Source organism: Candidatus Binatia bacterium (genome assembly GCA_029248525.1).
Taxonomy (GTDB): Bacteria; Desulfobacterota; Binatia; order UBA12015; family UBA12015; genus UBA12015.
Genome location: JAQWJE010000049.1, coordinates 57,407 through 114,145 on the forward strand (window position 1 = coordinate 57,407; position 56,739 = coordinate 114,145).

The following is a 56,739-nucleotide window of genomic DNA, read 5'->3' on the forward strand; positions in this document are numbered from 1 at the left end:
AACAGCTCCTGAAAATAGGCCCCGAAAAGCACTGCTCCTGATCGACATCGAACAAGGAAGGAAGATTCGGGGTAAAGCGAACGAGGTCGGAAAGTTGGTGGAAGCCCGAACTCGCACTTGGGGCGGGGTCTCCCCCGCGTGAGAAAATCATAAGGCGCATACCCGTGGAAAGCAACCCCCCACCGGCAGTGCCCCACAAACGACAAAGGGATTGCGCTTTTCGACCACAGCGGCGCCAACGGCTATGCAACGTACATGGAAAAGACGTCTCTGGTCCTGACCTGCATTGGCGAAGATCGCGAGGGCCTTGTTGAAGCTCTGAGCGAGGTGGTGCAATCCCATCAAGGAAATTGGCAGGAAAGCCGCATGGCGCGTCTCGGTGGACGCTTTGCCGGCATCCTTCAGGTCGAGATCCCCACCACAAAGGAAGCCTCGCTGCGTACCGCTCTCGACGCACTCTCGGGGGCAGGCCTTCGAGTCGTTGTCGAAACCACAGCGGAACACGAGCCCCTGGACCATCCTCTGGAGCTCGAACTGATCGGCCTGGATCGGCCGGGAATTGTTTTCGAGATTTCCCGGGTTTTGAGGTCCTATGGGGTCAATGTCGAGGAACTCGACACCACCCGACAAAATGCTCCCCAATCCGGCGAGCTCCTTTTTCAGGCCCGGGCCTCCCTGCGGATACCGCCGGAGCTGGACCCTGCAGAACTCTTCGCGAAGCTCGAAGCGATCGCGGGCGATTTGATGGTCGACGTTCTTCTGGAGCCCCCCGAGGACTGAAGCCGACCCTCAAGAGCCTTCGGGAACCCAGCCGAACGGCTGGAGCGAGGCCTGCAATGATGGAGCAATCCTCTCGGTTTGCCGACGCCCTTCCAGCATCACCCGCTCAATCGCTTCGCGACCCGGCAGCAGGGAGACCGGCGAGAGCGTGCCAGTGAAACGAATCAGGAAACTCGCATAGGGTTCCTGCTCACCAAGCTGAACTTCGACCATCCGCATGACGGGCCAAAGCCAGGCATGCGACGGTGTCAGCCGCGGCCGGAACGAATCGAGTGCAAGTACGCAAGCATTGCGAGTCCCGATGCGACCTTGATGCACCGCTTGCCGCGCCAGACGAACCGGCACATTGGCGGCCACGCCTCCATCGATCAATGCAACGACTTGCTCGCGCTCCATCACGGACTCGAGAATGCCATGCATTTCCGGATCGTTTCGGGTCACATCGTAGTGCAGAATGCCCGGAATCGCCGCCGAAAAGCCGACCGCATCGACCGCATTCGCGTCAAGCGTCCGCGCGTCTTCTCCCAAACCGATAGCCCTGACCGAGACGGGATTCACGAAATCCATCATCTGCAAAAGCTGTTTGCCGATCTGCGCAGACAAGGCGATTCGACTCGGCTTTTCTGTCGCGCCCAGCTTCCGCGTCGATGCCCACTCCTCGGGTGAAGCCCTTAGTGCATCCGGACGTACCCCTGCCACCACGGAGACAAAGGGAATCTCGAGTTCGGACAATCGACATGGCGATCCATCTGCCAAATTCAACCGCTCTCCGATCGAACTCTGCAAAAACAGCCGCATGACACCCGGCAGTCCATAGCGCCTGCGAATGCTCGCAAACCGAAAAACCTTGTCGGGTTCCAGACTAGTGGCCAACTCCAGTTGACTGTTGAAATCCGGATTTCGCCAACGAGCCCGAAACAGACCGATCACCGCGCCCATCGACGCACCCACAATCATGCCGGGCATAATGCCGAGACGGTCCAGCGCGGCAAAGGCCCCAAGATAAATATAGCCCGCACCGCCTCCCCCGCCCGCGACGACGACGAGAGCTTTTCTACCGATCTCAGCATCGAGTTCAGCGGACGAGAAGTCTTCCTGATGCGCGCGCAAAAGGCGTTCACGCGTCGCCGTGATCTGCGGTCGGAATTCCTCCAACCACTTCCGCGCACGAATCAACTGGGCCCCCGGCTCCATCTTCGCTCCGAGAATTGGTCCCAAGGTCGCGAAAATTCTCTCGCGGAGGGCCTCGATCGGACCCTGGTCGACCGAGACTTCTCTGCGACCAATCGATGCGCCGGCAGCCGCGGCGCCGGGCTCAAATGTCCCGAGCCGAGCCAGCGAAAGACCATAGCGAATCTTGGTATATTGTTCGTGCGAGAGGACCCCGGGCAAGAGCAGACCTGCTTCCACCAGCGCCTTGTCCATCTTCTCCAGATGGCACCGTTGAATTTCGATCTCCGCTTCTATCGACATCTGCCGGGTTTCCCCTCTATGATTCAGCCGTGCTTGCCCATGGGGCCGATTTCTCGCGCGTTCGCAGAGGAACATTGTCACCGGGCCGAATTTGGAGGATCAGATGCTTCTCGATCGTTTTCGCATGGATGGAAAAACCGCTCTCATCACGGCTGCCGGCAAGGGAATAGGTGCTGCATGCGCCCGAGCCTTGGCTGAATGCGGCTGCAACGTCATGGTCGCCGCACGCACCGAGAGTGATATCGAAAGCGTCGCGGCTGAGGCACGCGCGCTCGGCGTCCGCGCCTCGGCCCTGCGCTGTGACATGACCAAGCGCGAAGATATCGAAGCTCTCGTCGCGGCTACCATGGAGGAGTTCGGCAGGATCGACGTTCTGATCAACAACGTTGGCGGCTACCCTCCGATGCCGGCCTTGAAGACGAGCGAGAAGGCCTTCAACGATGCATTCAAATTCAATGCGACGACCGCTTTTATCACCAGCCGTCTGGTGATCCCCCATATGCTCGCAGGTGAAGGGGGTTCGGTCGTTGCCATTTCGTCGGCCGCCGGACGCGTCCCCGCCTCCGGGTTTGTCGCCTACGGCACCTCCAAGGCTGCGATGACCTTCATGATGCGAAATTTTGCGCAGGAGTTCGCGCCCAAAATTCGCTTCAACACCATTGCGGTCGGTTCCACCGCCACAACCGCTCTGACCAACTTTCTCGATGATAAAACCCGATCTCTGATGGAGGACTCCACGCCGATGAAGCGCCTGGCCGAACCGGAGGATATCGCGATGGCGGCGATCTATCTGGCCTCGGATGCGGGCAGTTATGTGACCGGAAAGGTGCTTGAAGTCGACGGCGGACTGGAATGGAATAACTGGCCCTTCTGAGGGAGTCACATGGACTCCTGACTCTCCAGTACCCGCATCAGGGCACGCCGGCGAGAATCGCGCCGGCGTGCCTCGCGATGACCTTGCCACCGAGCCAAAGAAAAGAACCCGGGGGTTGGACTCGCGTCAGGCACGGACGAAGCCCTGGGCTCGGATGTCCAATCAGCAAGGCGCCACAACTGAGCCGCAGGCACCTCCGCGAGATCCGCGAGCGAGACACTGCCGGGATCAGGCGCCCGGTCGACCAGCCGAACATCCATGGGCAAACCGATCTGGCGACGGAGGTCGAGGTATTCCTTGGTGGGAAGCGCCATCCCCGGATCGGAAACCTCAACGAGAATCCGCAGATCCTGTGCGCGGACACCCGTATAAAAAATACGACCACCCAATGCGGCAGCAAACGTCTGCGCAGCGGCCAGGATATCTACCGCCATCGCTTCACGGCCACCGAAAGCGACAGAGTCCCGAGCGGAACCCAAACGTCGCACCGGGAAATCCGGCCGTTTGCATTTACATGCGGCGGTAGCGACCTCGACCAAATCTCCCGTGCTCCAACGGACCAGGGGAGCCCGCGCTTGCTGCAGGCTGGTGATCACCAACACGCCACACTCGCCGGGCGGAACCGGTTCTCCATCCACAAGGTCGAGAATCTCGCAGGAGTATAGGTCATTCGCCAAATGCAGCGAGCCTTCCGCACACGATACGCCAAGCAAAACCGCTTCCGGTCTCTGGTAAACCTCGACCACCCGACTGCCCCAGTCCTTTTCCAACTGCAAACGCAGCGAGTCCGGCAATAGACCGGTCGCGAGAAGCAGCTCGACCGAGGAGGGAATTTGGCAAACCCCTCCGGCATCGACCTCTTCCGCCAGCAAGAGAAGAGCTCGGGAATCACCGAAAACCACACGTGGCTCGAAGGCCGCCAGTTCGCGCAGGACACGGTCGATCGTCTCCGAATGCCAGATACGAATTTCTTCCGTTGGCAGCGGACCTTTCGCCACCAAGGTCATTCGGGAGGGCCCCGCCTGCTGATCCGAATGCATGGCCTGCAAAAGAGTGTGCGGATCTGACTCGGGCACAAAACTCGAGAGAAGTTGAGCGGCAGGGGCGATCTCGTCTCCGCCTGTGTCCGAGAAAAACAACTGGGATATGCCCGCCTCTCCGAGGTCTCGAATAGAACTTGTCGGCAGCTTCTGGAACTCGGCCCGGGTCGAGCATGGATATCCCTGCAGATGTCGGGCGTAAAACGAGCCCTCCCGCGCATGGGCAACACAGCTCGCCAGTTGCCCCTCGGTTACCGGCATGAGGACCTTCTCTCGGCACGAAGGGCGCTCATCTTCGAACCTTCGAAACAAAGGGTATGATCATGAGAATAATCCGCAACGTATCCAACCATGGGTGGTAGTGGCTATGCCTTTCATCCGGCGGTGGGTAGTAGACCTGAACGTCCACGGTTTCGATGCACAGGCCACGACGAACGGCGAGGATCAGAACTTCACTCTCGAATTCGAAATGGCGACCGCGAATCTCCTTCGAGAGGATGTTGGCCAGAGATGCCATTGGATAAATTCGAAACCCTGATTGCGTATCGAGGATCTTCTTGCCCGAGGCTCGCTCGACCCAACCGTCAGCGAAATCATTCGCCCAACGCTTCAGCGGATCGATTTCATGCACACCGTCACGGCAACGAGAACCGATAATTATCCTTTCCGGGTAACGCTCGGACTGCGCCACCAGAACCGGAATTTGCGAAGCGAGATGCTGGCCATCCGCGTCGAGTGTCACGACATGCGTAAAGCCTTGCCCCGAAAGTTCCTGAAAACCCTCTCGCAAGGCCGCACCCTTACCCCGGTTGCGAGTATGGGTGATCACCTGAGCACCTGCCTCTCTCGCTCGATCGGACGATTCATCGCGCGATCCATCGTCGACCACCAGAACTTTCTCCACATATGCGAGAGCGGACGAGACCACGGAGGCAACGGTAGTTCCAGCCCCGTAACAAGGAACCAGAGCGGCAAGGCGAAACTGACTCACCCGCGCAGAGCCTGCAGGCGTTGATGGATGCGGCCCTGCACCCGATCGCGAAGGTCTTCGCGATCCTCGTAAGAAAGCCCTTTGGTCTCGATCGGTTCGAGAACTTCCATCACGACACGTCCGGGGTGAATCGACAGATATTTTCCGCGAGGCATGACCTCGTCACTTCCGTGAATGGCGATCGGAACGATTGGGCGTTCCATTTGAATCGCCAAAGTGAACGCACCTTTCTTGAATTCCTGCAGGCCGCCCCCTGCCGGCGAACGAGTCCCCTCGGGAAACATGATCAGGGAAAAAGCGCCCTTCCCTTTGGCCGCAATCCGATTGAGCTTTTCGATGGATTTGGCTGGATCCTTCCGATCGATCGGAACCATCCCCAGCGTCTTCATCACGGCACCAAGAATGGGCTCCCGAAACAACTCCATCTTCGCAGCAAACCGAATATGACCGGGTAGGTGTCCCAATAATGCCACGATATCAAAATGACTTGCATGGTTAGGCGTGACGACCGACGCCTCCGCAGGGAGGTTCTCGGCACCCCGCAAATCAATCTTCACACCTGTTGTCGTGCCAATATTTCGAGCCACGGCTTTTGCGGTTTCCCAGCCGAATTCAGGGTTCGCAAAATGAAGGGCACTGACCAGAGCGCCTCCACCTAAAACCGAGGCACGGAAAACAGCCCGGTTTAGGAAGAGCTTCCCCGCGCCAGCCGGATCGGCTCCGAATCGGAGGAGATCTTCCCGGTTTGCATCGTCGGATATATCGGCTCCGGTCATACTTTCTGATTAGCCCAGAAGTCGCGAAACTGAAACCATTGGAGGGGGTATTGACGAACCTTCGCTTCGAAGAAACCGACCACTTCCTCGATCGTTTCCTGAAGAACCTCGTCGGACGACCCGCGCGGGATGCGGTAGACTTTCGACGGCAGAAATTTATATCTTCGGCGCGATTCACTGACCGCGAAAACGGGCCAGATGGGGACGCCAGCCGCACGTGCCAAATGGAAAGGCCCCACCTGAAAGGGCGCGGCCTTGTCAAAAAATGGCAGGTTTTGCGTTACTTGCCCGGGGGCTGATCGATCGAGCTGAATCGCAACCACTTCCCCTCGGCGAAGCGCTCGCAGCATCTCGACAGACGCAAAGGGGGAGTTGTCCGAATGAATAATTTTCAGCCCCATCTGACCGCGCATCTTGTCCTGGAAAGCCTGCACCGTCGGGTTTCCCTCATGAGCCATGACCAGATTGACGGGCCGATCAAATCGCTGCATGACTCGTGCGCCAATTTCCCAACAACCGAAATGCGAGGTCAAGGCGATCAGGCCGGAGTCTTCCGGGACGATCGCATCCAGATCCAGATCCGGCGGAAGTTCGATGCCCAAATTCGACTCCAGGTTGAGTCCCAGTTCTTCTTCGTGCTGCACCTCGCAAGTTTCGCGGAAGACGCGGGCAAACTCCATGAACATACGCAGTGCGGCGAGATGGTTACGCAAAAAGCCCTGATCCCCGAGAACTTGTTTCAGATTGGCGACGGCACCGCGACGATTCTCGCCGACAAGCCCGAAAATCGCCATTCCTGTCAGTGGCGGAGCCAGGCGCTTCCACCACTCTGGTCCATGGACAGAGGCTCGGTAGGCAAGGTCTCGCCAGAAGAGTCCGTCGTGCTGCAGGCTGATTTCCCTGATCTTTTCCGATTCATCCGTCATGGGAGAGTTGAACCTTCACAAAAAGATCGAGATCCTCAAACCAATGTCTCGTATTCGCTGCGATCAAAGCCTTTCGGCTTTCAGTGTATGAGAGGTCGCTGAAACAACGCGCACCTGAACCAACTCGCCGACGGTAAGTCCGCTCCCGTCAAAGACTGCTGTCTTGAAATCCCGCGTCTTTCCGACGACCCATCCATCGGGACGCTTGGCCGGCCCCTCGACAAGGACTTCCACAATCTCACCGATGCGCGTCCGGTAGATCTCTCCCGAAATCACTTCCTGCTGCTCGATCAATTGGCGCAGGCGCCTGCCCTTTTCTTCCTCGGTCATCGTATCGCCAAGGGCATACGCCTTGGTACGTTCGCGACGCGAGTATTTGAAGAGATAGGCAAAGTCGTATCGAGCCTGCTTGAGAAAATCAGCGGTCTTCTGAAAATCTTCTTCCGTCTCGCCCGGGAATCCCGTGATAATATCCGTCGACACCGCGACGCCCGGAATCTCCTTTCGGAGACGGTCGAGAAGAATCTGATATTCCTCGATCTCGTAATCGCGACGCATTGCCTTGAGGATCGGGTTCGAGGCCGATTGCAGCGGAAGGTGAATATACGGCATCACCTTGGGCTCATGCGCCATCGCCTCCATCATGGAGGGATCGACATCCGAGGGATGCGGCGAAGTGAAACGAATTCTTTCCAAACCATCGACAGCGGCCGTCCGCCGCAAAAGCTCGCCGAAGTCGACCCCGCCTTCCTGATAGGCGTTGACCGTCTGGCCAAGAAACACCACTTCCCGCTTTCCTGCCTGCACAGCGGATCGAACTTGCTCGAGGACCGCGTCTGCCGGAAGGCTTCGCTCCCGGCCGCGCGTATAGGGCACCACGCAAAATGTGCAGAATTTATCGCAACCGCGCATCACGCTGAGCCAGGCGCGTGGCCCGGGGGCATGGTCCGGCGCAAGGTCGGCATAGGTTTCGCCGCGATCCAGCCGAACTTCGACGAGGGGATCGCCGGCGTCCGCGAGAAGCTCGGGCAGGTTCCGATATCCATCCGGGCCCACTACGAGGTCCAGGTACGGCGCTCTCTCCAGCAGGCGTTCGCGCTGATGCGATGCCATACACCCCAGAAGACCGAGGCGAATACTTGGCCGAGCATATTTGTAGCGCAACAGCTCGCTCAAACGCCCCAGAACGCGATCTTCCGCATGTTCCCGAATCGCGCAGGTGTTCAGCAGCAGAACATCGGCCAGTGCGGGGTCTTCGGTCTTTTCGTAACCGTGCCGCCGCAGAACGCCTCCGACCAGCTCCGAATCAGCAAAGTTCATCTGACAACCATAGGTTTCCAAAAAAACCTTACGCTTGGGCTCGGCGTTCACGACCTGTTCTTCCTCGATCACTCCACCCTGATAGCGGTAATCGAACCGAATCTCACGGCTTCAACCTCGCAGCGAGGCTTCGAGAATTCGGGACAATTCCCCACGCTTTTTCAACCAGCGAATGACCTTATGGTCGCCTTCGGCGTACGCGTGGAGAAAGACATCTTCGCAAGAGGCGATTCTCATGGCATGGGCCACGTCGAGGCCTTCCGTATGGCAATAATGCACGTGGAAGGTGCTGCCAGGCCGGCGCGACGACAGCGTCGGCACGAGATCCTCAAAGACCCGATTCTCTGCCGGTGAGCTATGAATATTGCGAATATCCTTCTTCCACCTGCGGTCACCCAGGCGAAATCTCTGCCATTTGGCGACTGTGGTTTGCGGGGAAAAGGCGTGCACCTCGTCGAAGCCGAGTCGCGCACCGAAGTGAAGGGCTGCAAATCCTCCGGCCGAGGCACCGACGGCCACAACGCGACGGGGCTGCAGGCGCTCCAGGTGCCCGGCGAGGACTTTTTCCACCGAGAGCAAATCGTCGCCCGCTTCGGGCAAGCCGCGGAAGTACCAGGCGCGATGGGGATCTCGCAGAAACATTCCCTTTGCGGAGAGCGAACTCGCAAACTTTGCGAATTCATAAACCGGCACAGCCACGGAGCCAAACAACCCTCCGAAGGCGATCAGCAGGGCATCTGCTTCCGAATCTTCCTGAAGCAGGATCGCGGTTCCGTCATCGGCAAAAGGATCCAGATCCTCCGCCGGTTGCTCCTCGTCTTTTGAGGTATCGCTCATGATGGTCTCGTCTCTTAGCATAACCTGAAGCCCCGAGTTGGCCTGATTCTGTCGCGACGGCTAAAGATTTGATTGTGGGACATCACGATCATAGCAAAAAAGACACCGATTCGGTGGCAGAGCACCGCCAGAAGGGTGCGCAAGCCCGTTGCCTGGTCATCACTGTCAGCGACTCGAGGACTCCGGAAACAGATCGGAGCGGGGATCGGATGTCCGCCCTGCTGGAGCAAGGCGGACATCATACAGCCCAACGCCTTCTCATCCCTGATGAGCCCGATCAAATCCGCCAAGCCATCACCAAGGCCCTCGAGGACCCCTCGATTGATGCGGTCCTGACCAACGGCGGCACCGGTATTGCCCCTCGAGATCTCACGACGGATGTCGTTGCGTCGCTTCTCGACCAACCCCTCGACGGCTTCGGTGAACTCTTTCGCTCTCTCTCCTTTGCGGAAATAGGATCGGCAGCAATGCTCTCCCGGGCCGTCGGCGGGATCGCCGGAAAGACCATGATCTTTTCTCTTCCCGGCTCGACCAAAGCCGTCGAACTCGGCATGACAAAGCTCGTCGTTCCCGAGCTCGGCCACCTTCTCGGGCTGCTGCGCTCATGAAAGTTCGCGTCCGTATGTTTGCTTCTCTGCGCGAGAGAACCGGTACCTCCAGCACCGATGCCGAACTCCCACAAGAAGCCACCGTTGCCGATCTGCTCCTCGAATTACAAAAACGCTTCCCCGCACTCGAAGGCTGTGGCCGGGTCGCTTACGCGGTCAACTCCGAATATGCCAAGCTCGAACATCCATTGGCCGACGGCGACGAGGTCGCCTTGATTCCCCCCGTCTCCGGGGGCATGGACGCAGGAAACCGGAACCCATGATCGCATTGACGGCAGAACCAATCGTTCTCGACGACCTTCTTGCAGCCGTCGCCGACCCGCAGGCCGGAGCGGTCTGCGTCTTTCTCGGCACGACCCGCAACCATAATGAGGGTCGTCAGGTGGAGGAGCTTGAGTACGAGGCGTACGCCGGTATGGCTGAAAAGGAGCTCGCCGGAATTGCCGAAGAAGCGCGCAAGCGTTGGGCGGTGGCCAAGGTCGCGGTGATCCACCGCACGGGCGTGGTCCCGATCGGATGCGCGAGCGTCGTGATTGCTGTGTCGGCAGCCCACCGGGGTCCAGCTTTCGAAGCGGCACGCTTCACCATCGATCGCCTGAAAGAGGTCGTACCCATCTGGAAAAAGGAACACTTCGAAGGGGGTGCCGTCTGGATCGGGGATCAAGCCGGTGAGCAAGGGACCTGGGAGACCCCGGACGGGAAGCAGGACCCGGGCCCGCAGACCTGAAGGCTCTCCCGAACCTCCGCCTGATGCGCCCCAGCGATTTTCAAACCCTCGAACTCCCTCGATTGCTCGATGCCGTCGCAGGCCATGCTGCATCAAAGGCCGGCGCCGAAGGCTGTCGCCAACGACACCCCCTGATTCACCGGAGCGCCGTCGAAGCCGAGCTCTTCCGCGTCGGCGAAGCGCGCGAGGCCAATGACGAAGAACTTGCTCCCCTGGGCTCCTTTCCGGACATACGCCCCATCCTCGCAAGCGCACGCACCGAAGGCTTCATTCTCGAGGCCGAGCGATGCCTCGAGGTCGTGGCCATCCTGTCGCTTGTTCGTCAGATGCAGGCCTGGCTCCGCCATCGGAGCATCGGTCGGCCACGCCTGTTGGCCGCGACCCAGTCGCTGCACCATTTACCGGCCCTGAGCGAGATGCTCGAGCGTTGCCTGGATCCTGAGGGGGGATTGCGGGATGAGGCCAGCCCCGAACTCCGAAGCATTCGCAGGCGGATACGCGGGCTGCGGTCGGGGCTTGAATCGCGTCTCGGCAAACTACTCCAGAAATCCTCCCACGAGACAACTTTCGCCGATCAGTTCGTCACTGTCCGCAATGGAAGATTTGTCTTGCCCGTGCGAGCAAGCGCCGCCGGTAGTCTTCCCGGAATCGTCCAAGATCGATCTTCTTCCGGCGAAACCATCTTCGTCGAACCACTTTCTTCGGTCGAAGATAATAACCAGCTCTTGTTGGCCGTCCGGGAGGAACTTGAGGAAGAGGCTCGTATTCTGGCGGCCATCACCGAAGCGATCGGGCAGAACGCTGACTCCTTACGAACCAATATCGAGACTCTGGTCGATCTCGACGGTCTTTTTGCAAGAGTTTCCTTCGCGCGCACCTACGATGGCATTTGTCCGCGGATCACCGATCGCGAAATCCTTTTGCCCGCAGTCCGTCACCCCCTGCTGGTGATGACCGACCGGAAGGTCACCCCCGTCGATATCGAGCTCGACGAGGAATTTGATCTTCTCGTCATCACCGGTCCCAATACCGGGGGGAAAAGCGTCGCCCTCAAAACACTCGGGCTTTCCGCCTTGATGGTCCAATGCGGCATTCCCATTCTCGCCGCCCCCGAGGCTCGGATACCCCTCTTCGACCAGGTCTTTACCGATATCGGCGACCGACAAAACGTGGCGGATGACCTCTCGACATTCTCGGGACATGTCCAAAACCTCGGCGAGATTCTCTCGGCTGCAACACCGGATACTCTGGTTTTGCTCGACGAACCCGGAACCGGAACCGACCCCGAAGACGGTGCCGCGCTTGCTCGCATTCTTCTTGAAGAACTGTCCGCCCGCGGCTCACGCACGCTGGCGACGACGCACTTCCAGACAGTCAAGGTTGCCGCCCTCTCTCATCCACGCACTCGGGTGGCGGCTGTCGATTTCCATTCCGAAAGTTTCGCTCCGAAATATAGATTGATCTATGACAGCGTAGGACCCAGCCTGGGTCTGACCATGGCGCGAAGACTCGGCCTGCCCGCCCCGTTGGTGCAACGCGCCGAAGAAGAGCGGAGTGAAGCCACAGCCGATCTCGCGGCGGCGCTGGATCGATTGGAGAATCAACGAAAAAAACTGGAGGCTGAAGTCTCCGACGCTCTCGCCGAGCGGCTGAAATTCAAAGCCATGAATGCCGAGCAGGAACGTCTGGTCAAAGAACTGACTGATAAAAAACAACAAAAATGGTCCGAGGAGCTAGGGGCTGCGCGACGCTTCGCCGAAGAACTGCGGATCGAGGGTCGCAAGTTGCTCGATCAAGCGAGGAAGAATCCACGCGATTTTGCGCGCCCGCTTGTGGACCTTGCTCGTGATCAACGAAAATCGATTGCGGATGCGGCCGATCAAGAGGCCTCGGCCAAAGCTCCGAACGCCTCGAGCGGAGAAATGCCGAAGGTGGGAGATCAGGTGCGGATCCGCAGCAACGGTCTGGTCGGCGAACTCATCGAATTCAATGACGATCGTGCACGGATCGGACGAGGGAAAATTCGCTTCGATGTCGCCCGGGAGGAACTCGAGAGGGTCGGTGGTCCTGCCTCGACCGGCAAATCGGGCTCCAGCGGAGGGTTTCGTGTTCAGCGCGCGCAACAACGAGCCGATAATGACGACGCTGGCTCGTCAATCGAATTACACCTGATTGGCGAACGAGTCCGCCCGGCGCTCGAAAGGCTGGAGAAATTTCTCGACCAGCAGGCGCTGGATTCTCGCGAAACTGTGAGGATCGTGCACGGTCATGGAACCGGCGCTTTGCGACGGGCCGTTCAGGAGCAGCTCACGATTTCACCCCATGTCGATCACTTCACCGAAGCTCCGCCCGCGCAGGGCGGTACAGGGGCCACAATTGTGTACCTGCGCGGATGACCTGCTTTTCCGAAAAAAATTGGCCGCTACAAGGGCATGGGCAACCGAAGAGACGACGAGGTCTGCCCGTCGCTGTCGATTAAAAGAATCTCCAGACCCCGAGCACCCGGAGGCAGTCCCGCAAGCGATAGTTGCACCGACCCCCGCTGCCGACCATAGCTTCCTGCTGCCAGATCCACGCGGATCGGTGCCGTGTCTCCGACGTGATCGATGATAATTTCGAGTAGCGTCAGGTTCCCGTCGAGGTCTGCCCAATCCAGATCCAGGTTGGTCTCGGTGTCTTCCGCCGGAAAAACTTCTGCCTGCAAAATTTTCGGGCGCCCCGCCAGCAGGTCGATATCCCCGGAAAGCGGTCGGATCGGCTGACGAGCACCCAAACCGGTCGCCATCCGCGCTCGCCCACCGGATGCCTTTCGAAAGAACGGCGCAAAAGCTCGTCGCAGGCTCTGGATCTTGTAGATGTCCCGCGCCTCCGGCGTCGAGCCCGAGGGCACGACAAGAACAAATCCCATATTGAATTTCTTCACCGATTGATTCGAGTCGGGGTAACGCTCGCCCAGTTGTTGGATCAGATCCTCGATCACTACTTCGCGCCGAATGCCGGTTACGGTTTCACCGATTTGATAAGGACGATCCGGCGTATCCCCGGTTTCCAGCGCAAAGAAAGGAGGGACCTCTTCGGGTTCGATCAGGCCCATGAGGTACCGGTCCAGATAACCAAACCTCTCCATGGTGCGCGCAACGCGATACGCGCCATCTCCGGCCGGCTCGAAAACAGCTCCTCCCAGAAACGAGGCTGTACTCGCCAACCCGGGGCTCCAATGACCCGAGTCTGCGTGCTGCATAAATGGCTCGTCCAGAAATCTCGGTACCCAACGGTGGCCTGCTTCATGAGCCAGAACGGCGAGAGTCGAGGGGGCGTAATTATAGGCCGGGTGCATCGGCGATGCCGTCGGATCATCCGCCCAAAAACCGATATCATTCATGATGATCAGATGTTCGAGGTTTGCCGAACCGAAGATGCCGGAATGATTGAAAATTGGCTGGCCCAAGCCCGAGGTCTGATTCGCCACTGTCTCCGCGTACACGAGATGAGGCGCATCTACGGGCTGATCGGTAAATACGGTCAGGAATTCGAACCGGTCGGGCAGCTCTGCATGTACGCGGCGAGACAAAGCCGCGGAATTTAATCTCGGCCGGTCTCGATACCAGCCAAACACCGCTTCCTCGGCATTGATTGATCGAACCTCGCGAATATCCTCGACGCGGGTGCTGAGGCGGTCGGCCCCCGGGGAAAGTCCCACCAACCCCCAACGGGTAGCCAGGGCGGAATACTCGACGAGAATGCGCCCCTCCCGGTCGATCTCCATAAAAAAGGAGTTTCTCGCTCCGGCCGGGCGGACCGAAGCCACATCCAGCCAGCTGATGGCGACCCGGCCTTTTTCCTGATGCACAAAAACTCCACTGGAGTTCGCCCGTCCCGGGAGCAGTTCGTTCCAGAGACCCGCCATGACGGGCGGGCCCGACATCACGGCGGCGAGAAGATTACCCGGTGCATTGGCTCGAGCAGCACTGCCAACCTGCCAATTCGCCCCGAACGCGATCGCCCCGTGCGGGTGGACCCAAATAGAATCATGGGAACGTCCATAAAATCGGATCGGTCGCTTCAGATCGACACGGATCGGCGCGGCCTCTCCCGGAGAGAAACCCAGCGCGGTACCCAGCGTGCGGTTACGGCGGCGTGCCGCGCTCTCTTCCGCGACGTAGCCCCCCGACGCACGCGGGCGAAATACCAGCCTTCGATTCTCCAGCGGCAGAGGATTCGCCGCATCAAGAATACGGCCATCATCTTCGACAACCAGGACGTGCCCAAAACGCTCCGCTCGGACGGAAGATGCGAGAGCCACCGACAAACCCATCGCTACGAAGAACAAGACCGCGAGACGGGTTGTTCGAATTTTCATATGCGAAGAGATTTTCATACCGACGTTTGGCTGGACCCCCTCGGGAATCAGCAAGATTATCCCACATCGGACGTGCTGTTGTGAGCTTTTTTTGCCCCGCAACCGCCATGGCAACAGCCCTGCTGATCATCGCCGGAGAGGAGCGATCGAGAAGCAAACCGCCAGCTATGGAGAACCCGTCGAAAAATTTGGCCGGTGCCTGAAATTTTCAGGGCCATCTCGGGCCCCATGGTTCTAGGGACGTAGTTTTTTCGCCACGACGTAAAGCTCGGAGGAATGCTGACGCGTTGTGTCCAATTTGACCGTTTTGACCCCGAGAAAGGTCCCTCGTAACTCCTGAATCAAGCCCTCATATTCAGCATCCATGAACAACTTCGCCGCGAAAGAACCTTCCGGGCGCAAAACAACCGGCGCCATCTCGATCGCTGCACGAACCAGTTCGGCGTGTCGAGCTGCATCCGCATGTTTGATACCCGCCAGCTTGGGCGCCATATCGGAAAGCAGGACATCTGCCGGGCCTCCGAGGAGACCTCGCAAGGATTCTCTGACGGTTGGGTCGCGCGCATCCCCTTGCAGAATTTCCACATTACTTCCGGGGAGCGCTTCCGATTCCGCAAGGTCCACGCCGACCACGCGACCGCTGGGCCCAACCAGCCGGGAAGCGATCTGCAACCAGGCGCCAGGCCAACATCCGAGATCCACCACCCGCATGCCCGGGCGAAAGAGTTTCTGGCGCTTGTGTAATTCTTCGAGCTTGTAGCCCGCACGCGACCGCAGACCCTCCTTCTTGGCCTTGCGATAGTGTATATCTTTACGGTCGTATTTCGGCACCACGAAATCAGCTTATTGGTTGGAGAAGAAAATAACTCCCGGCTCGTTCGCGATTGCGTATTCTTCGGTCAGATAGGGATTGTATGCCTGGTCACCAACCAGGTATCTCCCGAAGAATGCACCTGCGTAGAAATTCTGCGCTCGCAAGGCAATATCGATATCCAGAGCCGGCGGCTCACATGTGGCCTCATACGGACCGATCAGAGCTGATGCCCCGATCGAAGGCCAGGTTTCCTTGGTCAAGCCGATGCTGGTCAGCCAATCGCCGATCTGACAGATATTGGCGAAGTGCGTATGTGTCGCGCCCAAAACCGAAACGCCGAAAAGAACGTCACTCGAGGCCAAAGCGAGCGTTCGCTCCTGTTGCTCGATAAGCGGATCGAGTGTCCCGCAGAGAAAGAGGGCCGGGATGTCCAGCCTGCTGAGTTCCGCGTCCGTAATTTCCCGATTCGCGGCAGCAATTGGCATAATCGCGACAACTCGGGGGTCGGGGGCCTGATTGCGGAAGCCGGTTGCGACCGACGTCGCGGTAAAACCACCGTAGGAGTGCCCCATCACGCCGACCTGCTTGGTGTTGACGACATTATGAAAGGCGTCCTCGGTATCGGTGCAGCGCGAGTGCATGAAGTCGATCACCGCAGAGATATCCGGGGCTCGATCACCGCCCGGATCCGTCGAACTTCTATCGCTGTTGGTATTGCCTGTGTGTTCCGGAGCCACCACCACAAATCCTCGACTTGCCAAATATTCCATCAAGGGCAGCGACTGCGTATTGATCCCACCAAAGCCGTGCGAGAATACCAGCATCGGCCATTCCCTTGCCGGGTCCGGCTTGGCATCTCGATAGGCGATCTCGGAAGTAATCCCGGTATCCCCCTGTAGGGGATAAACAGTGAATTCCAGATTGGCGTCCGGCACGGCCGGGTACCAGAGGTCGATCGGCAACCGGCGATCGCCGCGCGAGGAATCCGTGACGACGTCCACCGTATGACCTACCGTATAGGACCCGAGCTCATCAGGTGGCACGAACGCAATTGGATCCCCGTCCGACGAGCCCCCGCAGGAAGCCAAAAGCAGAGCGAGGGCGGGAAGCAAAATTCCACCAGAGAGACGTTTGATTTTTTTCATCAGATAGATTCCTTCCGGACGGCCAATCCAACCGGGGCAGCCTTCACAGGGTTGCCCTTATTATGTAAGACCGTCGTGTGCGCCGACAGGAGTCCAACATTACGGATCTCGCCTCCGAGGTCCAGACGAAAGGCGATAAACCGTCCCGTGCACATCGTGATGATCGGGCGCCAATGAACTTCGCGTTCCCCAAAGGACAGGACGACGAAACGTGCTCGATCTCGATTCGCTGAACCCGCAACAATCCGAAGCCGTGCGCCACGGTGAGGGTCCCCTGCTCGTCCTCGCGGGAGCGGGGAGTGGAAAAACGCGGGTTTTGACCTACCGGATCGCTCACTTGATCGAGAAGCATGACGTATCGCCCCACGAGATTCTCGCGGTCACCTTCACCAACAAAGCCGCCCGGGAGATGCGTGAGCGATTGGTCGATCTCGTGGGAGACCGGATCTCCGATTTGACCGTCGGAACCTTTCACTCCACGTGCGCGCGATGGCTGCGACGCTATGCACCCAAGCTCGGACTACCGTCGAGTTTTGCGATCTACGATGACGCCGACTCCCTTGCCTTGTGCAAGCGCGCTCTCGAGGAAACCGAGGTCAACGATGAAGAGGTCCCGCCGCGGCTTCTTCGATCGATGATCGATCGAATGAAAAATCAGGCTCTGGATCCGGCAAAGTTGAGTCCGGGGCCCACATGGTCGGAGGGGATGATTCAGGCGGGCCGACGCTATGAAGAACTCCTTCACCAGCTTGGCGCTCTCGATTTCGGTAGCCTCATCACCGGCATGGTTCGATTGCTTACCGAGCACTCCGACGTCCGACGCACATTTCAAAGGCGCTACCGCCACGTACTGGTCGACGAGTATCAGGACGTCAACCATGCCCAGTATCTTTTGATCGACAAGATTTCAGGCTCGAATGGCAACCTCTGCGTGGTTGGTGACGACGACCAATCGATCTACGGATTTCGCGGCGCCAACGTTCGCGCCATTCTGGAGTTCGAACGTGACCATGCAGATGCTCACGTTGTCCGGCTGGAGCAGAACTATCGATCCAAGGGCAATATTCTCGAAGCGGCCGGGGCCGTGATCTCCTGCAATGCCGGACGGCACGGCAAACAACTCTGGACCGACGACGAGGACGGCGAGAAAATTCGTCTCGGCACATTTCCCGATGATCGAGCCGAGGCCCGCTGGGTCACAAGCGAAGTTCTCGACGCACAATCCCGCGGGCGAGACTCCGGCGAGATCGCTATTTTCTACCGCACGAATGCTCAGTCCCGCGTTCTCGAGGAGGAACTGGTGCGTCAGGGCGTACGCTACGTTTTATTAGGAGGTACGCGCTTCTACGACCGGCGCGAGGTCAAAGATGCTCTTGCCTACCTCCGCTCGTTGGTGAACCCCCACGATGACATCAGTCTTTTGCGCATTATCAACACACCGACCCGAGGGATCGGAAATACGACTCAGCAAAAATTATTGCAGGCCGCGCGAGATACCGGACGCTCCATATCTTCGGTGATCGACCTCCTCGAGACGGACCCTTCACTGGTCAATCTCGGAAAAGCGTCTCGCAGCCGCGTTCTTGCCTTCCGCGAATTACTCACAAACCTCCGCGAGAGAGTCGCACAGGCGAGCCTGAGCGGTCTGGTGGAAGGAATTCTGATCGAAAGCGGCTACCTGGAAAGGCTACGTGCCGAAGGAACCCACGAAGCCGAAACCCGTGCCGAAAACCTCGAAGAACTGGTCGGGGCTGCTCACGAAGCCGAAACCGGAGTCGTATACCCCGATACCACGACGGCTATCGAAGCCTTTCTTGAAAGAGCGGCTCTGGTCACGGCCATGGACGAAAACGATGATGGTCGTGGCGCTCTGAGCCTGATGACCCTGCATAACTCGAAGGGCCTCGAGTTCCCGCTGGTTTTCCTCGTCGGGATGGAAGAGGGAGTCTTCCCGCATATTCGCTCGATGGACGAGGGAACCATCGAGGAAGAACGTCGTCTCTGCTATGTCGGCATGACGCGGGCTCGCGAGGAACTCGTGCTGACCCGGGCTCGCCACCGTATCTTGTTTGGCACAAGCCAGAACAACCCGGCTTCGCGCTTCTTGCGCGAGATACCAGCAAGCCTTGTGCAACCAGTGGGTCTGTTCGGTGATGTCCTCGAAGACCTCGAGCCGTCGCCGGTCAAGGAGAGCCTGCAAAAGGGAATTGACCGACTGATCGAGCTCGGAGAACACAGTTCCGAGGAATTGGACACGGACGAGCCTCGGATCGACTACAGTGTCGGCCAGGAATTCAGCGAGGACGTCTCAGCGACCCCGCTGCGCGTGGGGACCGTGGTCAATCACCCCAAATTTGGTGCCGGCGTAGTGCGACGCAAGGAAGGCACCGGTGGGGCCACCAAGCTGACCATCCAATTCGAGCGTTATGGAATCAAGAAGCTGATTGCCCGCTACGCGCCCCTGCAAATCATGGGGCAAGAGGGGCCTTGGCACGGGTAGTGGCACGGGTAATGGCCCGCCTCAGGGCTGAGGATCAGCGGTGCGAACGCTCGGCGATCGTGTCGGAGTTGCCGCCGATGGCCACGCCAGTGGAAAGACCTTCGGAGTAGCTCTCGTAATCGAACCCTTCATGCGGGACATGACCAAAAATCGGCTCCAGATCGTCTTGCGAAACCAGCCGATAAAACGGTCGAGTGAAGAGCCATTCGACTGCGTAACCGATCGGATGCAGAACATAGGCAATGATCCGAAAAGGGTTGGACTGTGAATCATCATAATCGTCCACAGCTCTCGCGGGAGCCGCCAGAAGCATGACAACCATTACGGCCGCAGCAATTTTTCGAAGCATTTTCATGGATATCCTCAATTCTTCTCTTCCTCTCTATCCCACTCGGCGCCATCAGACCACCCCCCAAACGCTCCGGTCCGCCGACTTTCGGAGATGGAGGCGGGATTGCCTGTCCCGGTCGGGCATGTTCTCAAAGAGGTCATGGCTGACCCCAGCGCACCCCGGACGGGCTCCGAGGCCCCCCAAGGCAAGCGCGAGGGGCTTCTCCTTTTGCTGAGAAATGCCCGCGGTGCCTTGCAATTGCTCTTCCGTGCGGACTCGAGGCTGGCGCTATTACTGATCTTTCTCGCCTTCATCGAGGGCCTGCTTCCCGTTGGAATCGCTTGGGTCGGCAAGGAGCTGATCGATGCCGTCGTTGCCTCCGCTACGGGCAGCGCCCCCGATATATCGGGGGCGCTTTTCTGGGTCGCGGTCGAGGCGCTCCTGGTAATTGGCCGCTCGGGAGTCACGCAGCTCAATCAGGTCGCGGAAGTCCAACTCCGTTCGGCCCTCTCTCTTGGCGTCAATACCGCCATTCTCGAGAAGGCCATTCACGTTGGCTACCACAACTTCGAGGATCCCGATTTTCACGACCGCTTGTCGCAGGCCCGACGAGAAGCGAGTTCCCGGCCGCTGGATGTGGTCCGCCAGATTCTCCGCTTCCTTCGATCCTCCCTCACCTTGTCGGGCTATCTGGTTGTCCTCCTCTCCTGGAGTCCCTGGGCCGTGATCATTCTTCTGGGCTCGGCGATACCACCCTTTGTCGCGGAGGCGCGCTTCGGGCGTGAAGCCTTTCGCCTGAATCGATCGCGCATGTTCGAGAAGCGGCGGGCGCAGTATCTGGAATCTCTGATCTCGCGAACCGAGAGCGCCAAGGAAGTAAAACTTTTTTCCTTGAGCTCAATGCTGCTGGATCGATACAGAAAAACTTTTCAACGCTTTCACCGCGAAGACGCCGGCCTCGAGCGGCGGCGCGGCACGGCGGCAATCGCGCTCGGCATTGTCGCCTCCTGTGCTGTCTATGGATGTTACGCCTGGGTGGTGATCGACGCTGCTCGCGGCATCGTTTCGGTTGGCTCCTTGACTCTCTACCTGACCGCCTTTCGTCAAGGACAGAAATCTTTTCAGGACGGACTGCTCTCCCTTGCCCGCCTCTACGAAAACAACCTCTTCATGACCAATCTCTTCGAGTATCTGGAGACACCCGAAGACGAGCCTCACGAAGAAATTCCGTCGCTGACGGACTCGATCTCCGCCGCCGAAGGCATCTCTGTGGAGTTCTCTCAGGTTCGCTTCGGCTACCCGGGCATACCGAGAGACTCGATACAGAACTTGGACCTGAAGATCGCGCCGGGCGAAACGCTTGCGCTGGTGGGCCCCAACGGCGCGGGAAAAACGACTTTCGTGAAACTTCTGGCCGGCCTCTATCGCGCCAACTCGGGCGAAATACGCGTCGGAGGCACACCGATCGAGCAGTTAGGTCCCGCCGGCCTGCGCTCACGAATGGGTATCATCTTTCAGGATTTTGTTCGCTTCCATTTCAGCGCGGCCGACAATATCGGCGTCGGATGGCTTCCGGCCATGGGCGACGAAGATGCCATTCGCAAGGCCGCCCATGAGGGGGGCATCGCAGAAACGCTCGAGGCTCTACCGGACGGATATGCCCAAATCCTCGGACGGTGGTTTGGCGGAGAAGAGCTTTCGACCGGTCAATGGCAGCGCCTGGCTCTTGCGCGTGCCTTCATGCGTCCTGCACCTCTGTTGATTCTCGACGAACCCACCGCGGCACTCGATGCCGAAGCTGAGGCAGAGATCTTCGCACGCTTCCGCACCCTGACGGCCAACCGAACAACCATCCTGATCACGAACCGGTTTGCCAACGTGAGCTTCGCCGATCGAATCGCCGTCCTCGAACGCGGGGTGCTGACCGAACTCGGAACGCACGAGGAACTCATGGCCAACGATGCAACCTACGCGCGAATGTTCCGTCTGCAGGCATCCGGGTACCATTGAGCCGACCCCGCGTCCGCCCCCTCAGGCCCCTGAGGAACCGCAGCAGCAGCCGCACCATCGCGCGCTGCAGCAACCCAAAGGCATGAAGTTTCCCGGTGAATCGTCCGATTATTTTCACGTCGATAGAACGGATTCGGTATCGGATGGTTGTCCTGGGGGGGCTTATGCAAAGAGCATCGGGAAGGGTTGGAGCGGCGTTGGTTGTCGTGATCATATTGGCCAGCAGCGCGGGGAGCGGTCAGGCGCATGCGCAAGATGAGCCGGACCCCAGCGGTCTTTGCGGCTCCTGGCCGGTTCCCGAAACGCCCGACACGGAACCACCGGAATTATCACTGCAATGGCCAACGCCGGATGTCGTCATGCGCACCGGGATCGAAAGTAATTTCTGGGGCTATGTCGCTGACGACCAGGCTGTCACCAGTATTCAGGGAGCCCTGCAGCACATCGAAACCGGTCTTTGGTGGCGCCCAGATCAAACTTGGGGCGATCGCGAAATGCATCCTGCCGCGGTCGTCGATGCAGATGGCCATTGGCGATGGACGCATGCCCCGCAAGCCCCCGGCAGTTTTCGCCTGATCATCGAGGCGCGAGATGCAGCAGGGAACCTGACAAGCGCGGACACCACCTTCGCGGTGATCGGAGAGGCGCTGGTGCCAACTGGAGCGCCGCCCACTCCTCAGCCGACGCCGCAGCATACCCCCCAACCCGACCCGACGCCCGGACAGACACCTCGTCCCGAAGCGACACCTCGTCCCGAAGCGACACCTCTGCCGACCGCTCAGCCGACGCCGACCGTGGTGCCATCCCCGACGCCCCCACCGAACGATCCTCCGGCAAGCGATCCAGACTGGGTCCTGCGCTGGTCGGATGAGTTCTCGCAAGCCGCTGGCAGTCCACCCGATGCCGCACGATGGCGTGCGGAAGTCGGTGGCTGGGGCTGGGGCAATCAGGAACATCAGTTCTACACCGACAGCACCCGCAATGCGGCGCACGATGGTGACGGACATCTCGTGATCACGGCTCGCGAAGAAACTGTGCCCTCTTCAAGTTGTTGGTATGGCAGTTGTCTCTATTCATCTGCACGCCTGACGACCGAGGGGTTATTCGATCAGATGTACGGGCGATTCGAGGCACGCTTGCGGTTGCCCTACGGACAAGGGATCTGGCCGGCCTTCTGGACGCTCGGCAACGACTTCCGCGAAGTCGGCTGGCCCGCTACCGGCGAGATCGACATCATGGAGAATATCGGTCGGGAGCCGGGAACCGTCTACGGCACCATCCACGGTCCGGGCTATTCCGGAGGCGCGGGCCTCACAGGATCTTTCGAACTGCCATCCGGTGAGGCCTTCGCCGATGACTTTCACGTCTTTCGTATCGACTGGTCGCCTGGCGAAATCCGCTGGTTCGTGGATGACAACCTCGTGCACACTCTCACTCCCGGGGATCTGCCCAACCCGGAAGATTGGGTTTTCGATCACCCCTTCTTTCTCATTCTCAATATCGCGGTTGGCGGGCAGTGGCCGGGCTACCCCGACGGTACAACCACTTTCCCGCAAAGAATGCTGATTGATTATGTGCGCGCTTACGAGCGAGTGGTACCCGAGGTCCATCCTGAGCCATTTACCTACGTCGTGTTGCCCGACACGCAATATATGACGAGTCGAACCAATCAGGCCGTACCGGAGCAATTCGACCGGCAGACGGAATGGATCGCGTCACGGGTCGCGGCGGACAATATCAAATTCGTCTCCCACCTCGGGGATATCGTCGACTGGGGTCCCAGCAGAACCCAGTGGGAGATTGCCGACCGGGCGCTTTCCCAACTCGATGGCGTCGTCCCTTATGGCCTGACCTTCGGCAATCACGATGCGGATGATCGCGTCTGGGGCCGCCGCGATAACCTCTTCAATGAATACTTTCCTCGTTGGCGTTACGAGGAAGAGGCCTGGTACGGCGGGTCGTATCCGTCCAACAAGAACACCAACAGCTATCAGACGTTTACCGCCGGACCGCACACCTACCTTGTGCTGCACCTGCAATGGGATCCTCTTGCCGACGTGCGCGCGTGGGCCAATCAAGTCCTCGGCGCACATCCCGACAAGCGCGTGATCGTCTCAACCCATGAGTTTCCCGGCAACTGGCTGCTCTGGAACGAAGTGCTCCAGAACCACGCGAATGTCTTCCTGATTGTGTCCGGTCATGAATGTGCCCGCGAGCGCTTCCTGCCTCTCGAGAACGCGCTGGGTGGTGTCGTATATTCCGTCCTCACCGATTATCAATGCGACAACCCCTCGCAGGCCTTGCTGCGAACCTACAAATTCCATGCGGATGGCGACGTCGAGGCCACCACCTACTCCCCCTGGACCGAGGCTTATGAAATCGACGACTCTTCGTCTTTCCGGTTCCGTCCGGACTATGCGGGTGCCGCCATCTGCGACGATCCGAAACCTTTTTCGGGTGAACGCATGCAGATCCCCGGCCGACTCGAAGCAGAGGATTATGATGCGGGTTGCCCGGGGAGCGCCTATCTCGACCGCGACGGCCGGAATGAAGGGGGTGCCTATCGCGAGGACGGCGTAGATCTGGAGCCGACTGCCGACGGGGGAATCAACCTGGGGTGGACGCGGGACGGAGAATGGCTGACCTACTCGATTCGGATTCTGGAATCCGGTCGTTATGACCTCACGCTCCGGGTCGCCTCGGAGGGAAATGGATCGGTGCTGCGCCTATCGCTGGGGGGCGATTCCCTGACCGACCCGGTGGCCATTGCACCGACCGGGAACTGGCAGAGCTGGCAGGAACTTCGCCTGGAAGGCATCGACCTGATGGCCGGCGACCATCTTCTGCGCATCGATATCGACGACGGAGACTTCAATCTGGACTGGATCGATTGGGCCCGACAGCAGTAGCACTGGGGGGCAAAACATGAGAGCGCTCTCCGAGGGGATCCATCCGGGTGGGAATGACAACGAAACAACGCGGTGTTCTGGCAGGAATGTTGGCCGCATTGGGCGTGGGCATCACTCTGGTCGCTGCCAGCATGGCGTGGAACCCGCTCGAACTGACCGCGAATCTCGATCTGGAAAGCCGCCTGCGTCTGGCCGCCGGGTCGTGCATGGTCCTGATCGTCTCGCTCGCGATTACGATCGGGCGTCTCGCAAAGCATCGCTTTCTGACACCGGCAGACATGGACGGTGCCGCCGGTGGGGCGGGGTCGGCCCGAGCGCGGATCCTGCAATCCCTGCTGCAGAACACACTTGAGCAGGCCGTCCTCGCCGGGGGAATTTACCTTTGCTGGTCTGTCTGGATGCCACCACAATGGCTGTCAGTACCTTTCGTGGCTGCCATCGCCTTCGGGATCGGAAGAATCTTTTTCTTTGCCGGATATGAAAAAGGTGCTCCGGGCCGCGCCTTCGGCTTTGCATTGACCTTCTATCCCTCAGTCCTCATGCTGGCCGTGCTCGTTGTGTTCATTTCGGTGCATGGGTAACGCTTGCCGGATGAAGGCCGCGAAAAACGCCGAATCCGGAATCGCCATCATCTTCGATATGGACGGCGTGCTGATCGACTCCGAGCCGAACTGGAAAATCGCCGAGGTCGAGATCTTCAGAGAACTTGGCGTGCCCCTGACCGAAGCCATGACCCGGCAGACCACCGGGCTGCGCATGGATGCTTGCGTGGAGTACTGGCGCGAGCGCTACCCCTTCAGAGGAGACGCTGCCGAGATCAGTGCCGAGATCACCGGCAAGATGGCCGACTGGGCGCGCTCTTCCGGGGCGCCTCTTCCCGGTGTGGCCACGGCCATCGCAATCGTGCGCCGTCAGAGAATTCCGCTTGGCTTGGCGACCTCATCGGACTTCTCCCTGATTGAGGCGGTTCTGGAGCGGCTGGATCTGGAAGATGCTTTTTCTGCCATTGCCTCGGCATCCGAGGTGGACTGCGGCAAGCCGGATCCAGCTGTCTACCGCCTCTGTGCCCGTCGCCTGGGCTACGCGGCAGATCAATGCATCGCCATCGAGGATTCTGTAGCGGGCGTCCAAAGCGCCACCGGCGCCGGCATGAAGTGTATTGCCGTTGGCGAGGCGACGGCCTCCCGAGACGACCTGCTGGGTGCCGGCGCCACGGGTTGGCTGGCCTCTCTGGAAGACCTGGACGTCGATACCTTGGGGGAGCTGAGCGGCCTCAGCTCGTCGGGTCCAGAAGCACCTTCATGAAACCATCTTCCCGCTTGTCAAAGCGGCGATAGGCTTCGGCCCCCTCGCTCAAGCCCAACCGATGGCTGAAGACCGCTTCCGGCCGAATCCGCCCGGATTGCAGAAGCGGAATCAACGCCGGCCAGAATTCCGGCACCGGGACCACGCCGAACGCCATGGTCAGATCCTTGGTCACCGCCAATGGCATCGGCAAGGGAAAATCCATTTCCAGATTCACACCGATCACCGCCAGCACCGCTCCGGGGCGCGCGAGCATCATGCCGGAGTGGATCGTCTCCTGAGCGCCAACCGCTTCGATCACGGCATCCGCCCCTTGCCCACCGGTCGCTTCGATCACGTGCATCAGTGCATTGTCCGGCGTCACGGCCTCGGCACCCAGCGATACCGCAAGCGCTCGCCTCTCGGGCACAGGGTCCACGACGATAATGCGCGACGGTCCGTAGAGTTGCGCACAAATAAGCGCCTGAATGCCAACCGGGCCGGCACCCAGGATGGCTACGGTGTCACCGGGGTTAATCCGTGCCGATTTCGCCCCGAAAAATCCCGTCGGCAAAATATCGGTGAGAAGGACCGCCTGCTCCTCGGAGATCCCATCGGGCATCAGCGTCATGGAATAATCCGCCCCGGGCACAGCGACCGCTTCAGCCTGACCGCCGGGTAGATCCGGCATGACGCCAAAAACGCGGTTCATATGGTTCAGGCACCGGACCACTTCACCGCGGCGGCAACTATCGCAGTCGCCGCAACCAATGACGCCGGCGACGATGACGCGGTCGCCGCTCTTGAAGTTCCTCACCTCGGAGCCAACCTCGACCACCTCACCGATGAACTCATGGCCGACTGTAAACGGCCCATCGGTCATCATCAGGCCATGGTATAGATGCAGATCCGATCCACAGATTGCCGTTGCCTCGACCCGCACGATCGCACTGCGAGCGTCCTGTGGCTTGGGATCGGGTACCGACTCGACCCGCATGTCTCCTGCTCCGTGATACACAATGCCGCGCATGGGACGCGATCCTGTCGTAACCGGACCACAGGGGCAAGGCCTTTCAGTAGCGGATTTCGTCGATCTCGTCTTCGAGCATATCGGCCTGGTCCTCGAGGGACACCAGCCGACGCTCCACGGACATGCGCCACGAGGGCGAACAAATTTTTGCTTCCAGCCGCGGCCCGCCTTCCTCACCACCCTGAGGTTCGCCTGCACTGACCACCAAAGCCACACCAATCAATCCGATAATAATTGCTATACGCATGATAGATCTCTCTCCCTTTGAGATAGATCCTAGCGGTCGCCAAGGACAACCGTTGTCCGTCTCCTTTCTCTCGGTTTCCGGGCCCGGCATGTTAATCTCGACTCCATGAAAGATCGTCTGCCGGCAATTGCGTTGCTCGCCACCGGGATCGTCTGTTTTGCCATCCCTTCCTCGGTGCGGGCGGAAAACGACGCCCCTGCGCAAGGAATCGAAGCTCCTTCCGCGTATCTCGAGAGTATCGAGAATCCGGGTGAGAGCGGCGGCGTCGAAGAGGCAGCTGCGGCTGCCGAACAGGGCGCCAAGCACGAGAAGGCCAAAGATCCAAAACAGGACTGATCGGCGAAACCCCTTCCGACAGATCATGCGGGAAAGACTTTTACGAGCGACTATGGAATCAATTGAAATCCCTCACGCCAGAGATTTCGGCGGCCGACTTTTCCCTCCAGGTGTTCGAGCAGAAAGCGCGCCCGAAATTGGAGACTGGGTGGTGACCTATCGCGAGGCCCTGCTCGAGTTCATGGCCCGCGATGGTGCCGTTCTCGTGCGAGGACTGCCCATCATCGATGCCGAAACCTTCGATACCTTTGTCGGTGCCCTGGGGCTGCCCGCGTTTCCCTACGCGGATTCGCTCTCGAATGCCCATCGGATCTCATTTACCGACAGGGTCTTTTCCGCCAACGAGGCCCCCGCGCACCTGTCGATCTTTCTTCACCACGAAATGGCGCAGACACCACGGCCCCCGAGTGCCTTGTTCTTCTTCTGTGAATTCGCGGCGACCGAGGGTGGCGCTACGCCCTTATGTCGATCCGATATCCTGTGGGAACATCTTTGCGAACGCGACTCCCTATTTGCGACTGACTGCGAAAACAAGGGGCTGCGCTACACCAACGTGATGGCGGGTGTTGCTGACCCCGGCTCGAGCATGGGCCGCAGCTGGCGAAGCACCTTCGCAGCCGAGACCCGGGAAGAGGCAGAAAGGCGTCTCGAGGAGCTTGGCTACGTATGGGAATGGCTCGATGGCGATGCCCTGCGCGCCACCACGCCCGTGCTTCCCGCCGTAAAGGTTCTACCAGATGGGCGTCGAAGCTTTTTCAACCAGTTGATCGCAGCAACACAGGGGTGGAAGGATACGCGCAATGATCCTTCGCGCGCGATTACCTTCGGCGATGGAACCCCCTTGCCCGACAATGGCGTCGCGACCGCCAGCGCGATAGCGGAGGAACTCACCTTCGACCTGATGTGGAAACCCGGCGACGTCTGCCTGGTCAATAACGATCGGGTGATGCATGGCCGCAAACCTTTTGCAGGGAAACGCCGGATTCTGGCAGCGCTCGCTGCCGGATGATCAGTCCCGCTCGGGCAGGTCGTACTCGGAGATCTCGACCGCTCGGCCTTGTTCCGCAGAATCCTGTGCGGCAAGCCCCATCACCACCGACATCAATCCGTCCCAGGACGAAACCTCCGGCGGTTGGCCGTGCCGCAGGGCCTCCAAAAAGGCCTGGTGTTCGAAATAGGTCGAGCCGTGATGAAAGCCTGCCTTGAGAATAGTTTCATCAACCTCAATCACTTCTTCCGCAACAGAAACTGGCGATCTCTTGCCCAGTATAAATCGGGAGCTCGGAATCAGAGCCTCCAACTTTCCGCGATCGCCCACCACAGAAACTTCCTGCTCCTCCCGCGACCCCTCGGCGAACATGCACAGATCCAGCATCCCGCGGATCCCGTTCGCAAAATCCACAATCACGAAACCGTTATCCAGAATATCCGGTATTTCACCGTCGTAAGATTCGTCGAGATGATTCACATCCTGCGCTGCCGAACAATAAATCCGCCTTGGCTCGCTCCGAGCCAAAAGTCGCATCAGATCAAAAAAATGACAGCATTTCTCGACAAAGGTGCCGCCCGAATTCCGATTGAACCGATTCCAGTCCTTTACCTTGGGAAGGAAGGGGAAGCGGTGCTCCCGGATCGAAATCATGCGAGTCTGACCGGCCGTGCCGCCACGCAATTCGGCTTCCAGTCGCTGGATCGGAGCCATATAGCGATATTCGAGACCCACCCAGAAAAGACCCGCATAGCGTTTCGCCATCTCATGCGCCCAGACCGCGTCTTCCAAAGTCGTGCACATGGGCTTTTCGACGAGAACGTGCTTGCCCGAAGCCAGCACCTTTTCCAGCACCTCACGGTGCGTGAAGTTCGGGGATGCGATCACCGCCACCTCAACATCGGCACGGGCGAGCAATTCCTCGGTATCGGAAAAGACAGGCGTCTCGGGCGGCAGTACCGGGCGAATCCACTCCCGGGGTTCTGGATGCGGGTCGGACGCCGCGACAATCTCGACTCCGTCGATCACCGCAAGGTTCATTGCGTGCTCGATTCCCATCATGCCCGTGCCAATAAGTCCGTAACCGATCGTCATAATCTCGTCCTGACTATACAATCTCGAAGTGCTTCGGCCACCCGCCGGCTAGCTTCCCACCATCTTTGCTGACAATGCTCCCCCCCATGAGCACCACTGCAACCGACCTGTCGGGAAATCTGCCGCGTCTCGCCGGTTTCAACGCCTTGCAGATGACTCTGTTTCCGGTCGCGATCATCACCCTCTACCAGAACCGGGAATTGGGACTGGATATGAGCGCGATCCTGCTCCTCCAGGGTATTTTTGGTCTCGCTATGGTCCTCGCCGAATTTCCTTCCGGCTATATCGCGGATCGGATTGGTTATCGGCGCACCCTGATGGTCGCTGCGGGACTCGGAGTTTCAGGCTGGTCGGCTTATCTCTTGGCAAGCGACTTCACGGGGATCCTTGTGGCCGAACTTATCCTCGGTCTCGCAATGGCACTGATTTCAGGTTGTGACTCCGCCCTGCTCTATGAATCTCTGATCGCCATGCGGCAGGAGTCCGCATTCACAAAGTGGATGGGGCGCATCCGTTTTGCCGGTCAGGGTGCGGAGGGTACAGCAGCTCTCGCGGCGGGCGTCCTCTATACGCTATCCCCGACGCTGCCTTTTCTCTTGCAGATTCCGGTTTGGATCGCCGCTTTCGGCGTAGCGTTCTCTCTGACCGAACCTGCTCGCAGCGCACAGCCCCGAGCCGAACACGGTGAACGAATCCGCAAGATCACCCGAGAGGCCCTCATTGAAAACCGGGGGCTCCGGGCAATCATTTTTCTGATTATCGTGCTTGGCTTGTGCTCCTTTATTCCGGTCTGGATCATCCCGCTCTACGCAGAAGCTGCCGGTGTGCCGGCGGCCTGGATCGGCGTGCTGTGGGCGGTGGCGAACTACACTGTCGCCCTGACCGCGCTCACGAGTACCAAGGCCGATAAATTTCTCGGCACGCAACGGCTCGCGCTTGTCGGCGTCGCTCTTGCTGCTGTCGGCTACGCCGGTCTCTCTCTCGTTCATGCCTGGTGGGGCTTCGTCTTCTACTTCTTTCTGACCGCCATTCGCGGGCTGGTCGCGCCGGCTCTTCACCACGTCGAGCAACGGATGATTCCGTCAGACGATCGAGCGGCTTTTCTTTCGCTGAGAAGCCTTCTTTTCCGTCTCAGCTTTTTCGTTCTGGGCCCATTGGTGGGCGCCAGCATCGATCGGTCCGGTTTCCACGCAACATTGCTCGGGGTGGGTATCCTTCTTGTCCTCGCCACGTCGGTCGCCTGGCTTCATGCAAGGCCTTATATGAATCGCATCACTCCATGACCCCCGCTCCATCCGGAAATGCCAATCCCGAGGCAAGCGTTCTGGGTGCCTGCGGTTTCCCATCGATGAATTCAATCACACGGTAGCTCCCAGCGAGGCGGCCCGGACCGATCCCGGTTTCGCTGACCCGAATTCCGAGGTCCGCATAGAAGAGTCGACCCGAGCGATCGACAGCAATTCCCATCGGTGTGCCTGTACTAAATGGTACCGAGCCAAGAGTCTCCCCCGCAGGGGGCTCCAGAATCCGTCGAATAAAATCGCCAGAGAAATCGTATTCTGCGATCACCCCATTAAAGACACTTGAGATGTAGAGGGAATCCCTGGCCGATGGCGCGACCGCGTTCGGAGTCGGCGAGTTCGGGTTCGCCACGATAAAGTTCTCTCGCTGGACGCGATCGGCCAATGGCGCTCCGGTCGCATCCAGCCGGCCGCATCCACCCGAGGCTTGATTCGATGTCGGATAGGGCGGGTCAAAACGAAAGACACCTGCCGTTTCCCTCGCACTGGCGACATAGGCGCGGTCCTGATCATCCACAAAGATGCCGCCCGCGGTGCCAATGCCGATATCAAGCTTGCAATAGCTCACCGAATCTCCGTCAAAAGGCGGAAACCAGATGATCAACTGGCCAGTCGGGGGCCCCGAGGACTGATTCCCCACATCCGTGGTCAGAAGCCGACCGTCTTTCAGAAAACCGCAACCATAGGGTTCGGGTTGGCTCCGCGATTCCTGATAGGTCGGTGTCAGCTTTCCGACGCGAGTCGCCGAGAGCTCCCCAACCCGTCTTCCGGCGAGCTGAAAGAATCCATACCCGGCAGGCGGTGTCGGCTGTCCCGTATCCTCCCCGGCAATAAACCGCCCCGAGCCATCCGGCTTGAAACAAATCTGTCCGTTGATGTCCCAGCCACCGGGATCCTCCGAGTATCGCTCAATCACCGTCTGGACCGCCCATGGCTCCTGCGTTTCGTATGCCAGCAGCCGATTTCCCTCGGCGCCAAAAGCAATCGGCTGACGCTCCTCGCTGTCGCCACATCCGCAGGCAAGGATCGCGACAAGGCCTGCCACGCCAGCGAATCGGATTCCAAAATGATTCTGCTTCATGAACGTTCTCCTGTGGTTGCTCCTGTCGGATTCGCTTGAGTCGCGCCAGTGCGGTTCTTGATAGTCGTCCCTTCCTCGAGGCCCGTGATCGGCTCCAACTTTTCGCACTGGCTGCGACGGCATTGCCCCGCATCATCTCGAATGACACACGGCGTGCCATCGGGAAGGACTTCGTAGCGACACCCGGACGCGGTCACGCGATCGACCGTGCATTGGTTCTCGTCTTCACAAATGCGTTCCGCCACCAGACATAATCCTTCTTGACACAATCCACCGAAAGCACCAACAGAACATTCGACCCCATTCGCCTTCCGGGGGTGGCGACAGATACCTTCATCTCGGGGCAGGTCTTCGGTGCAGGTATTGCCGTCGTCGCAGACGCCACCCTCGGGGCAACCCTCCGTTCCGCTCAGGCAAAAAGCGGAGATCGGGTTCGGCAGAAGAGAAGTCAAAAAAGCGATACTCGCTGGAGATCCTCCACGAGCACCCGTGCCCGACCCGACGAAAAGCACGCCGTCCGCAACCACCGCTGGCGAAGAAACCGGTCCGCTGACCGGAAGCCGGTTGAGAACCTCGCCCGTCTCCGCATCGTAGAGGAAAACGGAACCGCCGAGCGACCCCGCCATCATCACGCCGGGAATGGCTGAGGTTGGCGCATAACTCGGCATCGAATCGGGGCTCGCCCAGAGAATCTCTCCATCGGAACTATCCACCGCAAAGGCGGCCGGTAGCTGCGGCGAACTCAGGTCCGTGCCGATCGCCGTACTGATATAAATACGTCCATCGAGCACCGCCGAACTCGCAATGATTCCTCCGATATCGCCACCTGGAACCACTTGCGTCTGCCAATAGGGCTCGATCTTCCCGGTGAGCTCATTTTCTCCGTCACGATCGAGGAGATAGTAGAAGCCATTTTTCTGACCGTAGCCAACCACCTCGCGCTTCTGCCCTTCAATCTCTGCGGTAAAGAGATTCGGCACCGCACCAATCGCGAGATCCTCATTATCGACTTCATAGGCGCGCCATTTCCACCGAGGCTTTCCTGTGTCGAGGTCCAGAGCAAAGAGGGCCTCATCATAGGGTGGCATCGGGGGTTCGGGGTCCGAAGTCTCGGGGTCATAATCGGTGTCACAGTTGCTCGACGTGGCATAAAGAAGACGTCGCGTCGGATCGATCGCCGCCGACGACCAGACGTTGCCACACGCAACACCGGTCCTGTCGAACCCGCAGCCCTCGCGCGTTGAGAGGAAGTCGTCGGCGAGACCGAGTGCGCTCGCGGAATGGTAGCCATCAAAGCGACGGACCTCGTCATTCGGATCGGGACGGCAATGAGCGCCGGTGACAACATCGAAGTACCAGCGCAGCGTCCCGTCACGCGCGTCGACGGCATAGAATCCGCCCTTCCCGTCCCCGAAGTCATTGATGTCCATTCCAAAATAGACAAGCCCCTCAAAAACTGCCGGTGAGGAAAGGATCTCGTTCCGTTCCTCCAGAAAACCGCAATCCGTACAGCCGGTTCCTGCATCAAACTCCCAAAGAAGCTCTCCGGTTGCCGCCTCCAGAGCATACATCGTCATGCCGCCCGCCACGAAAACTCGTCGTCGTCCATCGATATCCGCTACGGCCGCCGATCCTGCGTTGGGGAAGGAAGCGCCCGGGTGCGGCTTGAACCGATAGCTCCAGACCAAAGATCCGTTATCGGCACGCAGGGCGTAAAAGTTTCCATCCCACGAAGAGATGAAGACCATCTTGACGCGCGTGCCGTCGGGGAACTCCACCCAGGCGACGATCGGCGATGCCGTAACGACAGCACCCGTTGTGAAGCGCCAGAGCGGAACGAGACGGTCGACATTCTCCCGGGTCAGAATCGCTTCATCCGCGCGAGAAAAGTTGCGCGCCAGACTGCCGCCATAGGTCAGCCACTCCCCCGGTGTCGGCTTTTCCACGTCCACCGCAATGCTTTTCTGACAGCCCGGAATCAGACCGAGAAGCAACAGGAGGGTAAAGCAGATTTTTGCCAGCCTCACGCACAATCGCATGGGAGAACCCTGCGGCGTTTTTCCAATCTTGTAAAGCAGATCAAGGTCGCGCGCCCGAAGGCGTCGGGGAAGACCGGGAAACTCGTCTAACCTTCGAGCAATACCTCGAGAATCCCATCCCAGAGCGCCACCCGAGCCTCGAGTGCAGCGACGGCTGCCTGCGCTGCTTTCGCATTGCCCCGTGCATGAATCCCGACCAGATCCGCGGTCGCCGGACCATGTGCCTCTCCATCAACCTCGATATGCCGCTCGAGATAGAACCGAAACGCCGAGAGGTCCCCCGTATCGGAGAGCGTTGGAATCGAAGCTTCGAGGACCGGGAACATTTCCGGGATCAATCTTTCGCGACCCACGCACAAAACGGCGACGCGTTCGGCCAGGTCGCTTTCCGTCACCGCCAATGTCGTCTCGACAAAAGCTCGTGCCGGCTTCGCCGCATGATTCTCCAACGCTTCAAGCGTCGGTCGGCCCTTTCGCAAATCTTCAAGAAAATCCAAAACGGGCTGCGGCGAGGCGCCCATACCGCGCATCGCCAGAAGATAGGACTCGAAATGCGAGAGCGGCTCTCCGTTCAAGGAAATGCCACACTCCTCCTCGAGGAGAATCTCGTGCAGCAAACGAGCAGAGTTCGGGTGCGCGGGCGGTTGCCAGAGCGTTTCTCCGGGGCAGATCCCCAAGCGCACGGAATGGAGAAGAGCCATGAAGTCCCAAACCGCAAAAACGTGAATCTCGGCAAAAGCCGCCAGTCGGGTTGTCGTGTTCAAAGTCTCGAAAAGAGGATGCTGACGCGTCCTTTTCTCGAGAGCTCGAATCTGGTCGGCTTCTGCTTGAGGCCATTCAGCACGGATCAGTAAATCCTCGAGGGGCGATGGGGCAGAAACTTGGAGAGAAGTTGTGGCCATGACATGGAACCTGGGTATATTTTAGCCCAGCCTTGGCCACCCTGCACCTCCTCGCAGGCTTTTTTCGACGCGATTGCCCCCGGGGCAATTTACACCGGGTGTCGCCGTGATAGAGAAACTCATGTCCCGAGAAGCCAATCTGGAAACCATCCACCGAATGTGGTCCGCGCTCAGCGCACAAGACTGGGAGACCCTGACAGATTGTCTGGACCCCGAAATCCAGTACGAAGACGTCCCGACCGAGGATACCGGTGCAATTGGCCCCGAAAATACGGTGCGGCGTCTGCGAATCGCCTTCGACCACTTGGTCGATCATAAGCACGAAATCCACCATCTGGCTGTCGACGGCGACCTGGCCATGCTGGACCATACCGAAACCTGGACCTTCAAGACTGGCGAAACTGCCGTCAACCGCTTCGCCACGGTTCATGAAATGCGCGCGGGAAAAATCTATCGCTGGAGCGATATCTGGGATGTGAATAAATTCGTCAGTCAATTCCCGGGATGGTTTCTCGAGGTGATGGCTGCCGCGCACGCATCCGACTTTGGCGGCGAAGTCGTCGCACCCTGAATTTTGAGACTGAACTTTTACTGGCGGCACCGCGCAAATCGATTGCGGGGTACTGCCCCTCGAAAAGGATTCCCCATGAAAGACCCCCGAATGTTTCCCGTATTAGCGATTTTTGCCGCGATCCTCGCCGGCGCCTGCGGTGGCTCGAGTTCCGAACCCCGGACCCCCGAGCTTCCCGATGAATGGACTCTCATTCGACCCGGGGGCGAAACCATCTGTTCGCGCGGCACCGAGTATGCGTACGCCGTTCGTGGCGGCACCGTAAACAAGGTGGTCATCGATTTCATGGGTGGAGGCGCTTGCTGGGACGAACTGACATGCAGTGTTGCCGACGCGATTTTCAATCCCGAGGTCAACCCGGAGGCCCTCCTGCGTGAGGGCCGGCAGGGAATCTATGATCGCGACAACCCGGAGAATCCCTTCAAGGATTGGTACCACGTATTTATCCCGTACTGCACCGGAGATATTCACTGGGGCAATAATGTCGAGACCTATGGCGAGGGCGAGGATGCGTTTGAGGTTCACCACAAAGGTGCCGTGAACTCGCAGGCCGTAATGGATTGGGTTTACGAAAACTTCGAGAAACCGGAACGGATCTTCATCACCGGCTGCAGTGCCGGCGCCTATGGTTCGATTGGCTGGGCCCCTTATCTGATGGAGCACTATCAGAACTCGGAAATCGTCCAAGTGGGTGATTGTGGTGCCGGAGTCATCACGTCCAGCTTTTTCAAGGACAGCTTCCCGTCGTGGAATGCCTTTGCCCAGTCTCCAGCGTTCATCCCGGGATTGAACCCGGACAATGTGGACCTGACATCGATCGACCTTTCCTATTTTTATGGCCAGGTCGGGAGTTACTTCCCCGAAGCCAAGGTCGGCCAATACAACTCCAAATATGACAACAACCAGACGTTTTTCTACTCGGCCATGGGTGGTCAGGGCGGCGCGACCGCCTGGAGCGAGGACATGACCGCCAACATCGAATCCGCACACCAGCAGGCCGAAAACTTCCAATCCTATATCGCCTCAGGTGATCAGCACTGCATCATTGTCAGCGATAATTTCTACAACGTGCAGGAAAATGGAATTCGCCTGGTCGACTGGTTTGGGGACCTGGCCGAAGGCAAAGACGTCGACCCGCGGGTCAGCTGTATCGGTGAGGCATGCGACCGACGGACTGGAGCGCCGGAAGAATAGGTCCGCGGCGATTTTTGGTCTTTTCAAAAAAGATTTCCAGGAGACGGCGAGGGCAATGAAAGTTGCGGGATTTCATTTCCTGATTCCGGGCCTCGTATCGGCAGCAACACCAGCTGCTGCCGATACGCAGCCATCGCTGTTAAAGGAGGGGGCGGTGGAAAGATCGCAGGTGCGCACCAGACGCGGTTCCCACGAAATCGTGGCTGAGATCTATGCCGCGCCAAACGCCGGACATGCCATGCTCCCCGAGCAACCAAAAGCCGTGGGTGATGCGGTGCTGGAGTTTCTTTCTCGATGAATATGATTGAACCGTCACGAATCCGTCGCGCCTGGCAGGGTCGCATCTCGGGCTGCCAACTGGGCAAACCCATCGAAGCTCTATCGATGATGCAGGGCTTTGATTCGCTGCAATCGTATCTCGAGCAGGCAAAAGCCCTACCCCTGCGCGACTATGTCCCGCATATCGAGGGGACGCTGGTCGATATCGCGAGGAAATCCTGCCGCGAATATCTCTGCCGGAGTGAGCCCGATGACGATATTACGTATTCCGTTCTCGCCCTGATGATGCTCGAAGAGCATGGCCGCGGCCTGAATACGGCACACGTGGCGCGCACGTGGCTACGTTACCTCCCGGCGGGCGCTACCTTCACTGCGGAGCGAGCGGCTTATAATATTCTCGCTCAGGAGGCCGAGACCGGCTTTCTCTTCGGTGCACCGCCGAACTTCGACCTCGAGCTCTGCTCTGACAATGAATATAATGATTGGATCGGTGCCCAAATACGCGCCGATGTCTACGGATGGGTATGTCCCGGCGAGCCCGCACTTGCAGCCGACCTCGCCTCGCGCGATGCCCGACTTTCCCATCGCGACGAGGGTGTTTTCGGCGCGGCATTTATCGCTGCCCTGGGTGCCGCGATCCCGGCGAGTGATGGCTTTGCGGAGGCCGTCGCGGAGGCGCGGAAACAGATTCCCGAAGGGTCCGCATGTCTGGCCGCTGTCGACCTCGCCGTTTCGCTGCATGGAACGAAGGATGGCATGGCGAGAATTCGTGAGAGATATGCCGATCTGAGCCCGGTCCATACCGTCAACAACCTGGCGGTCGTCGTTTTGGGGCTGCTCGAAGGAGAGGATGATTTTTCACAAGCGATCGGTGACACGGTAAGTGCTGGCTGGGACACTGATTGTAACGGCGCAACCGTAGGCGGACTTTGGGGCCTCGGCCCGGGAGAAATCCCCGCCTTATGGACAAAACCCTGGCAGGATCGGGTGGCCGTAACGATCGCGGGCGTCGGAGAACTGGCCCTGGAAGATCTGGTCCGTCGGACCTGTGCTGTCGGCCAAAAGATTGCCGGAGACACCGGCGCAGCGACCTCCTAGGAGACGCCCGGCATAAAGGCTAAGGATCGGCCATGCCCAAATTGATTCCCTCTCCCTCCATCATCGAAGCGGCCGGAACGAAACCAAAAAAAATTGAGGAGTTCGCCGGCCGCGTCAACTCCGGACATCATGGCGTAAGTCTGGCACGAATGACGTCGCCCGAAGGCTGGCTCGAACCAGGCCAACGCCCGGAGTTTGAGGAGATCACGCTGGTTCTCAGCGGTACCCTTCATGTGGAACATGAAACAGGAACCCTGAAAGTTCTGGCGGGACAAGCCATCATTACCGAAGCAGGTGAATGGGTCCGCTACAGCACGCCGGAGCCTGAAGGCGCGCAGTATATTGCAATCTGCCTGCCGGCATTTTCTCCCGATACCGTGCACCGCGACCCGGACAGCATCCCTACTGACCCCGTTGGACGAGCCTCCGACCAGTAACCGGCAGAGACGTCCGGACGGGTTTCCCCCCAACAGCGTTCGATGTAAATCCTTCTGGAGCCTCGGGCCCTGACGAGAACAAGATGCGAGCCTAAAATGCCGATCAATGGCAGGAAAGAAGCCTCATGAAAAAAGAACCCAAACTACTCTTTGCCGTGCTGGCCCTGGTCGCTTTTGCGGGGTGTGAACAAACCTCTGATTTGAACGAAATGAGTCCATTGGCCAGCCGGGCCCAATACCCTGATCGAGCTTTCGCGATCGATGAGGACTTCATCGATACTCGGCCAATGGCCAACCCCGACCGCAATGCATACTTCGGCGACTTGCATGTGCATACGACGTATTCCTTCGATGCCTACGCCTTCGGAACCCTCGCCACTCCCAGAGACGCCTACCGCTACGCTCTGGGTGAGACGCTGAAACATCCCGCCGGCTTCGATATGAAATTGCGCGAACCGCTGGACTTCTATGCGGTCACCGACCATGCACTCTTTCTTGGCCTGGCTGCAGAGGCCGCCGATACAACCAGCGCGTTCTCCCAGTACGAGGTCTCGGAGCCCCTGCATGATCTGAATACCGAAGGCAATCGTGGAATCACGAGCGTGCCTGCTCGCCTCACGATTTTCGGCATGTTTGTCCCCGGCGCCCTCGATGGCATGCTCGACGGATCGATTGACCGGTCGGAGGCCGTCCGCGTCGCCAAAAGTGCATGGCTCGATATCGTCGAATCAGCCGATGATTTTAACAACCCGGGGACGTTTACGACGTTTGCCGCCTACGAATATACTTCCTCGAGTGACGACAGCGGCAATCTGCACCGAAATGTAATCTTTCGCGATACCAATCGCCTGCCTGCCGAGCCCTTTTCCCGCTTCCACTCACGCGATCCGGAGGGACTATGGGATTGGATGGACGGCTTGCGGGCTCAGGGAATCGAGAGCCTGGCGATCCCCCATAACTCCAACGGCTCCAACGGTCAGATGTTCAAATTGGTCGACTGGGCCGGCGACCCGCTGGATGACGATTATACAACCAAACGAGTGCGCAATGAGCCTCTTGTCGAGATCACCCAGATCAAGGGCACGTCCGAGACGCACCCCTCCCTGTCGGAGTCTGACGAATGGGCGAGCTTCGAGTTGATGGAGACTCGTGTCGGCACTACGCTCTACAGCCAGCCTGAGGGCAGCTACGTCCGCGAGGCGCTTCGCAACGGTCTGGTATTTGAAGAAAAGGGTGTGGCAAACCCCTTCAAATTCGGTTTTGTCGGCGCCAGCGACACACACACCGGAGCTATCCCCGATAATGAGGCCGATTATTTTGCCAAAATCGGACTGCTGGACAGCACCCCCGAACTCAGGGGCTCCGTGCCCCTGCCATGGTGGGCCGGCATTGGTGCTAAAATGATTGCGGGTGATATGGTCGCCGAGATCGATGGCGAAACCTACTTCGATGCGCCGTCGATCACCTTCGGTGCCTCAGGACTGGCTGCGGTCTGGGCTGAAGAGAATACTCGAGACGCCATCTTCGACGCCTTCAGGCGGAAAGAAACATTCGCGACCTCCGGGCCACGCATCCGGGTGCGCCTCTTCGCCGGCTACGATTGGGACGCCGAGATGCTCGGGGATCCGGCTGTGGTCAGCCGTGCCTACGCCAGCGGTGCGACCATGGGCGGTGATCTTCAGGCGGAGGCAAGCGGCTCACCCCTTTTTCTCGCCTGGGCTGTGCGTGATGCCTTGAGTGCCCCCCTGCAACGCCTGCAAATCGTGAAAGGCTGGACCGAAAACGGGGAAACATCCGAGCTTGTTTATGATGTGGCTTGCTCCGACGGTGGTACCCCAGACCCCCAAACGCATCGATGCCCGGATAATGGGGCCCGGGTCAACCTCGAGGATTGTGCTTATTCACAGGACAAGGGCGCGGGCGAGTTGCGAGCAGCATGGCGTGATCCGAACTTTGATGCCACGCAGCGTGCCTTCTACTATGTTCGCGCGCTCGAGAATCCGACCTGTCGCTGGTCGACATGGGATGCCCTCCGGGCCGGGACCGAACCGCGCCCCGGTGTCGAAGTGCTCCTGCAGGAACGAGCGTGGTCGTCGCCGATCTGGCTCCTTCCCGCAGCTTTGGCAGGCACTGCCGCTCCGGCTACCGGAGCGAATGTACCCACGAGCAGTGCAGCGTCCGGCGGCTCTCCCTCATAGATCAGCTACTCGCGCTCGCCAGGGTCCATCGAAGCTGCGTACTGCTTCGGCGAGTTCTTCGAGCGCGGCATCACGTGCCCCGATCGAGGCCAATTCCTGACGAGTCTTCTGAAGATAATCGAGGCCTCGAGCCAGACCTGACGAGACTTCCCGCGGGGTAGCGTTGATCAGAATCTTGGCTCGCAAAATCACATCGATTTCGGGCCCGATCGTCCAGATGCACGCCTCGTCCGGGTTGGTGAGGTACGTTATGGCGGGGACCACCTGTGCACGCCGCATCAATTCCACGCTGGAGCGAAGATAGCCATTTTGTCGGGAGGGCCGCTTTTCCGAAAACCCCTCACGGCGATCCAGTCTGGGCTGCAATTTACCCAAAATACGGCCTGGGTAGATCTGCAGGCCGCCAACGATGCTCTGCCCGAGAGAAGCCTCGGTGCCGAGCGCGAGCGAAAGATTTTTCCCGTCGCGTCGATAATGACCGCCCGGGAGGTCAAAGGCGTCAAAACTTTCTTCGTACGCCGTCGCACGCCGCAGACTGAGCTTGTTGAAGGCCCGACGGTATCCCGGAAGCTCGGCGGTCGCTGTCTCGATCAGGTCTTCGGGGAATTCGGGTTCAAAAAGAAGCGAGCCATACGCAAATAATCGAAAGGGGCTGTCTGCGTTTTCGTCTTCGATCATGACGACTTCGGCTCTACGAAATTCGGTTGTCGCAGAAAAGAAAGATCGAGTCGGAACCCGGGTGCTCCGGATTCCGACTCGATTGCATCAGAGCTTGCCAGCGTTGTCTTTCAGGTAGGACGCAACGCCATCGGCGTTCGCGGTCATTCCCTGATCGCCCTTTTGCCAACCGGCCGGGCAAACTTCACCATGCTCCTCGTGGAACTGCAGCGCATCGACGAGTCGGAGGAGTTCGTCCATGTTCCGACCCAAGGGCAAGTTATTGACAATCTGCGATTGCACCATGAATTCCTTGTCGATGATGAAGGCCCCGCGGAAAGCGACACCGCCAGCAGACTCGACATCATAAGCTTGGCAGATCTCGTGCTTGGTGTCCGCTGCCAATGTGTACTTCAGAGGACCGATCCCGCCATTTTCGGGAGCCGTTTCGCGCCATGCATGATGTGTGAACTGCGAGTCGATCGAAATGCCGATCACCTCAACATTGCGCTCCTTGAATTGCTCGATTCGATTGTCGAGAGCAACCAGCTCGGACGGACAGACGAAGGTGAAATCCAACGGATAGAAAACCAGCAGGGCATACTTTCCCTTGGTGGCCTCCGAGAGACGAAAATCCTCCTGGATCGTTCCATCACCGAGAACGGCTGCACATTCAAAATCGGGCGCTGACTTGCCTACCAAAACACTCATTTGTCCTACTCCTGATCATCGCTTGCGGGTTATGGGGCGGAGAACCCGCTCCCTCCTTTAAAACAAGCACTTCGCCCAAGTTTCGCAAGTACCCGCCAGGTTGTGGCCAGAGGGCTACCTCGGGGCCAGAAACCAGTCATGCAGGCGTACCAAAGCGAGCGTATCTCGCGCGCAATAGTCCAGAAGCTCCTTGCGCGTTCGCTTCTGGCGCCACTCCGGCCATGTCTCGGGGCGCAGGAGAAGCGTCTCGAGCTCGGCACTCGCCAGCTGTCCATCGGCGACCCGAAGGTCGCCATAATTCATCTCCGGGATCAGAGCAGGTAGAACCGCCTTCAGGCTGAAGCTGCCGTGGAAGTCGGGATGGTAGACATGGTTGCGGACCAGCGGCAGAAAATCCTCGACCCGGTCCGCCATCGCCAGTAATTCCGCTGGTCCATCAGGAGAATATGCGGCCAACTGGCGCAAACAACGTCTCTCAAAACGCGCGTCGTAGACAAAGAGAACCGAACAACCCGCCAGCGCCGACCCGAGTGCACCTGCCACCGCGGGTCGCGGGTCGCCCCCCTCCGGGGCCAAAAACTGGTGATGCTCGAGGACCCCGCCTTCCCGCACATGAAGGGAGAACTGCGCGGGGACATTCTGGTAAGGGCCACAACCCTCCCAGACGGGCACGGCCGGGGCCAGAGTTTCAAAATCCAGATAGCCCACGCGGCCTGCCTCGGAGGGAACTACCGCGCTCAGTTGGTTCGAGCAGACAACCTCGCCAGTCGCAGCGGCCTCCCGCTGGCGCAACCAGATCGGATTCCCGGAAAGCTGGTTGGGTTGCACATCCACAAGAGCGTTCTGGCCGCGTTCGAGAAACTTTTGTGCGCCTAGAGCCCCCAGCCCATGAAGTTCCGATACATGACCGTCCGGCAAGGGATCCTGGCAACGCAGCAGAAAAGGGCATTCATAGGGAATCCGACAATGTGCGCCGGCCTCCCGGATGGGTATCGGCAGATCCAGCATCGACTTCTGCGCCTGCAGCTCGCCGGGAACGCTGGGCAAGCAGGCCTCGACTCGTTCCGTGATGTCCGTCCTGCAGAATAGGTTTGAGAGGTCGGGAAAGCGGCAGCTCCGGTTCAAATGCATCAGATCGACTTGCGTGATCGGAATCCCCGTGGCCTGCGCCACCCAGGTCTGCACTGCGGCATCGGGAATATGTTGATCCTTGACGCTTGTAGAGGATTTCACCTCGACCATCGTCCAACCCTCATCTTCCTGAATCAGGATATCCGCAGCTACAAATACATCGGCATGCTCGAAGGCTGCCTCGTAGATAATTTTTTCGCCAGCAGCCAGAGCTTGTTCTGTTGCCTTGACGGCTTTTTTCTTCTGGCGCCCGTCGTAAGGAATCCGGAAGCCTCCGGGGATATGCTCCTGCGCGAGATCTCCGACACGGTGCCCTCGAGAGAAGATCGCCTGTTGCGACGGACTCGGCTTCAATTCCGGGGAACGTGCATCAAAGCAACGCCACCAGAGCTGTTTGTGGCATTGCAAACCGTAGGTAAAGCGACTTTTGGAAAGTTTGGGCACCCGCGGCATACCCGACCTTAGTACGTCCCCCCCTGAGGAACCACCATCGATCCCGGCGCAAACGGAAAAACAGGATGCTAAGGTTCATGCATGATTCTCGTGACCAATCGCATCCCTGTCTCCGAAGGTTTCGAAGCCGATTTTGAAGATCGCTTTCGCAAAAGGGTTCACCTCGTGGACCAATCCCCGGGCTTTGTCCGTAATGAAGTTCACCGTCCTAAACCCATGAAACTGGACCACGGCACAGGTGAATGGGTCGAGAATACCGAAGAGCCCGGCTTTTATGAGGTAAAAACCTGGTGGCGAAGCTTCGCTGACTTTACCGCTTGGACCAAAAGCCCCTCCTTCGCAGAAGCGCACAAAAACCGAGCCCCCGAAGGAATGTTCTCGGGTCCGAACAAGCTGATCATTCACGAGGTATTCCTGAGCACGGACCTCGACGTCTGAGGCCAGCGCATCTCGCGCAACCGGCGCTGGAACATCGCGCCGGATTCCGGCTAGATAGCGGAAGTTGAAATGATCGATGTCGAAAAAGCTTGCGCCACGATCGCAGTCGCGCTCGGAGTCGAGACCAGCTGCGTCCGGCCCGAGAGCATCCTTGGAGACCTTGCCGAGTTGGACTCCTTGTCGCTGGTCGAAATCGCTACCGCGCTCGATTGCGATTTCCACATCCGGCTACCCGGAGAAGCACTCACCGACACATTGTCGGTAAACGATGTCGTGCGCATGATCGAGCGTGCTCCCCGACAATGAACCTGCTGCCTCCATGGGAACGTGCTCGGTACCAACTCCTCGACAGTCTGGCTGCGCGCAGCATGGGGGGAACCAACGCCTACGTCCATATGATTTCCCGCGTGGAGGAGGTCCTGCAACGGGAACGCAGCCGAACCGCTATCAACCGCATCTCCCGGGCGCTTGACCTGGCCCCGCGCGACAGCCGCCAGATCTACCGACAATGCCTGGCTTCGGAAGCACGAGAAGAAGCGGACTCCGCGCGGCTGCTGGTGTCGGGGCAACCCATCGCCGAGGCTGTGGAGGCGACACCACCGTTCTCACCAGTGGACGGACCCTGTATCTACATCACTCTCCATTGGGGCAGTCCCATGATCACATTTCTCTACCTGCGCTCGGTTCTGGGGATTCCTGTACGCTTGATCGGGAGGCCTCTCGACAAGTCGAACCCGCTCCCGCCCGGCAAGATGCGCTGGGGACACCGTAAAGTCGAGTGGATGGAAACACTGACGGGGGAGACCTTTATTCCCGATGACGGTGCCGGAGCGTTGCAGGCCCGCACCGAACTTCTCGAGGGGCGTTCGATCTTTGCTTCGGTCGACGTCCCGGCACAGCCCACAAGCCGCTCCCGCGTGATCGATCTATTCGGAGAACCCATCCGGATTGCCTCGGGTCTTCTGCGATTGGCCGCTCTCACCAAAGTGCCCCTGGTCCCGATTCTCGGACACAGCTGTGGGCAAAAAATTCATGTCGCGCACGAAGAACCGATTCCCGCGGCCCGCGAGGAGGAACTCGCGGAATCCATCGGGATCTGGCTGCGAAAAATACTCGCACGCCAGCCGGACCAATGGTGGCTCTGGCCGTTCGTTCACGTGGAGAAACCATGAATATGAGGCTGTCGGCTCTTTGGTTCTGTCTGTCGATCTCCTGCGCTTCGCTCGATTCAGGAGAGGCACTGCAGCGAGCCTTGCGAGAAGGAAGTCGGGCGCAGAGTGTAAAAACGTTGTCACAAGAACCCCGGGTTCTTGGTGCCGTGTCTTTCACAACCGAACTCCCGCCCTCTTCCCTCCGGGGTGCAGATGGCATTGCCTGTCGGGCCGGTGAGGCTTTTATCGCCGAGGCCGCGGTCAACCGTATCCGGCGACTGACCCCCGATGGCTCGCTATCCACGATCGCCCTCCCCGAAAAGCTTGAGGGACCCACCCACCTCGCGATTGATGCCGACGGGTCGTTGTGGGTCACAGCGGCGCACGGGGCTGAATTATGGAAGAAGACTCGCGACGGCCGGTGGTCCGTCGAAGCCTCCAACCTGCCGGACCTTTCAGGATTGGTGGCTGACCAAAACGAGATTTATTTCAGCCAATGCGACCTCCGTGGCTCCGTGTCCCGTATCTCGACCGCGCAAAAGCAGCCTCGAATCATTGCACAAGATCTCGGTTGCCCGGGAACTCCGGCCGTTTCCCGGGGCGCACTTCTGGTGCCGTTGCGCGAGGTCGGCGAAGTTTGGCGGATCGACTCGTCCAACGGCCAGCGAGTGCGACTGACCCAGGGTCTCCGCTCACCCGTCGCCATCCGCGAGATGCACGATGGCCAACCGGGAATCATCGAGAGTGGCACTGGACGGATCCTCGGATTGAATTCCCTGCACCGCGAATCGCCCGCGAGACTCCTGAAACAACTCGATCCGGGGATCAATGACTTTGCCCCCTGCGGTGATTCCACGCTCGTTACAAATGCCCTTTGGGGATCTGTCGAGCGGCTTCGCCCCTTCGACGCGCAACCCAAAGCGCTGGTACCGGGAGGTCTTCTTGTCCCTCAAGGCGCGACATTATGGGGGACCTCCCTCCTGATCGCCGACGGACTTTCCGTAAAACGATTGCATCAAGGAAACCTGTCGCTTGTCGCTGCAAGGGGAATCACGCCCGGGTTCTCTTCCGCCTCCGGAATCATTATCGGCGGGGATAATGCTGCCTATATTTCATCGCCCGAAGAAGGCCGGCTCTATCGATTCGACCTCAGCAACCCAAGGGTCGAGGAATTCTCCAGCGGACTGGATTGGCCCACCAGTCTCGCGAGACTCTGGACGGGCGAAGTTTCGGTCGCCGAGACCGGCAGCGGCCAGATTCTGAAAATTTCCAGCGACGGCCTGTGGTGGCCGATCACCTACTCCTTGCTGTCGCCGCTCGCGCTCACGACCGACCGGGAAAGGTTGCTGGTCACCGAACCGGAGAGTGGTCGGATCATTGCGCTCCGCGAGGGCACCGCCCTCTCTTCCTTGAGTAGTGAACTCTCCCGGCCCGTGGGCATCGCTCAGGCGCGGGATGGTCGAACCTTCGTGATCGAACAGGGCCGAGCGGCACTCACCGAACGCCGCTCGGACGGAAGCCTTGTGCGCCTGATCGATAATCTGGCCGTCGGGACCAGCCAGTCGGATCGTCCCCGGGAGGTTCCAATCGTCACGACCCCACAGGACTCTCTCTGGATGGTCCTGCCAGGGGATGGGCGAGTCCTTCATGTTCGGCCTTAGCAGGCGCGAGCCATCGCAGGAGGCGCCTCGATCATGTAGAAGATAAGAGCGCATGAAGGACCAGCAACCAGCCGTGAAGCATCTGGGCTTGCGTCACGTCGCTCTGAACGTGATGGACCTGGATGGTTCACTTCATTTTTACCGAGATTTATTGGGATTTTCCGTGGTCTGGCAGCCAGATCCGGAAAATATCTATTTATCTTCCGGGTGTGACAATCTCGCGCTGCATCTCGCCGACGAAGTTGCCCGACCCGGCGCTCTGGACCATCTGGGCATTCTGGTGGCTCAACCCGAGGAGGTCCTCCCTGCGGAGAAGGCGCTACGCGAGGCCGGCGTCGAGATCCTTCAGGCAACCCGCACCCACCGAGATGATAGCGTCTCGTGCTACGTAGCTGACCCGGACGGAAATTCGGTGCAAATTCTTTTTGAACCCACCTTGTCGAAAATTGTCATCCCGGAGATGATCTGATGCCCAAAAGCCCGGCACAGGAAACACCAATGCGCCATCTGGCCGCGTGGTCTGTTCACTTTTTTACCGCGTTCGGCACGATATGTACTCTCGGAGCGCTGTACGCGATCCAGCAGAACGATATCCGCGTCGCTTTTTTCTGGCTCTCGCTCGCCGTCGTGATTGATGCGATGGACGGCGCTCTGGCTCGTCTGGTTCGAGTCAAGGAAGTCCTGCCTGTATTCGATGGAGCGAAGCTGGACGATATCGTCGACTATATGACCTTCGTCATGGTCCCGGTCTATCTCATGCTTGCCACCGGAATCCTCGAGGGGGCCTTCGGTGTTCTCGCGGCAAGTGCCGCGGTTCTCGCCTCCGCCTACCGCTTCTGCCACGTCGCGGCGAAAACCGAAGACCATTTCTTCACCGGGTTCCCGTCTTACTGGAACATCCTGACGTTCTATTTGTATATCTTCGCCATCCCGCCAACCATCTCTGCCATGGTCACCTTCGGACTGGCCATTCTGGTTTTCGCCCCACTGAAATTCATCTACCCCTCTCGCACGCTTTTCATGCGACCCACTTCCGTCATTTTGGGTATCCTCTGGGGACTCGTCGGGTTGGTCGTCGTGGACGCCCTTCCGGAAAGGCGCGTCGGCCTTGCAGCCGTCACTCTGCTCTACCCGATCTACTACACGGGCCTGTCCTTTTATCTCCAATGGAAAGGGAGCGGGGATCAGCAGACCCCACCTGATCCGAACGCTCAGGCCTGAAAGAACACTGCTCTCAGGAGACACGCATCGGGTCGATGAGTGTCTCGCGCAGCGCCACCACCAGTCCCGCGGCCGGCGGCGATCCATCCGTTGTCACGAGCCCCTGCACGAGAATCCCGTTCAAGGTGGAAAGGATCAGACTCGCTCGCACTTCGGCATCAAGCTCCTGTGCGAAGATGCCTTCCTTTTGACCACGTTCGATATTCTCGCGGATCAAACGCCGAAAGTGTCGGTAGAGCTCCAGGACCTGCGCAAAAAAAGCATCCGGCATTTTCTCTTCACGTAAAAACAGGCTCAGAAAAAATCGCACGGACTCAATATGCTCCAGTACGAATGCTGTGTAGCGGTCCGCAATGACTTCGAGGGCATCGTCGGGCGAGAGCGTATTCACATTCTCGATATCGCCGCCCTCGATATGATAAGGCGCAATCGTTTCGGCGATGACTTCGTCAAACAGACATTCCTTATTTTCGAAGTGCCAAAAAATCAGAGCCTTGGAGACCTTTGCCTCGCGAGCAACGCTCGCCAACGAAGTGTTCTCGTATCCATGCCGCGCAAAAAGGCGGTTGGCGGATTCGAGGATCTTAACCCGTGCGTCCATGCCGTTCCGTTCGTGTTCCATTCGACTTCACCCGGGTCAAGCGAAAGTGATATTTCGAATGAATCTTCATCTCAATTCGTGCCTCTGCAGTTTGCCGCTTGCGGTTCGAGGCAGCTTTGGCCGGAACTCGACTGCTTGCGGCAGCTTGTAGCGCGCCAGACTCCCGCTGGCGAATGAGCGTAGGTCTTCCAGCACCGGCTCCAGGCCCGAAACAGGGACGACCACGGCCGTCACAGCCGTACCCCATCTTTCATCGGGGCGCCCCACCACGCCTACATCCGCCACGCCCGGGTGAGCGAGAATTACCGCTTCCACCTCGGACGGAGAAACATTCTCCCCACCCGTCACGATCACGTCATCCGTCCGGCCGAGCAGTTCCAAAACACCCGATGCCTCCATACGACCTTCGTCCATCGTAGGCATCCAACCATCATCGTCCACGAGGCTCTCCAGCGCTCCGGGCCTCGTCAAGCGGCCCAAAGCCACCGTAGGTCCACGGACCTCGATCGAGCCAACACCCGAGAGAACAGGCCTGCGGTCCTTGTCCACGAGACGGATCTCGGTGACGTCGAGAGCCTCACCCACCACTCCCGTGCGGAAGGGGGCCCCGGACGGAACCGCTGTGGCGACCTGCGAGGTCGTCTCGGTCATGCCGTATGTCGGAGCTACCGGCAAGCCGGCTTTCCGAGCACGCTCCAGCAGATCCCCGGTTGCGAGCGCTCCGCCCACAAGGACAAACCGGAGTGCCGCCGGAACCGTCCGCCCAGCAATCGCGTCGATGAGCGGATCGAGCATTGTCGGGACTACGGACGCCTGTGTGATGGAGCCCGACAAAAGTGCCGTGGCCACTCTTTCGGCGTCAAACCCTTTTTGCAGACAAATCGTCGTGCCCAAAATGATGCTGCGTAGAAGGATGGACAGACCACCAATATGATGCAGGGGCATCGATGCCAGCCAGATATCCTCGGCCCGCGATCCGAGTCTTCGACTGCTCGACAACGTGCTCTCCAGATAGTTTCCGGCACCATGGACGATCGCCTTTGACTCGCCCGAGGTGCCGGACGTGAAGAGCAGAGTGAGGGGCCGAGCCAAATCAATTGGTGGTGTCGAAACAGGCTTCGAGGGATCGATCGACAAATCGACGGCTTCCCCGCTTACCCGGACAAGGGGACGGTTGGCCACAGCTGCCGCGGCTTGACCCAGTGCCTCGGTCGAAGCCTCCGCAAAAATGAGATCCGGCTCCGCAAGAGCCACGGCTCGACATACTTCGCGAGTCGTCCATTTGGGATTTCCGATGGCGAGAATCGCGCCAAGCCGCCGCGCCGCATGGAGCAACGTTACAAACCCCGTCCCGGGCGACAGCAGCGAAAGGAGGGTCATCCCCGGGACAATCGACCTTCCTGCCAGAGAACGGCAGTGATCGGTTACTCGGTTCTCGAGTTCGAGGAACGTCGTTTGCCCGCCCTCGTCGTTGATCAGGGCTACGTGATGCGGGCGCTCCTCAGCCTGCCGAGAAAGCCAATCAACCACTTTGATGAATCTCGTCCGGTAGAAGAAAAGGGCTTTCCGCATCCAACGAAACGCCGAGGCCCAAACCAGCCGGCACGTCCATCAAGGGCCCCTCGTGAAGAGCCTGTTCGACCAGGTCACCCTCAAGCAGCGAGAGCGTTGAAAAACCATTGGCGGTTTCGGGCTCGAGCACCGCACTCAAATGCAAGACTGCCGACGTCGCTATCGAAGAATCCAAGCCTGTGGTGAGACAAATCTGCAAACCGTGTCGCTTGGCTTCCGCGGCCACCCGCATCGCCGCAGCGATGCCTCCAACCTGCATCAACTTGATCACGATCACGTCGGCGGACTTCTCCGAGGCGAGGCGGCTTACATCTTCTACCGTGCGGACGCTCTCGTCAGCGGCTACGCGGACACCATTTTCCCGGACCGCACGCATCCCGACCAAATCCTGGCGCCACACCGGTTGCTCGATCCACTCCAGCGAATTCTGCCGAAGTCCGCCGCAGAATTCGACGGCCGTCTGTCTCGACCATGCCCCATTCACATCGAGTCGAAGCCCCAGTTGCGGCAGCGCCTCGCGGATCGCGTGAATTTCCGAAAGCGTCTGCTGAGGGTCCGGGTGAGCCTTGAACTTCGCTGTACGATACCCCATTGCAAAAAGTTCCGCCGCAGACGCTAAGGGCGCATCTCCGCGCAGAAGAGCACTCGACGCCGTGGGCCCCGAGCCGCGCGCTCCAAGGAATCGGGCAAGGGAAACTCCTGCATCGCGCGCCGCGGCGTCGTACAAGGCCATTTCGAGGCCCATCGCCGCACCGGGCTCCATTCCTGACCAATCTGCCGCAGCAAGACTGCCCAGACTCGAGCCGCATAGCCTTTCGGCTATCGACTGAGCTTCACGCCGAAAGTCCTCCCACCCCACGCGGCCGAGGGCCGGATGGGGAGCCATATCCCCGAGTCCCCAGCCCTTCTCCGTGCGCATCTGGACCACCATCCCGCGGCGGGAGCGAATCTTCTTTGAGGCCGTCGACAGGGGTTCATGAAGAGGAATTGCATAGGGCGTCAGAATTATTTTCTGGACGTTCATAAGAGAAGCCCCAGCGCAAAAAGAGCCGAGAAGACCAGCTGGAGGCGTGCTGTCTCTGCCAGGGCACCATTCAAAGCGCGACCGGCACCGTCCTGGCGAACCAAAGCGAGCGGCGATCGTGCCATCCGCATCGCCAGCCAGCTCAACAAAACAGCCGGGGAAGCCACGCCGCAAACGACCAGGAGTGGCGGACAGGCAAAGGCGACAACTATCAGGAAAAGATAGAATTTCCGACCCCAGATCACTCCACGACGCACGATCAAGGTTTTCTTGCCGACCTCCCTATCCCCGTCCACATCACGAATATTATTGACCACCAGAATTGCCGTTGCGAGAGCACCTACCGCGATCGAGCCCACCGCACCTGCAATCGTTAGCTGATCGATCATCAGCCATTCCGTTCCCAGCACGGCTACCGGACCGAAAAACACAAACACGAAAAGGTCCCCCAAGCCTATATAGGCGAGCGGGAGTGGACCTGCGGTGTACGCGATCCCGGAGAGAATCGACAAAAGACCAATCCAGACGATTGGCCAGCCCCCGACCCCGATCAAATAAAGGCCGACAAGAGCCGCGAGTGCGAAAGCCCCCAGACCCGCGCGCAACATGGTCCGAGGAGAAATATCGCCGGCCGAGACCGCCCGCCGCGGACCCTGACGGTCGGCACCATCCGCACCGCGCTGGAAATCGCCCCAGTCGTTTACGAAATTCGTACCAATTTGAATCGCGACCGCTGCCAATAAAATTGCACCGAGGACCAAGGGCCGGAGGGCGCCCTCTGCCACGGCAGCGCCCATGCCCACCAGAATCGGCGCGACTGCCGCAGGCAAGGTCCTGGGCCGCGCCGCCTCCCACCAGATCCCCGATCCGGAACTCATGGGGTCTCCCGTTCCGCGTAAAAAGCCGCCACCGCAGCTTCTGTCGCGACAGGATTTTCCAGCAAGAGTGCGTGTCCGGCCCCCTCGATCACCACACCCTCAGCCCTCGGCATCGCCGCGACCATCTGGCTGGAGATGTCGACGTATTTCTTGTCGAGGGCACCCGAGAGAATCAGACTTCGCATCTCCATCCGCGCGAGCGCCGGCCAAAGGGATGGCTGCCGACCGGGCGTAAACTGTCGAAGGGCTTGCGCAAAAGATGGCCCGTCTCCCGCGAGTTTTCTGGATCTCTCGGCGGCAACTCGCTGTGGCTCGGCAAGTGTCAACGTTTCGAAAAGAGGTTGCTCCATCCACTCGCGCACAAAGGTCTCGAGCCCCTCACTTTCGATACGATCGGCCAATCCATCATCGGCATGCGCACGACGAGACCTTTCGGCTGCATCCTCGATCCCTGGCGAGGCACTGAGAATGATCATCGAAGAAATCCGCTGCGGGAAAAGCGCCGCCAGATGCAATAGTGTCCGGCCACCCATGGAATATCCGATGAAATCTGCTTTGACGACGCCTTGTTTCTCCAGCCAGCGATCGATGACTGCTGCCACGTGAGGTAAACCTGTCGCTGAATCCCGGCCGTCGAACTTCGTATCTCCGTGACCGGGAAGATCCAGAGCGAATACGCGGAAGCGTTTCGAGAGTTCAGGAAGCCACTCGTCCCAACTGGTATGATTTCCGGTGAATCCGTGCAGAAGAACCAGAGGGGGACCCTCGCCCGAGGTAACGGCTGTCAGTTCCATCCCGACACCTGCGACAGCAACGTCCCGATTTCGCGATGAGCTGCGAGTGATTCCCGACGCTCAATCCGCACGACAAGGACGTGACTCTCTCCACTCGAAAGTGCTGCCTGCAAAGCATCGGGAAATTGCTCCGCGCGCACCTCCGTTGAAGCAACCCCATAGGATCTGCTGATTTCAGCGATTGAGCGACCGTGCGAAGTGACAAATAAATCTTCGAAGGCAGGATGCCCTTCGCCGGCCAGCGGCAGATGGTCAAAGATCCCCCCACCGTCGTTGTCCAGAACCACCAGTACGGCACGAGCGTCCGCACGCGTGGCGGCAAGAAGACCGCCGGCATCGTGGAGGAACGAAACGTCCCCAAGCACGCCCACGGTAGCGCCTGAATGCCCGGCGCTGACCCCGAAAATCGTCGAGACCAGACCATCGATCCCCGACGCCCCTCGACTCACAAGAACCTCGGGCGAATCGGATCCAGACGCACAAAAGAGATCAAGGTCCCGAACAGAGATCGAGTTGCCGACAAAAAGCGCTGCCTCGCGCGGAAGTGCCTGCACCACCGACCGAAGGATCGTTCCTTCCACTGGTTCGGTCGTATCCAGATAGCGATCGAGTCGGCCACGGGCCTCGAGACCTGCGGCAACCCAACCTGCCGCCCAGGCACTCCGGTCTGCGTTTTCCGGCAGAGACTCTGCAATCGTCGCAAGAATCGGCGCAAGCGGGCCGGAAATCAGGTGAGTAGCGGTTGCCGCAGGATCGGGCCATTCGCCGTTCTCTGCAAGAATCATTTGCGGAATCTCGGCACACGACATCAAAAATTGCCCGACCGCCTTGGAGGTCGGCAGGTCACCGATGCGCACCAGAAGATCGGGCAATTCCTTCGGTTGCCCGCCTCGCAGCAAGGCATCGTAGGCGTCCACACGGCCATCTTCGGGCTGCAGTCCTCGGACGTTCGCGGTGGCCTCTGCAAAAATGGCCGCTCCGACTCGGCCCGCAAGATTTCGCAACCCTGCCTCCGTCTCTCCTGCGTCCAACACGGTGGGCCCCATCACGATCAGTGGCCGCCGAGCGCCTGCCAAAAGATCGATCACATCCGCAGGCACGTCACCACTGAAGCCGCGAACCTGATGCGTGCGCGTATTTGGCTCGCGCGCACCCTTGCCGTCCTGGTCCGGCGGCGAAGGTACGATTCGTGGACCAAAGGGTTCCCGAAACTCGCAATTGAGATGAACCGGTCCGGACCGAACGCTGCAGGCCTCGGCAACCACTCGATCCGCGAGACGTCGCAAGGCCCTCTCACCGGAAGGTTCGGCCATCGATGCGGCAACATTCGACGCAAAGCGAACATAGGAGCCGAAAATCTCCTGCTGGTGGATCGTCTGGTTGGCCCCACAATCGTGAAGCTCCGGCGGTCGATCGGCACTCAGAACAATCAGGGGCACCCGGGAGAGGCTCGCCTCGATGATTGCAGGAAAATAGTTGGCCAGCGCGGTGCCCGACGTGCAAACCAACGCGACTGGTTTTCGCGAGGTCTTCGCAAGTCCGAGTGCAAAAAAACTGCCGGCTCGTTCATCGATATGCGAAAACACCTTCGCATCAGGGTGGTCGGCGAAAGCCAGCGTCAGAGGCGTCGATCGGCTTCCAGGCGAAATACATGCCGCCTCCACGCCGGAGGCTACCAGTTCTTCAACCAGGATCCGTGCCGTCCGAGCGGCTTCACTCTCCTGCTGCATCGACCCTAGGCTTCCAGAAATGCTTCCAGGATGGTGCGCATTTTCAGACGCGTCTCCTCCAGCTCGCCAGTCCATTCGGAGCCTGCGACAATGCCGGCCCCGGCATGCAGCGTCGCTTCTCCGGAACGAACCAGTGCCGTCCGAATCGCCACACTGATCTCGCCATCGGCGCCATCCATCCAACCGATCCCGCCGCCATACCACCCACGCGGCGACGACTCATGACGATTCAGGGCCGACGCGACTTCGGCGCGCGGCAACCCACCGAGAGCGGGTGTCGGGTGCAGTGTGGCTACCACGTCGAGGAAGGTCGCGTCGTCGAGCAACGTGCCGCGAATCGGGGTCCGCAAGTGCTGGACCGGACCCGCCGACATCGTCTCGGGGGTTTTCTCGGCCTTCACCTGATCGCAGAAGGGTGCAATGCGCTCGACCACGTCGGCGACGACCAATTGATGCTCATGACGCTCTTTGACACTTGTCTGCAGGGTCTCCGCCGCAGCTACTTCTTCGCTCGCTCCATCGCCTCGTCGCGCCGTTCCCGCGACCGCGGCTGTCCTCAACTCGCGATTTTCCACGCAGGCAAGAGTCTCGGGACTTGCTCCGAGAAAGGTGCTTCCATTGCGGCGCACGGCAAAAACATTGGCATGAGGATGGGCACGGCTAAGGTGTCGTGTCAGGCGGGGGACATGAAATTCCTCGACCGAAGAGACCCGCACAGCCCGCGACAGCACCAGCTTTTCCAATTGTCCGCTCTCGATTTCCGCGAGCGCACCCGAAACCGACCTCTGCCATTCGGCATCGGTTTCACGGGCACGCACGTGAAGGTCGAGGGAACTGCGCGTTCGTTTGGGTCGGCAAACCAGTTGCGTCAGATTTTCCTCAAGTGCGTCGAGAACCTCTCCGGGAGACTGCGCGGTATCGGCACTCGCTGCAAAAAGCTCGGTTCGGCCCGGACGCAGCAAGATCGCGACTCGAGGCAAATGAAAGGAGAGGGAGGCGAAGTCCGACCACTCCCCCGCGGGCGCATGTGCCGGGTCGAAGGCAAAACCACCGACAAGCAACGGTCTGGGCAAATCGGCACGGCTCAGGCGAGCCGCGATTTCGCGAAAGCGATCCGGCCCCGCCGCTTCAAAACCCTGCGCGACCCCACTCGACACAATCATTTCCTCGGAGCCCCGTGACCAGAGAAAGGCGGGCTCCTCGGGAGCCAGATCCCATAGAAGACGGGGGTCTCCCGAAAATTCGACCTGTCGACGCTCGATCCGGATTTCGGCTTCGGCGGGGACGCGATGGGGCATCGTCATGAGGATCCACCGGCCCGGGTCGCGATGAGCAATTGCACAGCGCCCGCTCCGAGAGCGATCCGCCGGACCTTGGCGAAACCGGCTTCTTCCAGCATCGCAATCAATTTCGGCGGCTCGGGCAGGTAGGCCGCGGATGCTGGCAGATAACGATAGGCCTCTCTGTCGGCGAGAAGTTGGCCCACCAGAGGAACTATTTTTTGAAAATAAAAACTATGAACCGCGCGGGCGGGGGCAAAGTTTGGCTGCGAGACTTCGAGGATCGCCAAACGACCGCCCGGCCGCAAGATTCTTGCGGACTCTGCGAAGACCGGCGGGATCGACAGAACGTTACGGAGCGCAAATGCCGTCGTGACGACGTCCACGCTCTGATCCGCGAGGGGGATATCCATCGCGTCGCCCTGCACCACTGACGCGCCCATCCCCCGGTCGCGAGCCACAGCCAACATCCCGCCGGCCGGATCGACACCAACAGCGTAGGCCCCGGCGCCTGTGGCCAATTCGATCAAATCACCGGTACCGCAGCCGAGATCGACAACCCGATCGCCCACCTGGATCGCGACCTCCCGCATCAAGCGACGACGCCAAACACGGTCGAGGCCGCCCGTCATCAAAACGTTCATGCGGTCGTAGCCGGGCGCGATCCGATCGAACATATCCCGCACAGTGCGGGCTTTTTCCTCTTGTGCCGGTAGACTCATCGCCACTGCACCTCGAGGGTGCCCGTCGTCGCCTCGCGGGCGCGCGCCAAAGTCTCCTCGTCGCCGTCTTTGGCCAGCCGCGCCAGAGCGACCCCGACCAGAGTGCGGTGAAAATGCGTCGCGACCAGCGTCGTCACGGCCGGCAGGATCCGGCGCACTGCGTTCGCGACCTCATCGCCGTCGGTCAACTCACCCTCCGAGCCCCGCCTGATAT

The 56,739-nt window shown here is 59.4% G+C and carries 55 protein-coding genes and 1 pseudogene (1 of these 56 running past the window's edge); 27 read left to right on the forward strand and 29 right to left on the reverse strand.

The annotated features are described in order from the left end of the window. Positions 1-255: 255 nt before the first annotated feature. Positions 256-780 carry an ACT domain-containing protein gene (locus P8K07_12785; GenBank protein MDG1959391.1) on the forward strand — a complete coding sequence of 175 codons (525 nt, stop codon included), beginning with the start codon at positions 256-258 and terminating at the stop codon, positions 778-780. Positions 781-789: 9 nt separating this feature from the next. Here the strand turns inward: P8K07_12785 and P8K07_12790 are convergent, their stop codons facing one another. Then, positions 790-2,253: a patatin-like phospholipase family protein gene (locus P8K07_12790; GenBank protein ID MDG1959392.1), complete on the reverse strand. Its 1,464-nt coding sequence runs from the start codon at positions 2,251-2,253 to the stop codon at positions 790-792. A 103-nt stretch (positions 2,254-2,356) separates the two neighbouring features. On the opposite strand from P8K07_12790, the gene P8K07_12795 reads away from it, so the two are divergent. Then, positions 2,357-3,127, forward strand: a complete 771-nt coding sequence (locus P8K07_12795; GenBank protein ID MDG1959393.1) for a glucose 1-dehydrogenase — start codon at positions 2,357-2,359, stop codon at positions 3,125-3,127. A 5-nt stretch (positions 3,128-3,132) separates the two neighbouring features. Here P8K07_12795 and P8K07_12800 read toward each other — a convergent pair whose 3' ends face one another. The 6 genes from P8K07_12800 to P8K07_12825 all read right to left on the reverse strand — a co-directional run bounded on the left by P8K07_12800 (position 3,133) and on the right by P8K07_12825 (position 9,017). Beyond that, positions 3,133-4,428, reverse strand: a complete 1,296-nt coding sequence (locus P8K07_12800) for a hypothetical protein (GenBank protein ID MDG1959394.1) — start codon at positions 4,426-4,428, stop codon at positions 3,133-3,135. A 28-nt stretch (positions 4,429-4,456) separates the two neighbouring features. Continuing rightward, entirely contained in the window at positions 4,457-5,158 is a 702-nt protein-coding gene (locus P8K07_12805) for a glycosyltransferase family 2 protein (protein MDG1959395.1), read from the reverse strand. Further along, entirely contained in the window at positions 5,155-5,934 is a 780-nt protein-coding gene (locus P8K07_12810; protein ID MDG1959396.1) for a lysophospholipid acyltransferase family protein, read from the reverse strand. Before P8K07_12810 ends, P8K07_12805 begins: the two co-directional genes overlap by 4 nt. Next, complete coding sequence (locus tag P8K07_12815; protein MDG1959397.1) at positions 5,931-6,860, reverse strand: lysophospholipid acyltransferase family protein; 930 nt, start codon at positions 6,858-6,860, stop codon at positions 5,931-5,933. The genes P8K07_12810 and P8K07_12815 overlap by 4 nt, the downstream gene beginning before the upstream one ends. 63 nt (positions 6,861-6,923) lie before the next feature. Then, the gene (miaB, locus tag P8K07_12820) at positions 6,924-8,252 is read right to left on the reverse strand and encodes a tRNA (N6-isopentenyl adenosine(37)-C2)-methylthiotransferase MiaB (GenBank protein MDG1959398.1); all 1,329 of its coding nucleotides are present in this window, start codon (positions 8,250-8,252) and stop codon (positions 6,924-6,926) included. 39 nt (positions 8,253-8,291) lie between these two features. Then, on the reverse strand, positions 8,292-9,017 hold the full coding sequence (locus P8K07_12825) for a hypothetical protein (GenBank protein MDG1959399.1): 726 nt from the start codon (positions 9,015-9,017) through the stop codon (positions 8,292-8,294). Positions 9,018-9,091: 74 nt separating this feature from the next. Here P8K07_12825 and P8K07_12830 point away from each other — a divergent pair, with 74 nt between their 5' ends. From P8K07_12830 to P8K07_12845, 4 genes are read left to right on the forward strand one after another with little or no spacing between them, the layout of a single operon-like run. Further along, positions 9,092-9,625 carry a MogA/MoaB family molybdenum cofactor biosynthesis protein gene (locus tag P8K07_12830; GenBank protein ID MDG1959400.1) on the forward strand — a complete coding sequence of 178 codons (534 nt, stop codon included), beginning with the start codon at positions 9,092-9,094 and terminating at the stop codon, positions 9,623-9,625. A gap of 14 nt (positions 9,626-9,639) precedes the next feature. Then, a complete protein-coding gene (gene moaD / locus P8K07_12835; GenBank protein MDG1959401.1) occupies positions 9,640-9,888 on the forward strand; it encodes a molybdopterin converting factor subunit 1 in 249 nt (82 codons plus the stop codon). Beyond that, positions 9,885-10,352 carry a molybdenum cofactor biosynthesis protein MoaE gene (locus tag P8K07_12840; protein MDG1959402.1) on the forward strand — a complete coding sequence of 156 codons (468 nt, stop codon included), beginning with the start codon at positions 9,885-9,887 and terminating at the stop codon, positions 10,350-10,352. Before moaD ends, P8K07_12840 begins: the two co-directional genes overlap by 4 nt. A gap of 23 nt (positions 10,353-10,375) precedes the next feature. Then, the gene (locus tag P8K07_12845) at positions 10,376-12,748 is read left to right on the forward strand and encodes an endonuclease MutS2 (GenBank protein MDG1959403.1); all 2,373 of its coding nucleotides are present in this window, start codon (positions 10,376-10,378) and stop codon (positions 12,746-12,748) included. 26 nt (positions 12,749-12,774) lie between these two features. Here the strand turns inward: P8K07_12845 and P8K07_12850 are convergent, their stop codons facing one another. From P8K07_12850 to P8K07_12860, 3 genes are all read right to left on the reverse strand, one after another. Continuing rightward, the gene (locus P8K07_12850) at positions 12,775-14,712 is read right to left on the reverse strand and encodes a hypothetical protein (GenBank protein MDG1959404.1); all 1,938 of its coding nucleotides are present in this window, start codon (positions 14,710-14,712) and stop codon (positions 12,775-12,777) included. 234 nt (positions 14,713-14,946) lie between these two features. Next, positions 14,947-15,546, reverse strand: a complete 600-nt coding sequence (locus P8K07_12855; protein MDG1959405.1) for an RlmE family RNA methyltransferase — start codon at positions 15,544-15,546, stop codon at positions 14,947-14,949. Positions 15,547-15,555: 9 nt separating this feature from the next. After that, the gene (locus tag P8K07_12860) at positions 15,556-16,671 is read right to left on the reverse strand and encodes an alpha/beta fold hydrolase (protein ID MDG1959406.1); all 1,116 of its coding nucleotides are present in this window, start codon (positions 16,669-16,671) and stop codon (positions 15,556-15,558) included. Positions 16,672-16,882: 211 nt separating this feature from the next. On the opposite strand from P8K07_12860, the gene P8K07_12865 reads away from it, so the two are divergent. Beyond that, positions 16,883-19,171: a 3'-5' exonuclease gene (locus tag P8K07_12865; protein ID MDG1959407.1), complete on the forward strand. Its 2,289-nt coding sequence runs from the start codon at positions 16,883-16,885 to the stop codon at positions 19,169-19,171. A 34-nt stretch (positions 19,172-19,205) separates the two neighbouring features. Here the strand turns inward: P8K07_12865 and P8K07_12870 are convergent, their stop codons facing one another. Further along, positions 19,206-19,526, reverse strand: coding sequence for a hypothetical protein (locus P8K07_12870; protein ID MDG1959408.1), 321 nt, complete (start codon positions 19,524-19,526; stop codon positions 19,206-19,208). A 135-nt stretch (positions 19,527-19,661) separates the two neighbouring features. Between P8K07_12870 and P8K07_12875 the strand changes: the two genes are divergently transcribed. From P8K07_12875 to hxpB, 5 genes and pseudogenes are all read left to right on the forward strand, one after another. Next, complete coding sequence (locus P8K07_12875; GenBank protein MDG1959409.1) at positions 19,662-21,512, forward strand: ABC transporter ATP-binding protein; 1,851 nt, start codon at positions 19,662-19,664, stop codon at positions 21,510-21,512. 794 nt (positions 21,513-22,306) lie between these two features. After that, a pseudogene (locus tag P8K07_12880) lies at positions 22,307-23,098 on the forward strand (glycoside hydrolase family 16 protein). After that, positions 23,072-24,421: a carbohydrate-binding protein gene (locus P8K07_12885; GenBank protein ID MDG1959410.1), complete on the forward strand. Its 1,350-nt coding sequence runs from the start codon at positions 23,072-23,074 to the stop codon at positions 24,419-24,421. The pseudogene P8K07_12880 and the gene P8K07_12885 overlap by 27 nt, the downstream one beginning before the upstream one ends. A 53-nt stretch (positions 24,422-24,474) precedes the next feature. Then, positions 24,475-25,002 (forward strand): MAPEG family protein, encoded by a 528-nt coding sequence (locus P8K07_12890; protein MDG1959411.1) that lies wholly within the window; start codon positions 24,475-24,477, stop codon positions 25,000-25,002. A gap of 10 nt (positions 25,003-25,012) precedes the next feature. Then, positions 25,013-25,726 (forward strand): hexitol phosphatase HxpB, encoded by a 714-nt coding sequence (gene hxpB / locus P8K07_12895; protein ID MDG1959412.1) that lies wholly within the window; start codon positions 25,013-25,015, stop codon positions 25,724-25,726. On the opposite strand, the gene P8K07_12900 is transcribed toward hxpB, so the two are convergent. Continuing rightward, a complete protein-coding gene (locus P8K07_12900) occupies positions 25,695-26,735 on the reverse strand; it encodes an alcohol dehydrogenase catalytic domain-containing protein (GenBank protein MDG1959413.1) in 1,041 nt (346 codons plus the stop codon). The two genes, hxpB and P8K07_12900, sit on opposite strands and share 32 nt — an antisense overlap. A gap of 43 nt (positions 26,736-26,778) precedes the next feature. Continuing rightward, positions 26,779-26,982 carry a hypothetical protein gene (locus tag P8K07_12905; GenBank protein ID MDG1959414.1) on the reverse strand — a complete coding sequence of 68 codons (204 nt, stop codon included), beginning with the start codon at positions 26,980-26,982 and terminating at the stop codon, positions 26,779-26,781. A gap of 105 nt (positions 26,983-27,087) precedes the next feature. On the opposite strand from P8K07_12905, the gene P8K07_12910 reads away from it, so the two are divergent. Together P8K07_12910 and P8K07_12915 are read left to right on the forward strand one after the other, a co-directional pair. Next, positions 27,088-27,318, forward strand: a complete 231-nt coding sequence (locus P8K07_12910; GenBank protein MDG1959415.1) for a hypothetical protein — start codon at positions 27,088-27,090, stop codon at positions 27,316-27,318. A 52-nt stretch (positions 27,319-27,370) separates the two neighbouring features. After that, positions 27,371-28,327 (forward strand): TauD/TfdA family dioxygenase, encoded by a 957-nt coding sequence (locus P8K07_12915; GenBank protein MDG1959416.1) that lies wholly within the window; start codon positions 27,371-27,373, stop codon positions 28,325-28,327. Here P8K07_12915 and P8K07_12920 read toward each other — a convergent pair whose 3' ends face one another. Continuing rightward, the gene (locus P8K07_12920; GenBank protein ID MDG1959417.1) at positions 28,328-29,401 is read right to left on the reverse strand and encodes a Gfo/Idh/MocA family oxidoreductase; all 1,074 of its coding nucleotides are present in this window, start codon (positions 29,399-29,401) and stop codon (positions 28,328-28,330) included. Between the two features lie 86 nt (positions 29,402-29,487). Here P8K07_12920 and P8K07_12925 point away from each other — a divergent pair, with 86 nt between their 5' ends. Further along, positions 29,488-30,684, forward strand: coding sequence for an MFS transporter (locus P8K07_12925; protein MDG1959418.1), 1,197 nt, complete (start codon positions 29,488-29,490; stop codon positions 30,682-30,684). Here P8K07_12925 and P8K07_12930 read toward each other — a convergent pair. The 3 genes from P8K07_12930 to P8K07_12940 all read right to left on the reverse strand — a co-directional run bounded on the left by P8K07_12930 (position 30,674) and on the right by P8K07_12940 (position 34,724). Next, the gene (locus P8K07_12930) at positions 30,674-31,783 is read right to left on the reverse strand and encodes a hypothetical protein (GenBank protein MDG1959419.1); all 1,110 of its coding nucleotides are present in this window, start codon (positions 31,781-31,783) and stop codon (positions 30,674-30,676) included. The genes P8K07_12925 and P8K07_12930 overlap by 11 nt on opposite strands. Continuing rightward, entirely contained in the window at positions 31,780-33,810 is a 2,031-nt protein-coding gene (locus tag P8K07_12935) for a PQQ-binding-like beta-propeller repeat protein (protein MDG1959420.1), read from the reverse strand. Before P8K07_12935 ends, P8K07_12930 begins: the two co-directional genes overlap by 4 nt. Positions 33,811-33,908: 98 nt before the next feature. Continuing rightward, positions 33,909-34,724: a DUF3050 domain-containing protein gene (locus tag P8K07_12940; protein MDG1959421.1), complete on the reverse strand. Its 816-nt coding sequence runs from the start codon at positions 34,722-34,724 to the stop codon at positions 33,909-33,911. A gap of 121 nt (positions 34,725-34,845) precedes the next feature. Here P8K07_12940 and P8K07_12945 point away from each other — a divergent pair, with 121 nt between their 5' ends. The 6 genes from P8K07_12945 to P8K07_12970 all read left to right on the forward strand — a co-directional run bounded on the left by P8K07_12945 (position 34,846) and on the right by P8K07_12970 (position 40,501). Continuing rightward, positions 34,846-35,295 carry a nuclear transport factor 2 family protein gene (locus tag P8K07_12945; GenBank protein ID MDG1959422.1) on the forward strand — a complete coding sequence of 150 codons (450 nt, stop codon included), beginning with the start codon at positions 34,846-34,848 and terminating at the stop codon, positions 35,293-35,295. A gap of 75 nt (positions 35,296-35,370) precedes the next feature. Next, positions 35,371-36,489: a pectin acetylesterase-family hydrolase gene (locus tag P8K07_12950; GenBank protein MDG1959423.1), complete on the forward strand. Its 1,119-nt coding sequence runs from the start codon at positions 35,371-35,373 to the stop codon at positions 36,487-36,489. A 55-nt stretch (positions 36,490-36,544) separates the two neighbouring features. After that, complete coding sequence (locus P8K07_12955) at positions 36,545-36,787, forward strand: hypothetical protein (protein ID MDG1959424.1); 243 nt, start codon at positions 36,545-36,547, stop codon at positions 36,785-36,787. Further along, positions 36,784-37,866, forward strand: coding sequence for an ADP-ribosylglycohydrolase family protein (locus P8K07_12960; GenBank protein MDG1959425.1), 1,083 nt, complete (start codon positions 36,784-36,786; stop codon positions 37,864-37,866). The genes P8K07_12955 and P8K07_12960 overlap by 4 nt, the downstream gene beginning before the upstream one ends. Positions 37,867-37,898: 32 nt before the next feature. Then, positions 37,899-38,303, forward strand: a complete 405-nt coding sequence (locus tag P8K07_12965; GenBank protein MDG1959426.1) for a cupin — start codon at positions 37,899-37,901, stop codon at positions 38,301-38,303. A 125-nt stretch (positions 38,304-38,428) separates the two neighbouring features. Next, positions 38,429-40,501 (forward strand): DUF3604 domain-containing protein, encoded by a 2,073-nt coding sequence (locus P8K07_12970; GenBank protein MDG1959427.1) that lies wholly within the window; start codon positions 38,429-38,431, stop codon positions 40,499-40,501. Here the strand turns inward: P8K07_12970 and P8K07_12975 are convergent. The 3 genes from P8K07_12975 to P8K07_12985 form a co-directional block, all read right to left on the reverse strand. Further along, on the reverse strand, positions 40,496-41,179 hold the full coding sequence (locus tag P8K07_12975; protein ID MDG1959428.1) for a hypothetical protein: 684 nt from the start codon (positions 41,177-41,179) through the stop codon (positions 40,496-40,498). The genes P8K07_12970 and P8K07_12975 overlap by 6 nt on opposite strands. An 87-nt stretch (positions 41,180-41,266) precedes the next feature. Further along, on the reverse strand, positions 41,267-41,869 hold the full coding sequence (locus P8K07_12980) for a peroxiredoxin (protein ID MDG1959429.1): 603 nt from the start codon (positions 41,867-41,869) through the stop codon (positions 41,267-41,269). Between the two features lie 114 nt (positions 41,870-41,983). Further along, entirely contained in the window at positions 41,984-43,444 is a 1,461-nt protein-coding gene (locus tag P8K07_12985) for a DUF2779 domain-containing protein (GenBank protein MDG1959430.1), read from the reverse strand. Positions 43,445-43,534: 90 nt separating this feature from the next. Between P8K07_12985 and P8K07_12990 the strand changes: the two genes are divergently transcribed. The 6 genes from P8K07_12990 (at position 43,535) to P8K07_13015 (ending at position 47,924) form a co-directional block, all read left to right on the forward strand. Further along, positions 43,535-43,891, forward strand: a complete 357-nt coding sequence (locus tag P8K07_12990) for an antibiotic biosynthesis monooxygenase (GenBank protein MDG1959431.1) — start codon at positions 43,535-43,537, stop codon at positions 43,889-43,891. Positions 43,892-43,960: 69 nt separating this feature from the next. Next, positions 43,961-44,197, forward strand: coding sequence for an acyl carrier protein (locus P8K07_12995; GenBank protein ID MDG1959432.1), 237 nt, complete (start codon positions 43,961-43,963; stop codon positions 44,195-44,197). Continuing rightward, complete coding sequence (locus P8K07_13000; GenBank protein MDG1959433.1) at positions 44,194-45,063, forward strand: hypothetical protein; 870 nt, start codon at positions 44,194-44,196, stop codon at positions 45,061-45,063. Before P8K07_12995 ends, P8K07_13000 begins: the two co-directional genes overlap by 4 nt. Continuing rightward, positions 45,060-46,703, forward strand: a complete 1,644-nt coding sequence (locus P8K07_13005) for a hypothetical protein (GenBank protein MDG1959434.1) — start codon at positions 45,060-45,062, stop codon at positions 46,701-46,703. The genes P8K07_13000 and P8K07_13005 overlap by 4 nt, the downstream gene beginning before the upstream one ends. 52 nt (positions 46,704-46,755) lie before the next feature. Further along, positions 46,756-47,172 carry a VOC family protein gene (locus P8K07_13010; protein ID MDG1959435.1) on the forward strand — a complete coding sequence of 139 codons (417 nt, stop codon included), beginning with the start codon at positions 46,756-46,758 and terminating at the stop codon, positions 47,170-47,172. Further along, positions 47,172-47,924 carry a CDP-diacylglycerol O-phosphatidyltransferase gene (locus P8K07_13015; GenBank protein MDG1959436.1) on the forward strand — a complete coding sequence of 251 codons (753 nt, stop codon included), beginning with the start codon at positions 47,172-47,174 and terminating at the stop codon, positions 47,922-47,924. Before P8K07_13010 ends, P8K07_13015 begins: the two co-directional genes overlap by 1 nt. Positions 47,925-47,937: 13 nt before the next feature. On the opposite strand, the gene P8K07_13020 is transcribed toward P8K07_13015, so the two are convergent. The 9 genes in view from P8K07_13020 to P8K07_13060 are tightly spaced (at most 45 nt apart) and all read right to left on the reverse strand, a layout consistent with a single transcriptional unit that may run on beyond the window. Then, positions 47,938-48,546, reverse strand: a complete 609-nt coding sequence (locus tag P8K07_13020; protein MDG1959437.1) for a TetR/AcrR family transcriptional regulator — start codon at positions 48,544-48,546, stop codon at positions 47,938-47,940. 45 nt (positions 48,547-48,591) lie between these two features. Further along, complete coding sequence (locus tag P8K07_13025) at positions 48,592-50,055, reverse strand: AMP-binding protein (protein MDG1959438.1); 1,464 nt, start codon at positions 50,053-50,055, stop codon at positions 48,592-48,594. Then, positions 50,048-51,121, reverse strand: coding sequence for an o-succinylbenzoate synthase (gene menC, locus P8K07_13030; GenBank protein ID MDG1959439.1), 1,074 nt, complete (start codon positions 51,119-51,121; stop codon positions 50,048-50,050). Before menC ends, P8K07_13025 begins: the two co-directional genes overlap by 8 nt. Continuing rightward, the gene (locus P8K07_13035; protein ID MDG1959440.1) at positions 51,118-51,999 is read right to left on the reverse strand and encodes a 1,4-dihydroxy-2-naphthoate polyprenyltransferase; all 882 of its coding nucleotides are present in this window, start codon (positions 51,997-51,999) and stop codon (positions 51,118-51,120) included. The genes menC and P8K07_13035 overlap by 4 nt, the downstream gene beginning before the upstream one ends. Then, complete coding sequence (gene menH, locus P8K07_13040) at positions 51,996-52,793, reverse strand: 2-succinyl-6-hydroxy-2,4-cyclohexadiene-1-carboxylate synthase (protein ID MDG1959441.1); 798 nt, start codon at positions 52,791-52,793, stop codon at positions 51,996-51,998. The genes P8K07_13035 and menH overlap by 4 nt, the downstream gene beginning before the upstream one ends. Beyond that, a complete protein-coding gene (gene menD / locus P8K07_13045; GenBank protein MDG1959442.1) occupies positions 52,784-54,523 on the reverse strand; it encodes a 2-succinyl-5-enolpyruvyl-6-hydroxy-3-cyclohexene-1-carboxylic-acid synthase in 1,740 nt (579 codons plus the stop codon). The genes menH and menD overlap by 10 nt, the downstream gene beginning before the upstream one ends. A 5-nt stretch (positions 54,524-54,528) precedes the next feature. After that, entirely contained in the window at positions 54,529-55,827 is a 1,299-nt protein-coding gene (locus P8K07_13050) for an isochorismate synthase (GenBank protein ID MDG1959443.1), read from the reverse strand. Next, positions 55,824-56,525, reverse strand: coding sequence for a ubiquinone/menaquinone biosynthesis methyltransferase (locus P8K07_13055; protein ID MDG1959444.1), 702 nt, complete (start codon positions 56,523-56,525; stop codon positions 55,824-55,826). Before P8K07_13055 ends, P8K07_13050 begins: the two co-directional genes overlap by 4 nt. Then, positions 56,522-56,739, reverse strand: partial view of a MerR family transcriptional regulator gene (locus P8K07_13060; GenBank protein MDG1959445.1) — the 3' end only. 529 nt of this gene lie beyond the right edge of the window; the window shows 218 of its 747 coding nt (coding positions 530-747); its start codon lies beyond the right edge, outside the window; it ends in the stop codon at positions 56,522-56,524. The genes P8K07_13055 and P8K07_13060 overlap by 4 nt, the downstream gene beginning before the upstream one ends.

What these genes read in the sequence shown, in the direction of transcription:
- P8K07_12860 (MDG1959406.1), bottom strand. Translation starts at nt 16,671, where the DNA reads ATGAAAAAAATCAAACGTCTCTCTGGTGGAATTTTGCTTCCCGCCCTC.
- P8K07_13055 (MDG1959444.1), bottom strand. Translation starts at nt 56,525, where the DNA reads ATGAGTCTACCGGCACAAGAGGAAAAAGCCCGCACTGTGCGGGATATG.
- P8K07_12810 (MDG1959396.1), bottom strand. Translation starts at nt 5,934, where the DNA reads ATGACCGGAGCCGATATATCCGACGATGCAAACCGGGAAGATCTCCTC.
- P8K07_12915 (MDG1959416.1), top strand. Translation starts at nt 27,371, where the DNA reads ATGGAATCAATTGAAATCCCTCACGCCAGAGATTTCGGCGGCCGACTT.
- P8K07_13050 (MDG1959443.1), bottom strand. Translation starts at nt 55,827, where the DNA reads ATGACGATGCCCCATCGCGTCCCCGCCGAAGCCGAAATCCGGATCGAG.
- P8K07_12950 (MDG1959423.1), top strand. Translation starts at nt 35,371, where the DNA reads ATGAAAGACCCCCGAATGTTTCCCGTATTAGCGATTTTTGCCGCGATC.
- P8K07_12800 (MDG1959394.1), bottom strand. Translation starts at nt 4,428, where the DNA reads ATGCCGGTAACCGAGGGGCAACTGGCGAGCTGTGTTGCCCATGCGCGG.
- P8K07_12875 (MDG1959409.1), top strand. Translation starts at nt 19,662, where the DNA reads ATGGCTGACCCCAGCGCACCCCGGACGGGCTCCGAGGCCCCCCAAGGC.
- P8K07_12940 (MDG1959421.1), bottom strand. Translation starts at nt 34,724, where the DNA reads ATGGCCACAACTTCTCTCCAAGTTTCTGCCCCATCGCCCCTCGAGGAT.
- P8K07_13000 (MDG1959433.1), top strand. Translation starts at nt 44,194, where the DNA reads ATGAACCTGCTGCCTCCATGGGAACGTGCTCGGTACCAACTCCTCGAC.
- P8K07_12960 (MDG1959425.1), top strand. Translation starts at nt 36,784, where the DNA reads ATGAATATGATTGAACCGTCACGAATCCGTCGCGCCTGGCAGGGTCGC.
- P8K07_12870 (MDG1959408.1), bottom strand. Translation starts at nt 19,526, where the DNA reads ATGAAAATGCTTCGAAAAATTGCTGCGGCCGTAATGGTTGTCATGCTT.
- P8K07_12900 (MDG1959413.1), bottom strand. Translation starts at nt 26,735, where the DNA reads ATGCGCGGCATTGTGTATCACGGAGCAGGAGACATGCGGGTCGAGTCG.
- P8K07_12925 (MDG1959418.1), top strand. Translation starts at nt 29,488, where the DNA reads ATGAGCACCACTGCAACCGACCTGTCGGGAAATCTGCCGCGTCTCGCC.
- moaD (MDG1959401.1), top strand. Translation starts at nt 9,640, where the DNA reads ATGTTTGCTTCTCTGCGCGAGAGAACCGGTACCTCCAGCACCGATGCC.
- P8K07_12965 (MDG1959426.1), top strand. Translation starts at nt 37,899, where the DNA reads ATGCCCAAATTGATTCCCTCTCCCTCCATCATCGAAGCGGCCGGAACG.
- menC (MDG1959439.1), bottom strand. Translation starts at nt 51,121, where the DNA reads ATGAACGTCCAGAAAATAATTCTGACGCCCTATGCAATTCCTCTTCAT.
- P8K07_13010 (MDG1959435.1), top strand. Translation starts at nt 46,756, where the DNA reads ATGAAGGACCAGCAACCAGCCGTGAAGCATCTGGGCTTGCGTCACGTC.
- P8K07_12885 (MDG1959410.1), top strand. Translation starts at nt 23,072, where the DNA reads ATGCTGATTGATTATGTGCGCGCTTACGAGCGAGTGGTACCCGAGGTC.
- menH (MDG1959441.1), bottom strand. Translation starts at nt 52,793, where the DNA reads ATGGAACTGACAGCCGTTACCTCGGGCGAGGGTCCCCCTCTGGTTCTT.
- P8K07_12850 (MDG1959404.1), bottom strand. Translation starts at nt 14,712, where the DNA reads ATGAAAATTCGAACAACCCGTCTCGCGGTCTTGTTCTTCGTAGCGATG.
- P8K07_12975 (MDG1959428.1), bottom strand. Translation starts at nt 41,179, where the DNA reads ATGATCGAAGACGAAAACGCAGACAGCCCCTTTCGATTATTTGCGTAT.
- P8K07_12840 (MDG1959402.1), top strand. Translation starts at nt 9,885, where the DNA reads ATGATCGCATTGACGGCAGAACCAATCGTTCTCGACGACCTTCTTGCA.
- P8K07_13015 (MDG1959436.1), top strand. Translation starts at nt 47,172, where the DNA reads ATGCCCAAAAGCCCGGCACAGGAAACACCAATGCGCCATCTGGCCGCG.
- P8K07_12920 (MDG1959417.1), bottom strand. Translation starts at nt 29,401, where the DNA reads ATGACGATCGGTTACGGACTTATTGGCACGGGCATGATGGGAATCGAG.
- P8K07_12910 (MDG1959415.1), top strand. Translation starts at nt 27,088, where the DNA reads ATGAAAGATCGTCTGCCGGCAATTGCGTTGCTCGCCACCGGGATCGTC.
- P8K07_12815 (MDG1959397.1), bottom strand. Translation starts at nt 6,860, where the DNA reads ATGACGGATGAATCGGAAAAGATCAGGGAAATCAGCCTGCAGCACGAC.
- P8K07_12795 (MDG1959393.1), top strand. Translation starts at nt 2,357, where the DNA reads ATGCTTCTCGATCGTTTTCGCATGGATGGAAAAACCGCTCTCATCACG.
- P8K07_12945 (MDG1959422.1), top strand. Translation starts at nt 34,846, where the DNA reads ATGTCCCGAGAAGCCAATCTGGAAACCATCCACCGAATGTGGTCCGCG.
- P8K07_13020 (MDG1959437.1), bottom strand. Translation starts at nt 48,546, where the DNA reads ATGGAACACGAACGGAACGGCATGGACGCACGGGTTAAGATCCTCGAA.
- P8K07_12930 (MDG1959419.1), bottom strand. Translation starts at nt 31,783, where the DNA reads ATGAAGCAGAATCATTTTGGAATCCGATTCGCTGGCGTGGCAGGCCTT.
- P8K07_12990 (MDG1959431.1), top strand. Translation starts at nt 43,535, where the DNA reads ATGATTCTCGTGACCAATCGCATCCCTGTCTCCGAAGGTTTCGAAGCC.
- P8K07_12995 (MDG1959432.1), top strand. Translation starts at nt 43,961, where the DNA reads ATGATCGATGTCGAAAAAGCTTGCGCCACGATCGCAGTCGCGCTCGGA.
- P8K07_12790 (MDG1959392.1), bottom strand. Translation starts at nt 2,253, where the DNA reads ATGTCGATAGAAGCGGAGATCGAAATTCAACGGTGCCATCTGGAGAAG.
- P8K07_12980 (MDG1959429.1), bottom strand. Translation starts at nt 41,869, where the DNA reads ATGAGTGTTTTGGTAGGCAAGTCAGCGCCCGATTTTGAATGTGCAGCC.
- P8K07_12890 (MDG1959411.1), top strand. Translation starts at nt 24,475, where the DNA reads ATGACAACGAAACAACGCGGTGTTCTGGCAGGAATGTTGGCCGCATTG.
- P8K07_12970 (MDG1959427.1), top strand. Translation starts at nt 38,429, where the DNA reads ATGAAAAAAGAACCCAAACTACTCTTTGCCGTGCTGGCCCTGGTCGCT.
- P8K07_12825 (MDG1959399.1), bottom strand. Translation starts at nt 9,017, where the DNA reads ATGAGCGATACCTCAAAAGACGAGGAGCAACCGGCGGAGGATCTGGAT.
- hxpB (MDG1959412.1), top strand. Translation starts at nt 25,013, where the DNA reads ATGAAGGCCGCGAAAAACGCCGAATCCGGAATCGCCATCATCTTCGAT.
- P8K07_12785 (MDG1959391.1), top strand. Translation starts at nt 256, where the DNA reads ATGGAAAAGACGTCTCTGGTCCTGACCTGCATTGGCGAAGATCGCGAG.
- menD (MDG1959442.1), bottom strand. Translation starts at nt 54,523, where the DNA reads ATGCAGCAGGAGAGTGAAGCCGCTCGGACGGCACGGATCCTGGTTGAA.
- P8K07_12955 (MDG1959424.1), top strand. Translation starts at nt 36,545, where the DNA reads ATGAAAGTTGCGGGATTTCATTTCCTGATTCCGGGCCTCGTATCGGCA.
- P8K07_13035 (MDG1959440.1), bottom strand. Translation starts at nt 51,999, where the DNA reads ATGAGTTCCGGATCGGGGATCTGGTGGGAGGCGGCGCGGCCCAGGACC.
- P8K07_12905 (MDG1959414.1), bottom strand. Translation starts at nt 26,982, where the DNA reads ATGCGTATAGCAATTATTATCGGATTGATTGGTGTGGCTTTGGTGGTC.
- P8K07_12845 (MDG1959403.1), top strand. Translation starts at nt 10,376, where the DNA reads ATGCGCCCCAGCGATTTTCAAACCCTCGAACTCCCTCGATTGCTCGAT.
- P8K07_13005 (MDG1959434.1), top strand. Translation starts at nt 45,060, where the DNA reads ATGAATATGAGGCTGTCGGCTCTTTGGTTCTGTCTGTCGATCTCCTGC.